A 57671-nucleotide genomic window follows, 5' to 3' on the forward strand; every position below is an offset into this window, starting at 1 on the left:
ACAGGGAGGCGAGTCCGGTCTGCGACAGGTCGTGGAAGTCCGTGCGGTGCGGCGCCGACGACTCGATGAGCGTGGTGAAGAGGGAGAGCGTGCCGTCGTTGTTGTCGGCGATCTCGATCACGCGGGCGAGCTGCGGGAAGTCGATGTGCGAGGCCGTGGAGATCTCCCAGAAACTCCCGTGCGGCAGGACCGCGTTGCGGTGGCTGTGCCCGTTGACCCAGGCCAGCACGGCCCGGTGCTTCTTGAGCAGCGCGACCACCTCGTCGCCGGTGTGCCGGGCCTCGCCCGGCTTCGCGGGGTCGCGGTGGGTGTTGGTCATCGTCCAGCTGTTGTGGTGGCTGAAGACGACGACGTACTGGTCCTTGTGGGCGACGAGGGTGCGCTCCAGCCACTTCAGCTGTTCCGTGCCGAGCGACCCGAGGAAGTGGCCGCCGCGGTCCGTGGTGTCCAGGCTGATGCCGGTGACGTTCTCGCCCATGGGGAACGTGTAGTACAGCGTGTCGCTGTCCAGGTTGGCCGCGGTGTAGCCGTGCCCCGCCGGACCCGCCCCCGCGCGCGCCGGGTCGAGGTGCGCGGTCAGGTACTCGCGCGGGCCGAACGGCGCCCGGCCCGGATCGGGGGTGATCGCGCGCATCGACCGGGTGGAGGCGCGCAGCAGGTCGACGAGACCGCCGCCGGCCGGGCGGCTGCCGCTCGTGAGGACCTTGCGCAGGGTGGTCGCGGCGCTGTCGGGGATGGCGTACAGCTTCTTCCCGCCGACCGCGAAGTCCGCGAGGTAGCCGCTGCGGTCGGCCATGGCGCCGCTGGCCAGCGTGTCGTGGTTGCCGACGGTCGAGAACCACGGGATCCGCAGGCCGGGGCTGTTGACGGAGCGGATCGCGGCGGCGAGGAATCCTTCGACGCGCGGGTAGCCGAGCTTCTTGTCGGTGTCCGGGCGGGCGTCCTCGGGGTGCCAGTAGAGCCGTTCGCCGGAGTTCTGGGGGCCCTCGTACCGTCTGGGGTCACCGGTGTTGGGGGTGACGCGGCCCCCGCTCATCACCGTCAGGAACCAGTCCAGCTCCGCCCGCGAGTTGTTGTCGGTGTTGTCGCCCGTCGTCACCGCGAAGGCCAGCGGGGCGCCGGTGGCGGGCCCGTGCCGCAGGGCGTTGATCTGCTCGACCAGGGCGACCGCGCCCGGCACGGTGAGCGCCTCCTGGGGCCGCCACGACGACAGGTTCCCCATCGAACGCAGGTACTCCGTGCGCACCGGGTGCTGGACGTCCACCAGGTGCATGTCCGTGAGCTGGACGAACGAGCTGAGGACGGTACGCCGCCCGGCGCGGCCCGAGCGGGGCGCGGCGAGGTCGTCCCGTACCACCCGCCGCCAGCCGGGACCGTCGCCCAGCCGCCGGTAGGGCACGGCCGCGCTCCGGGGCGAGGCCACCGTGTCGAGGGTCGTGCGGGCGGGCAGGGGCCGCGGGGTGACGGGCAGGGGAGTGGCGGGCGGCCGGGCCGCGGGGACGGCCGGGTGCGTGGGCGGCGCGGAGGCGGTGGACGCCGCGGACGCCTCGCCCGAGCCGCCGCCCGCGCCGAGCACGAGTCCGATTCCCGCCGATGCGCCGACCGCCCCGGTGGCGGTGAGGAAGGACCGGCGGTCGACAGCGGTGACTGCGGAGCGTATGCGTGTCATGGTGCGGTCTCCCGGGTGCGAACGCATCAGCGAGCGTGCCGGGGGTCGGCCCCCTGGCCACATCTTGATGGTTGGCACCCGGTGTGGCCTGCGCGTGAACGACGTTCCAACGCTCGACGCCCATCTCCGCACAGGGATCACCGGCGGCGGTGAACCGTCGCCGGTCCCTCCCGCGCCGTACCGGATCCGGTCACTCCCCGTTCATCGCCGGGGGAAGACGCGCCGCGCGCGGGGCGCGGCACGCGCCGACCGGACCCCCGATCCTGCCCGAAAGCCCCCGACCCGTGTGGTCCAGCCATTTTGTTTTATGTGTTGACGAATTACGGAGGGTGCGCCAGCATCGCAGCGACTTTCCGCAGAAATGACCAACTGCCAAAGCCAGTACAGGGAGAGCGACGCATGTCGACCCGTACCGCCCCGCTGCCCGTGCACAACCCAGGAACCGGCGAGGTCCTCGGCGAGATCGCCGACAGCACCCCCGAACAGCTCACCGCCGCACTCGCCGCCGCCGGACGCGGCCAGCGCGCCATGGCTGCCCTGCCCGCCCACGAACGGGCCCAACTCCTCCTCCGTACAGCCGACTTGATCGAGTCGGAAGCCGGCGACCTGGCCCGGCTGCTCGCCGCGGAGAACGGCAAGCCGCTCTTCCAGACCACCGAGGAGGTCAAGGCGGCGATCCGGATCTTCCGCGGGTACGCCGGCGAGGCCACCCGGCTCTTCGGCCGGCAGATCCCCCTCGACGCCGTCCCGGGCCTGGAGCGCCACCTCGCCGTCACCGTCCGCGAACCCCTGGGCCCCGTCGCCGCCCTGGTGCCGTTCAACTACCCGGTCGAGCTGTACGCGCACAAGGCCGCCGCCGCGCTCGCCGCCGGCAACGCCGTGCTCGTCCACCCGCCCGTACGCTGCCCGCTCACCCTGGTCCGCATCGCGGAACTGGTCGCCCGCGCCGGCGCCCCCGAAGGCGCCCACCAGCTCCTCACCGGAGGCGTCCACGTCTCCCAGGAACTCGCCTCCCGGCCCGGCGCCGCCGCCGTCAGCCTCACCGGCAGCACCCACGCCGGCCGCGAGATCGCCCGCCGCGCCGCCGACACCCTCAAGAAGGTCCACCTCGAACTCGGCGGCAACGACGCCCTGATCGTCTGCGACGACGCCGACGTCGAGGCCGCCGCCGAAGCCGTCGTCCTCGGCCGGCTCGCCCGCGGCAACGGCCAGATCTGCTGCGCGGTCAAGCGCGTGTACGTCCAGGACGGCATCCACGACGCCTTCGTGGACGCCCTGCTCGCGGGCGCCGCCAAGCTCACCGTCGGCGACCAGCTCGCCGACGGCACCGACGTCGGACCGCTCATCAGCGAACAGGCCGCCGAACGCGTCGAGGCCGCCGTCGCCGCCCTCGTCTCCGACGGCGCGCGCAAGGCCGCCGGCGGCGGGCGCCGGGGCGCGTTCAGCGACCCCACCGTCCTCGTCGACGTCCCCGCCGACAGCCCCGCGCTCGCCGAGGAGATCTTCGGCCCCGTGGCGCCCGTCGCCCGGTTCACCGACCCCTTCGACGCCGTACGGATGGCCAACGAGTCCCCGTACGGACTCCAGGCTGCCGTCTTCACCCAGGACATCCGGCGCGCCTTCCAGCTCGCCCACCGGCTCGACGTCGGCGGGGTCGTCATCAACGGCTCCACCGCGCTGCGCGCCGAGAACCTGCCCTTCGGCGGCCCCAAGGACACCGGCGGCTCCGCCGAAGGACTGCACGACACCGCGCTGGAGTTCACCCGCCAGAAGACCATCGTGGTGATGGAGGCCCTCGGGTGACCAGCACGACCCGTACCTCCCCGCCGGCCCGGCCGCCCGCCCTGGAGGTCCGCGGGGTGCGCAAGGCGTACGGCGCCACCGAGGTGCTCCACGGGGTGGACCTGACCGGACACGCCGGTGAGGTCCTCGCCGTGGTCGGCGCCAACGGGGCCGGCAAGTCCACCCTGATCAAGATCCTGGCCGGCGCGGAGCGGATGAGCGCCGGTGAACTCCTGCTCGACGGCGTCCGCGCCGACCTGCGCTCCCCGCACGACGCCCACGCCCACGGCATCCGCACGGTCCACCAGGAACTGACCCTCGTCCCCGAGTTATCGGTCACCGAGAACCTCCTCATGGGGCACTTCCCGCGCCGCCTCGGCCTCATCGACTGGCGGGCCGCGCACGCCCGGGCCCGGGACCTGCTGGAGTCCATCGGGTACGGCGCCATCGACCCCCGTATCCGGGCGGGCCGCCTCACGGTCGCCCGACAGCAGATGGTCGAGATCGCCAAGGCGCTGGTCAGCGAGGGCGGCGAGCCCCGCGTACTGGTCCTCGACGAGCCTTCCGCCGTCCTCGCGGGCAACGACCTGGAGGAGCTCTTCGCGCTCATCCGCCGCCTCCAGGAGCGCGGCGTGCTCGTCGTGTACGTCTCCCACCGCCTCGCCGAGGTCACCGAACTCGCCACCTCCATCGTGGTGATCAAGGACGGCAGGGCCGTCGCCACCACCACCCCCGACCGCACCGACGAGAACGAACTCATCCGGCTGATGGCGGGCCGCCGCCCGGGCCAGCTCTACCCGGACCGCCGCCACGACCCGGGCGAGGCCCTGCTCACCGTCTCGTCCCTGCACCGCCCCGGGGAGTTCGCGGACGTCTCCTTCACCCTGCGGGCGGGCGAGATCACCGGGCTGTTCGGCCTGGTCGGCTCCGGGCGCAGCGAACTGGCCCGCTGCGTCTTCGGCGCCGAACCCGCGAGCTCCGGGACCGTCCGGACGGCCGGCGGCGCCGCCGACCGCTTCCGTACCCCCCGCGAGGCCATCGCCGCCGGGCTCGCCCTGGTCACCGAGGACCGCAAACGCACCGGCCTCGTCCTCGGCCTGTCCACCGCCGAGAACATCGGCCTCACCACCCTGCGCACCTTCACCCGGGGCCCGCTGCTCGACACCGGCGAACGCGGGCGGCGGGTCGAGTCGATGGTGAAGCAGCTCGACATCCGGCCCGCCCACTCCGCGAAGCTCCCCGTCCGCGCGCTCAGCGGCGGCAACCAGCAGAAGGCCGTCCTCGCCAAGTGGCTGCTCACCGGACCGCGGGTGCTGCTGCTCGACGAACCCACCCGGGGCGTCGACATGGCCACCCGCGCCGAGATCTACCGGATGCTCGACGAGCTCGCCAGGGACGGGCTCGCCGTCCTGCTGATCTCGTCCGACCTCACCGAGGTCCTGGGCGCCACCGACCGGGTGCTGGTGATGCACGAGGGCCGGATCGCCGCGGACCTCCCCTCGGACCGTACGACCGAGGACACCGTCCTCGCCCACGCGATCGGACACGCCGCATGACCGAACAACTGACCAAGCCGTCCGAGTCCGGCGGCCCCGGCGGGGCGAAGCGGCCGGCCGGCGACGGGACCCCCGCGCGGCGGCTGCCGAGGCTCGTCGTCGCGGGGCGCGACCTCACCCTGGAGGCGGGCCTCGCCCTGCTGCTGATCGCGTTCGTCGCGGTCGCGGGCTCCACCACCGACGCCTTCCTCACCGAGGGCAACATCACCAACCTGCTCAAGCAGATGGTCACCACGGGCCTGCTGGCCTACGGCATGCTCACCGTCATCCTCACCGGCGGCATCGACCTCTCCGTCGGCTCCGTGGTCGCCTTCTCCGGCATCGTCGCCGCCGGGCTGTCGTCCGGACTCCCCGTCCCCCTCGCCATGCTCGTCGGCATCGTCTCCGGCATGGGCTTCGGGCTGCTCAACGGGACCCTGGTGGCCCGCTTCCAACTCGCCCCGTTCGTGGTGACGCTCGCCGCGCTCACCACCATCAGAGGACTCGCCTTCGTCTACTCGGAGACGCCCGTGGCGCCCGAGAAGGAAGGCTTCTTCGAGCTGGGCTCCGCCGTCCTCGGCCCGATCCCCGTCTCCACCCTGATCATGCTCGGGGTCTTCCTGTTCGGCGGGATCTTCCTCAGCCGCACCCCGGCCGGCCGCTCCCTCGTCGCGATCGGCGGCAGCGCGGAGACCGTCCGGCTGGCGGGCATCGGCGTACGGCGGCACATCGTCCTCGCCTACACCATCAGCGGTGCCTGCGCGGGCCTCGCCGGGGTCATCCTCGCCAGCCGCGTCGGCATCGCCCAGCCCAGCGTGGGCACGGCGTTCGAGCTCGACGCGATCGCCGCGTGCGTGATCGGCGGCGCGAGCCTGGCCGGCGGCAAGGGGTCCGTACGGGCCACCTTCGCCGGGGTCCTCGTCCTCGCGCTGATCAACAACCTCCTCAACCTCTACGACGTGCAGAGCTTCTGGCAGCAGGTGCTCAAGGGCCTGATCATCGTCGCCGTCATCCTCGTCCAGCGCACCGGAAAGGCACGAACCTCATGATCACGAAGAAAGCGTCCGGGATCCTGGTGGCCGGAGCACTCGCCGCGTCCCTCGCCGGCTGCTCCTCCGACGGCGGTACGGGCGGCAAGGGCGACGGCTCGTACACCGTCGGCATCGCCAACTTCACGCTCAGCGGCCCCTACTTCAACGGCATGGACCGGGCCATCAAGGCGCAGGCGAAGAAGAAGGGCGTCGAGACCGTCAGCACCGACGCGGGCGGCGACGCGGCGAAGCTCGCCTCCAACGTGGAGGACCTGCTGAGCAAGGACGTCGACGCCGTGATTGTCTCGGGCGGCCCGCTGGAGTCGGCCCCCGCCGTCCTCAACTCCATCAAGGCCGCGGGCAAGCCCGCCGTCCTGGTCGACCGCAAGTTCCGCACCGGTACGTACAGCAGCTGGATCGGCCCCGACAACGAGGCCATCGGCCGGCAGAACGGCCAGTTCCTCGTCGAGCGGCTCAGCAAGGGCGGCACGGTCGCCCTCGTCAAGGGCGGCCCCGCCGACAACAGCATCGGCCAGGCCCGTACCAACGGTGTGAAGTCGGCGCTGGAGAGCGCCCCCGGCATCAAGATCGTGGAGGCGCCCGACTTCGGCAACTGGAGCTCGGACGGCGGACTGACCGTCATGGAGAGCCTGCTCGCCTCGCACTCCGACCTCGACGCGGTCTTCTGCGAGAACGACGCCATGTGCCTGGGCGCGCAGCGCGCCATCAAGGACGCCGGCCGGGACAAGGACATCGTGCTGGCCGGGGTGGACGGCCAGGCCGAGGCGCTCAAGGCCATCCTCGACGGCACCAACTACCTGGTCACCGGACTCAACGACGCCGACGTGATCGGCGGCCTCGGTCTCGACAGGACCGTGGACATCCTCGACGGCAAGAAGACCGAGAAGGACACGGTCGTCCCGTCCCCTCGTGTCACCAAGGAGAACGCCCAGAACTACTACGATCCGGAAGGCAATTTCTGATGACCCGCACTCATCGTTACGCGCTGGCGGGCCTGGTCTGCGGCGCGCTGGTCGTCCCCCTCACCCTCGGTTCGGCCTCGGCCGCGCCCGACGAGGGCGGCGGTACGCAGGCGACGGCGGCCACCGGGGCCGTACCGGCCGCGGCCCCCGCCCCCAAGGCACCGGCCTGGCAGCTGCTGCACTCGGAGAACTTCAGCAGGCCGCTCGACCCGAACCGCACCCCCTGGACCCGCGAGACCTACAACCAGCCGTTCGACACCATCATGGAGGACAACGGCAAGTGGTACCGGAACGACTACGGGCCCGCCTGGGACACCGCGTTCAACTCCTTCGCCACCTACCGCAAGGAGTTCAAGGTCGGTGACGGCGGCTGGCTGACCGCCTCGCTGTCCGCGCGCGACTGGAACAAGGACGGCCAGATCGAGAAGCCGCCGTCCATCACCAACGGCCGGGCGGGCGGCAGGACGGTCGCCCAGCTCAAGGTCCCCGACCACACCGGCGGCGCCATCTTCCGCCCCACCCAGGCCCTGCCCGACCAGTACCGCATCGAATACCGCCTGAAGACGCTCGACTTCGGCGGGAAGCGCAACGGCACCATCGACTACGGCAACCGCATCAATGGCTACAGCAAGGACGGCTGCAAGACGCAGCACCCCTGGGGCGAGGGCTCCGACAGCCCCGGCTGGGAGGGCGACGCGTCGGCGCCGTACTGCGAGTGGCAGGACGTCCGGGCCGGCCGGTACGGCTACAACGGCTTCCACTACCTGTCGATCGTCGACTTCGCGAACCCCGCCCCCCGCAACAACCACTTCTGGCACTACCGCCGCAAGGTCCTGATGGACTCCTTCGCCCAGCACCCCGACCGGGTGGGCACCGGCACCGGCGGCCGCGTCTGCAACTCCGGGACAAACACGTACTACGACTACAAGGACAGCAGCTTCAACACGGTCAACATGTGGATCAGCGGACTGCCCAACTGGAACCCGGGCAGGGGCGGTCTGGCGGGCAACTCGCAGTGGTTCATGACCAGTTGCTCCGGCGGGGTCGCCGAGCAGCAGCTGTCCTCCGCGGCCGAGCTCCAGCCCGAGCTGATGCCCAACCAGGACTACGTCTTCGCCATCGAGCGTGACGCCACCGGCTACACGCTGGAGGCCAGCGGCAACTTCGCCCGCGCGGGCCAGAAGACCCTGCGGTTCCACCGGAACTTCATCGTCGACAACAAGCCGATCTGGCACTACAACGTCAAGGCCAGCGAGTACGACGGCCGCTTCAACAACACCCTCACGCAGAACGACTACAACGGCAGCGCCACCTGGCCGGACCAGTGGCCGGCGGGATCCGCGTACCCGGACTCCTTCGTCATCGGGGACCTCTACACCAACGTGTACGAGGGCAGCGCGAGCCTGACCGACATCAAGATGTACGTGCCGAGGACGGCGAAGAAGTAGCCCGTCACGCACACCCGTACGCCCGCACGCCCGGCCGCTACCGGCCGGGCGTGCGCCGCTCATCCCGCCCCGCGGCCTTGCTCCGCCTCCCTCTCCGCCTCCGCCTCCGCCTCAGCGAGGCGCCGGGCGAGATAGCGCCGCTCCGCCTCCGTCGGCGCCGACGCGAGCGCCTCGCGGTAGGCGTCCGCCGCCCCGCCCCACCGGCCGAGCCGGCGCAGCAGGTCGGCGCGGGTGGCGTACAGCGGGAAGTACCCGGCCAGTTCACCCGCCGAGACCAGGCCCTCCACCAGCGCGAGACCGTGCTCCGCCCCCTCGGCCATCGCGACCGCCACCGCGCGGTTCAGCTCCACCACGGGCCCCGGCGACCACCGCGCCAACTCCCGGTAGAGCAGCGCGATCTGGGGCCAGTCCGTGTCCGCCGCGTCGGACGCCGAGGCGTGGCAGGCCGCGACGGCCGCCTGCACCTGGTACGGCCCCGGCCGGCGCCGCAGCAGCGCGTCCTCCAGGACGGACAGCCCCTCGGCGATCCCGTCACGATCCCAGAGCGAGCGGTCCTGCGCCTCCAGCGGCACCAGCTCCCCGGCCGCGTCGACCCGCGCGGCACGCCGCGCGTCGTGCAGCAGCATCAGCGCGAGCAGGCCCCGTACCTCCGTGTCGTCCGGCAGCAGCCCGGCCAGCAGCCGCGTCAACCGGACGGCCTCGGCGGTCAGTTCACGCCGTACGGGCACCGCGCCGGCCGAGGCCCCGTACCCCTCGTTGAAGAGCAGGTACAGCACACTCAGCACCGCCGCCGTCCGCTCGGGCAACTGCGCCGCCGACGGCACCCGGAAGGGGATCCGCGCGTGCCGGATCTTGTTCTTCGCCCGTACGAGGCGCTGCGCCATCGTGGACTCGGAGACCAGGAACGCGTGGGCGATCTCCGCCGTGCTCAGCCCCGCGAGCGACCGCAGGGTGAGCGCGACGCGCGCCTCGGGCACCAGCGCGGGGTGGCAGCAGGTGAAGATCAGCCGCAGCCGGTCGTCGGGCAGGGCGCCGTCCCCGTCCACCTCGGTCTCCTCTCCCGTCGGCGCGCCGGACGGCGCGCGGTCCGCCAGACCCGCCACCTCCTGTACGGCCTTGGCCTCGGTCCGCGCGCGGCGCAGCCGGTCCAGCGCCCGGTTGCGGGCGGTCGTGGTGAGCCACGCGCCGGGACGCCTCGGCACCCCGTCGCGCGGCCAGCGCTCCACCGCCCGCGCGAAGGCGTCCTGCGCGCACTCCTCCGCCAGGTCCCAGTCGCCGGTGAACCGGATCAGCGACGCCACGATCCGGCCCCACTCCTCGGCGTACGCGGCGGCGACCGCCTCGCTCACTCCGTCCAGAACGGCCACACCTCGATCATCCCGAACCGGGCCATCGGGTGCTTCGAGGCGATCTCCACCGCCTCGTCGAGATCCGCGCACTCGATGACGTCGAAACCGGCCATGTGCTCCTTCGTGTCGGCGAAGGGACCGTCCGTCAGGAGCAGCGAGCCCTCCCGCACCCGGACGGTCGTGACGTCCTCGGAGGGCCGCACGCGGTCCCCCATCAGACGCGCGCCCCGGCCGTCCATCTCGTCGACCCACGGCTGGGCGTCCAGCTCGGCGGGGTCGTCGACGGTCACGGTGTCGTCCGTGCAGATCAGCAGCAGATACTTCATGGTTCCTCCTGGGGCGGATGGTGCCTCTGGGTCGTCCTACATCAGTACGACGCGCGGGGTACGACAGGATCGACAGGTCCCGGAGAAAAACTTTCCGGTCCGCGGGCATACCACCGGGGACACCGGGCACACGCACCTTCGACCCGAGTTCGCGGCCCGTCCCCCCGGGCCGCCAGGTCCACGGCCCACCGGTCCCCCCTTACCGGTGCGGCCCCCGGCCCCACCGGCCGCCCCCCTGCCGGTGGGGCCGTTTCATGCCCGTGTACGCCCGCCCGCTCGCCCCGACCGCGTCAGCCGGCCCGGCCCGTGATCACGACCGGGCCCCCGCCCGGATCCGCCCGGTCGATCCAGTCGGCGGAGACGTACAGCGGACGGTTCGGCAGCGCGCCGCGCCGCAGCCGCTCGCGGTGCAGGATCCGGCCGTCCTGGCTGACGACCACCGCCGACAACCGGGCCTCGGGGCGTGCCGTACGGAGGGCGAAGCGGCCGAGCGGCGGGCGCGGTCCCTTCGGGTCGATACGGTTCGGCGCCACCCACCGCAGGGGCGCGCCGACCTCCACCGCCAACTGCCGGTCCGGCCACCGCCCGTCGGAGAGGTACCGCAGCACGGGCCCCGCGACGAGGTTGCCCTCGCGGGCCGCGGTGCCGGCGGGCTCGACGGCGTGCAGCAGGTTGCCGACGGCGAAGACCCCCGCCGTGCCCGTACGGAACGAGGTGTCGACCGCCGGGCCCCGGGTGCCCCGGTCCAGCGGGACGCCGCCCAGGCGGGCCAGTTCGTGTGCGGGGATCCAGTCCCCGGTGAGGACGACCGTGTCGCAGCCGAGGGTGACCGTCCTGCCGTCGGCGTGCCGGAGCGCGACGCCGGTCAGCCGGCCCCGACCGTCATGGCTGCCCCGCTCGTTCCGGCTGCCCCGGGCGCCCGGGCCGCCCGGGCCGAGCAGTCCGGTCACCGTCGTGTCCGTGAGGAGCGGTATACGCCGGTGCAGCCGGGCACCGACCTCCGCCGGCCAGGACGACACGTGGCGCGGCCGGTCGGTGACCATGGCGGCGACCTCCACCCCGGCGGCGCGCAGGGTCCGCACCGCGGAGTAGCTGACGGGTTCGGCCCCGATCACGACGGCGCGGGCGCCGACCGGCCGGTGGTGGAGGTGGACCGCCCGCTGGAGCTCGTCCGTGGTGAACACACCCGCCGCGCGCGGGCCGGGCACCGGCGGCGCGGCGCGCGGCCGTTCGCGTGCGCCGGTGGCCAGGACGACCGCACCGGCCGTCAGCCGCTCCGGTCCGCCGCCGCCGGTGGTGTCCACGGTCAGCGGACCGGCCCAGCCGGTCACGGAGATTCCGGTACGGACCACGGCGCCGGCGCCCGCGGCCGTGTCGGTCCAGTGGCGGGCGTACGCGGGGCCGCTCATCGGGCGCCGCAGGTCCCGCAGGCCGAACCCGGCGTGGTAGCAGTACCGGGGGATCCCGCCGGCCTGCTCCTCCCGGTCGACGACCTCCACCGTGCCGGCGCCCGCCCCGGCCAGCCGGGCCGCCGCCGCGAGGCCCGCGGGGCCGGCGCCGACCACCAGCACGTCGACGGACCGCTCCCGGCGGGCGGGGCCCGGCAGACCGCCGCCGTCCGCCGCCGCGTTCACCGTCGGGCCTCCGGCCGCGGAGGGGACGTCCCGAGCCGCGCGGCGGTCTCGGTGAGGCCGGGCAGGGGGCGCTGGGCCGGTCGCATGTCCCCGTTCTTCGTTCTTCGCTCGCGGGAGGTCGTGATCGCTCTGCGAAAGGGTGGTGCAGCCCGGCGCGGGCGTCAAGAGCGTGGCGGCGGACCGGGGGAGCACGGGAACGGGCCCGCGCGCCGGCCTGGGCGCCTCCTACCGCGCGTGCCCGTTCTCGCGCACGAACTTCTTCGCCAGTACGTCCCCGAGCCGGACCGCCTCGTCGTGGTTCTCGATGGGGGAGACCCGGCTGTTCTTGAAGAGGATGTACGTCACCCCCGAGGGCACGCCGCCCCGTTGGGGGTGCGGCGGGATGCCCAAGCCGCCCGCGGCGGCGTACGAGGCCTCGCCGATGATGCCCACCGGGCCGGTGTCGCCGACCACCGCGTACTGCACACGCCCGCCGTGGACGACGGCCACGACCCCGCCCCCGCGGATGCCCGACGCCGTGTACGTCCACCGCTCGCTCGGCGCGGGCACGACGACGAACGGCAGCTTCTCCGAGTTCAGCGGCTTGCCGTCGGACTGCGAGAACGCGGTCTGGTTCTGGAACCACGGGTCGGTCGTCGTGTTGCAGTGCGCCGTGACCTGCCCGTCGCAGTCGATGTCCATGTCGGCCTTCCAGAACACCGCGCCCGTCGCGTCGCAGACGGGAACGGTCTCCGCCGCGCCCTCGTCGGTGCGGTACTTCCCCTTCGAGACCGGGGCACAGGCGGCCGTCGCGGCCAGCAGGTCCGCCGCCGCGACCGAGCCCTCCTGGTCCGGCTCCCGCCGCTCCCCGCCCGGCCCTCCCGCGCCCGCCGGGGGACCGGCGGCGGGGCCCAGGGACACCGCCTCGGCGGGCAGGACGGTCGCGGGCAGGGCCGCGGCCAGCAGGGCGGTACCGACAGCGCCGAGAACACGGGTACGACAGGCCATGGCTGATCCTTTTCCTGGCGGCGGGTCTCCGGCGTCACTCGCCTGGCGGAGGGGGAAGCGGACGGTCGTCCTCCGCTATCTGCTCCGCCAGCCGCTCCAGGAACACCCGCTGGCCCGCCACCAGGCGCCGCGCCGCCTCCGGCAGGCCGAACCACGCCACCCGGTCGATCTCGGGGAACTCCCGCAGCACGCCACTGCCCCGCGGCCACTCCATGGTGAAGGTGCCGGGCACGGCGAGCGCCGGGTCCAGGTCCCCCTCGACGGCCCAGATCGTGACGATCTTGCCGCCCCGCTGGCGTGCCTCGCCCAGCGGCGTCCACGGCCCTCCGGGCGGCGGCAGGCCCACTTCCTCCTGGAACTCCCGGCGCGCGGCGGCCTCGGCGGTCTCGCCCGGTTCGTACTCCCCCTTGGGGATCGACCAGGCGGCGTCCTCGCGCCCGGCCCAGAAGGGCCCGCCCATGTGCCCGAGCAGCACGAGCACACCGGTGTCGGTGACCCGGTGGACGAGGAGTCCCGCGCTGCGCTTGTCCGGCATGCCGTCAAGTCTGGGCGCCCCCGCGTCACTCCGCCCGAACTGATGAGCCGTGCGGGGCACCGCCCCACGCGTGGACGGCCCGTGACGGGGTACACGCACCGCAGATCGAACCGCCCACGGCTTCGGAAGCCATGGTTCCCGCGTCCACAGGAGACAACATGGCCGGCATGCTCGACCGCATCAAGCAGTTCACCCGCAGTCCGCAGGGGCAGCGCGTCACGGAGCAGGTACGGCGCGCCTCCGCCGACCCGCATAAGCGGGAGCAGGCGCGCAAGCTCTTCGGCAAGCTGCGCGGCAGGCGCTGACGCGCCGGTACGTTCCCCGGCGGGGCGTTCCACGACGAACAGGGCCCGTCCTCGTGTCGAGGACGGGCCCTGCTGTGTTCCCGCTACCGGATCCGGTTCACCGGACTACGGGAACGAGGTGATCGTCGACGGGATCGTGCTGGTGCCGGACGTGGCCGACCCCAGGCTGTTGATCACGTGGTTGTACTGACCCATCCCACCGAGGGACACGACCAACAGGTCGTGGAACTTCACACCGGGCTTCACCGGTGCCTGGAAGCCGTGCTCCTGGATGATGTTGGGATCCGACGTGTAGTTGCAGTAACTGCCCAGACCCCAACCCTCGTGGTTGTTCACGGAGTCGGCCACCTTGTAGGCGGCGTACCCCCTGATCGAACCGTTCTGGATGGCCGCCTGGTTCGGCGCGTCGTACGCCTTCTCGTTCTGGAAGAAGATCGTCCTGCCGTTCTCGCCGTACCACTCCACGTCGTACTTGTTGAAGTGTTCGACGAACAGGCCGGTGGCGAGGACGTCGTCACCGTTGACCCGCAGACCGTAGTCGGCGCGGTTGGTCTCCCAGCCGACGCCGGCGCCGTGGTCGGCCCGCCAGATCCAGGTGTGGTCGATGATCGTGTCGTCGCTGTTGATCACCATGCTGGTGGTGGCCTTGCCCGGGCCCGCCCCGCCGATGCGGATGAAGACGTCCTGGACGGTGGTCGGGTTCGCGGAGTGGTCCGCGGACGCGCCCTGGGGGCCGACCTCGAGAAGCGTCGGCGAGTTGACCGGACCGGCGTCGATCAGGAAGCCGGCCAGCTTGACGCCGTCCACGTCGGCGACCTTCATCGCGGTCACCCCGTTGTCCGGGATGATCGTGGCGAGGCCCAGACCGAGGACGATCGTGTTGGCGCGGTTGACGTTGATGGTCTGGTTGATGTGGTAAACGCCGGGCGTGAACAGGAGGTTGAGCCCCTGCGCGAGCGCCTGGTTGATCGTCGCGGCGGTCGCGCCCGGCTTGACGACGTAGAACTGGTCGAGCGGCACGGACTGGCCCTGCGGCGTTCCGTTGCCCCACGTGGTGCCGCGGGCGTTGGTGCGCTTCGCCGGGGCGAACACCTTGTAGGTGTTGCCGTCCAGGTACAGGAACGGCTTCTCCCGCGAGGTGGGGGTGTTGTTCAGCGTGGTGTACGGCGGGTTCGGGAAGCCCTGCGCGGGCGCGCCCTCGACCCCGGAGAACACCATGTTCCAGACGCCGTTGGTCCAGCCGCCGACGGAGCTGTCACGGGTGTACCACTGCTGCTGGGAGTACGGGCCGACGGTGCCGTCGATCTTGCTGTCGGCGATGTAGCCGCCACTGGCCCAGCCGAATCCGTTGGGGGCCAGGTTGAGCCCGCCCTTGACGTGCATGCGGCGGAACGGCGCGGCCTGCGCCACGGCCCAGCGGTTGGTGCCGTTGACCGGGTTGACGGCCAGGTTCTCGGCGGAGCGCCAGAAGTTTTGCGTGGCGTTCCCGTTGAACCAGCCGGCGTCGACCGTGATGTCACCGTTGATGTTGGTGTCGTCCGGCGACAGGCCCAGACCGGAGATCGAGGTGTAGAAGCCCAGTTGGGCGTTGAGCCCGTTGTACGTGCCCGGCTTGAACAGGAACTGGTAGCGGCCCGAGCCGAACTGGTCCGACTCCTGCTGCTGGAAGACCTGGTCCAGCTTGCCCTGGATGTTGGGCGTCGACGGATCGAAGACGATCACGTTGGGGCCGAGGTCGCCACCGCCCGGCAGCGGGTTGCCGGTGCCGCCGTCGGTGCCGCCGAAGACCTGGAACTCCCAGAGGGAGTAACCCCATTGGGTGGCCCGGACGGTGCCGGTCACCCGGACGTAGCGTGCGTTGCCCGAGACGGTGAGGGTCTCGACGCCACCGGCGCTCGTAGTGGTGGCGTAGGCCTGCGTCCAGCTCGTGCCGTTGGTGGAGAGCTCGATCCGGTACGCCTTCGCGTACGCCGTCTCCCAGTTCAGGACCACCTGGTTGACCGCGACGGTCGAGCCCAGGTCGACCTGGATCCACTGGGGGTCGGACGCGGCGCTCGACCAACGGGTGCCGGTGTTGCCGTCGTTGGCGCCCGTGGCGGGGGTGCCGGCGTTCTCCGTGCTGGAAGCCGTCACCGGCTTGCCCTGGGAGAGCAGGGTCGGGGCGGCGTCGGCCTTGTTGCCGGGGAGGAGGAGCAGCAAGGAGGCGATCAGGGTGGCGGCGACGGAAACGGCGAGTCCGCGCCGTCGGTCCGGCGCGGATCTCCGGAACGCCGGTACCGGCGAAGCGAGCGGAGGAGCGTGCATGGGCATGTCTCCTGAGTCATCAGAAAAAGGGCAGGCACGGGTGCGTGCGTGGGGGCATGCGTGGGGGGCGGGTAATCGGAGAGCGCTCTCTCGGTAGGGGAGATGCTTCCCCCGTGTTTCGTACACGTCAAGAGTTGTGCACGAACCGTCAGCTCCGGGTTCCCGTGTCATCAACAAATAACCGGCGGGACGCGCCGATTGTGGGCATCTGCGCGCTGTCCGGGGCGAGTTGGGGAGGGGTCGATTCAGAATCTGACGGCACGGCGCGGGCGCGTACCGCCGCTGACGGAGGGGCCCGGGGGTTGCCGCGCTAGGTTGACCTCTTCGGTCGGGCGGTCCGGCGGTCCGGCGGTCCGGCGTCGATCGGCCGGTCGATCGGCCGGCCGATCGGTGGTCGAGAGGCTCGGAGGCACGGGATGACGGGAACGACGCGAGGGGATGTCACCCCGCGGGACGTGGCCGCGGTGGTACGGGCGGCCTTCGGGCCCGGGCGCGGCCCGGTCCGCGTGGACCGGTTGCGGGGCGGCAGCAAGAAGGGCGTGTACAGGCTCACGTTCGACGACGCGTCGAGTGTCGTGCTCTACAGCTGGGCCGCGAGCGAGAACTACTGGCCCGCGCGTGCCGGTGCGCCGGACGCGCGCGAGGATCCGTTCTCGGACGCCACGGGGTACGGCCTGTTCGTGGCGGCGCACCGGGCCCTGACGGACCTCGGGGTACGGGCGCCGCGCGTCCATCTGGCCGACAACGGCGGGGAGTTGTTCCCCGCCGACTTCGCGGTGGTGGAGGACCTGCCCGGCGAGACGCTGGACGACCTCCTCGACCGGGACCGCGACGCGGCCGCCGGCGTCGTGGTGCGCCTCGGCGAGATGCTCACGGTGCTGCACGGCAGCCGCAGTCCCGTGCTCGGGAAGGTCGCGGTGGTCGCGGCCGGGGACGGCGTCGCCCCCGGGGACCGGACGGCCGAACAGGTCGTCCTGGACCGGGTGGCGCGCGACCTCGCCGAGGGGGCCGCCCTCGACCCCCGCCTGGCGGAGCTGCGCGAGCCCCTCGCCGAGGTGGCGGAGGAACTGGCCGGGGCCGTCGCACCCCGCGCCGCGTACGGTCTCATCCATGGCGAACTGGGCCCCGATCACGTGCTGATCGACCCCCAGGGGCGGCCGGTGCTCATCGACATCGAGGGCCTCATGCACTTCGACGTCGAATGGGAGCACGTCTTCCTGCGCATCCGCTTCGGCGCGAGCTACCCCGCCCTGCACCGCCCCGGACTGGACGAGGACAGGCTCCGCCTCTACCGCTTCGCCCAGCACCTGTCGCTCGTGGCCGGTCCCTTGCGGATCCTCCAGGGCGACTTCCCCGACCGCGCGTTCATGCGGGGCCTGGTCGAGGAACACCTTGACCGTGTGCGGGAGTTCCTCACCCCGCGCGGGGCCGGGTGAACGGCGGTGATTGCCGATCACGGTGCCCGGGAATCAGAAGGGGACGGACCCGGCCGCCGCGTGAAGGCGGTGGCCCGCCGTCCCTGAAGTCCGGGGCAGGCGCCGGTCCCTCACGAAGGGAGTGGTTTCGATGCGTGCGTACGGGCATGCCCGACGGCGTGCCGCACGCGCCACGTACAGCCTGCCGCGCTCGGAGCTGTCGGCCCGCTGGGCGCGCCACCTCACGGCCGCCTACCTGAACCACGGCTGCGGCGAGAAGGTCTCGCGGGACCAGGTGGACGACGCGACGCTCGTCGTCTCCGAACTCGTCACCAACGCTACCCGGCACGGCCGGAGCGGCTGCCGCCTCCAACTCAGCGTGGACCGCGGCCGGGTCACGGTCGAGGTCCACGACAGCAGCCCGCTGCGTCCCCGGTTCCCCACCGGGGAGGCCACGGACGTGATGGCGGAGGGAGGCAGGGGCATGACGCTGGTACGCGAACTCTCCCGCCGCCTCTCGATCCTGGCCACCCCCGGCGGCGGCAAGACCGTACAGGCCGTACTCCTCGCCTGCTGACGCGCACCCCGGCTGCCCCAGCGCGAAGGCGGCCTTCGCCGAACTGGCCGCCGGAACGGGCGCGCGGCACGTCTCCGCGCCGGCCGTGCCCGATTCACCCGCCGAGCTCTGGCGCGCCTTGTCCTGTGCGATCACGCGGTGGACGTCGCGGAGGGCGCCACCGGCCTCGTCGCCACCGGGAACGACCCCGACACCGGTCCGGGAGGCCGGGTGAGCCAGGCGTTCCAGCTCGTCGAATTCGCGGAACGCGCTCTCGTCCCGGCCGTGGTCTTCGAGCGCGAGCGAGGCAGCTCCTGGACGGAGATCGCCCCGTACCTGGGCATCGGTCCGGCGGAAGTGGAAGAGCGGTTCGCCGCGCACCCGGACCACTGGAACACGGCCTTCGAGGTTCCCTACCGGCTCGACGACACCGGCCGTAAGCGCGTACCGCAGCTGCCCACGGCGGCGTACGACCCCGTGTGGGCCTGCGACCGGCTCGACACCTGGGCCAGGAACCGGCTCGTCCTGGTCAATGACGAGCGTCCCGTCAGCTCGGGCCTCGGCCGGGCCGCTCCGGAGGAGGAGCTTCCGCCAGTGACTCCGTAGTGGCCCTTTCGGCAGGCCCCCGTGAGCGTGTCCCCTGTCCTCCCGGAACGGGGACAATGGTCGCGTGACCTACCGCTATCGCGTCCTCGGCGCCACCCGGGTCCTGCGTCCCGACGGGACGGAGGTACGGCTCAGCGGAGCGCGGCTGCGGGCGCTCCTCGCCGTGCTCGCCGGGGCCGGCGGGCGGGCGGTCGGCACGGGGGAGCTGGCCGCCCAGGTGTGGGGGGAGGACGAGGAGCCGCCCGCCGACGAGGTGGGCGCGCTGCAAGCCCTGGTCGGGCGGCTGCGCCGGGCCCTCGGCGGCGAGGCCGTGGTCTCCGCGCCCGGCGGCTACCGGCTCGCCGCCGAGCGCGACGCCGTCGACCTCTTCCGCTTCGAGCGGCTGGCCGCCGACGGGGCCACCGCCCTGCGGGACGGGGATCCCGAGCACGCCCTGACGCTGCTGGACGAGGGGCTCGCGCTCTGGGACGGCCCCGCCCTCGCGGACCTTCCGGGGCGGGCCGCCGACCCCCTGGTCGTATGGGCCGAACAGCGCCGCGCGGCGGCGCGCCGCGACCTGCTGGCCGCCGAAGTGGCACGGGGCCGGCCGGACCGGGCGCTGGCCGGCCTCGCGGCCCTCGCCGCCGGGGCGCCCCTGGACGAGCCCCTGCACGCCCTGCGGATCCGGGCGCTGCGCGCGGCGGGCCGGCCCGCCGAGGCGCTCCAGGCGTACGACGAGGTACGGACGCTCCTCGCCGCCCGCCTCGGCACCGACCCCGGACCCGAACTGCGCGCCCTGCACGCCGAGTTGCTGGCGGGCGACGACGTACCCCAGGGCGACGTACCCCAGGGCGACGTACCCCGAGGCGACGCACCCCGGGGCGAGGCATTCCCTGGCGCCGCACCCCGGCGTGCAGCGCCCCCGCGCGACACGTACCCGCGTGACACGCACCCGCACCCCGCCCCCGGCACGCCCACCGCCCCCCGTATCACCCCCACCCCACCCGGCAACCTCCGTTCCGGCCTCACGTCGTTCCTCGGCCGGGAGACCGAACTGGCCGCCCTGGCAGCCGAGTTGGCCACCACGCGACTGGTCACCCTCATCGGCGCCGGCGGCGCGGGCAAGACCCGGCTGTCCCAGGAGGCCGCCCGCGCGGCGGCCGCCGGAGCCCGGCCCGTTCCCAGAGCGGGCGGCGGCTGGCCCGACGGGGTGTGGGTGGTCGAGCTTGCGCCTGTACGGGAGGCGTCGTCCGTGCCCGAGGCGGTGCTGACCGTGCTGGGGGCCCGCGAGACCGTCGTACAGGGATCCACCGGGGTAAGGGGCCCGGCCGCGGGAGAGCGCCCGGCGGACCCCCTCGACCAGCTCGCCGAGCACTGCGGGCAGCGCCGGATGCTCCTCCTGCTGGACAACTGCGAACACGTGATCGGCGCCGCCGCCGCGCTGGCCGAGGCCCTGCTCACCCGCTGCCCCGGCGTCACCGTCCTCGCCACCAGCCGCGAACCGCTCGGCGTCCCCGGGGAGTCCGTACGCCCCGTCGAGCCGCTGCCGCAGGACGTCGCCCTGCGCCTGCTCGCCGAACGCGGCGCCGCCGCCCGCCCCGGCTTCCGCGTCACCGACGACGCCGAGGCCTGCGCCGAGATCTGCCGCCGCCTCGACGGCCTGCCGCTCGCCCTCGAACTGGCCGCCGCCCGCCTGCGCGTGCTCGGCCCCCGGCAGATCGCCGACCGCCTGGACGACCGGTTCCGGCTGCTCGGCACCGGCAGCGGCAGCCGGACCGTCCTGCCCCGGCAGCAGACCCTGCGGGCCGTCGTCGACTGGTCCTGGGACCTGCTCGCCGACGACGAGCGGGCCGTCCTGCGCAGCCTGTCCGTCTTCTCCGGCGGCTGCGCCCTCGCCGAGGCCGAGGCGGTCTGCGACACCCCCGACACACTGTCGCTGCTCGCCTCCCTCGTGGACAAGTCCCTGGTGGTCGCCGCGCCCGACGGCCCCGCCGGGATGCGCTACCGCCTTCTGGAGACCGTCGGCGAGTACGCGGCCGAACGCCTCGCCGAGTCGGGCGACCGCACGGCCGTCGAGCGCCGCCACCTCACCGCGTACCGCGAACTGGTCCGCACCGGGGACCCGGAGCTGCGCGGGCGCGGGCAGACCCACTGGCTGGGCGTCTTCGAACGCGAACACGACAACGTACGCGCCGCGTTGCGCACCGCCGTGGACCACAAGGAGGAGCAGGAGGCGCTCTGCCTCGTCCTCGCCATGAGCTGGTTCTGGCAACTGCGCAACCACCGGGCCGACGCCCTCGCCTGGTCCTCCGCCGCGGCCGCCCTCGGCCCCGACCCCTTCGAGGAGCCCGTACGCCCCGCCGTACCGCTGGCGGAACCGTGCACGGGCCGGCCACCGCCCTGGTCGGAGGAGCAGGTGTGGGAGGGCCGCAGGGGGATACGGCTGATGTTCCTCGCCGGTTCCGACGAGAGCGCCTTCACCGCCGACCGGCCGGACGTCCGGGCCCGGCTGCGCGCGATCGTGTCGGCCTATGGCACCGGCCTGCCGCAGAACACCCGCCAGCCCGGCACGACATGGTTCTTCGCCCGGCTGATGACCGGTGAACTCCCCGGTATCACCGAGACGATGGAGGAAATGGTCGCGGCCTCCCGCGCCCAGGGCGACCGTTGGCACCTCGGCCTGGCGCTGATGCTCCGCGCGAAACTCCTCAACGACCGTACGGAGGGGCTGGCCCGGTCCGGCCGCGACGCCGACGAGGCACTGGCCCTCTTCGAGCAGGCCGGCGATCTGTACGCCATCGCCGAATCGCTGTCGGCGCGGGCCGTGACCCACGAACGCCAGGGCCGGTACGAGGAGGCCGCGGCCGACCTCGAACGCGCCATGCGCTGCTGCGCCCGGATGGGCGCCCACGCCCAGGTCCCGGTCTTCAAGGCACGCCTGGCGTCGGTACGGCTCGACGCGGCCGAGGCGGCGGGCGACCAGGACGCCGAACTCCGCGCCGAGGCACTGCTCGTCGAGGCGGTCGGCGAGAACGCGGAGCGCCTCGGCCAGACCGCCGGCATGTCCCGGCTGCTGCTGGCCGGACGCTACGGACGCACCGGCCGCACGGACCTGGCGCGCGCCCAGCTGCGCGCCCTGGAGCACGAGAACCCGCACGCCGGGCGGGCCCTCTTCGGCGGCATGGTGGCCGGCCTGTACGGCTGCCTGCACTGTCTGGAAGGGGAGTTCGAACAGGCCCTGGAGCAACTGCGGCTGGCCGTCGAGCGGTTCGACCGGATCGTGTACCTCGTCGCGCCGCACCTGGTCGTCGGCCAGCTGCCCAGCGCGGCCTGGGCCCGGGCGGGGCTGGGCGACGCGGAGTCCGGGGCGCGGCTGCTCGGCGCCTACGAACGCCACACCGAACTGCCCGAAGGCATCGGCCTGCACCCCTTCCCGTCGGCCGCGGACCGGGAGATCCAGGAGCGGGCGGAGTCCGTGGTACGCGCGGCACTGGACGCCCCGGCCTACGCCCGCGCCCACGCCGCGGGCCGCGACCTCACGGTGGAGGAGGCCGCGGCCCTCATCCGGGCTCCCGCCGCCGCTCTCTGACGATCCGTCAGTCCGCCGGGGGCTCCTGTGGGAGGGGAGCCGCCGCGGGGATCCCCGCGTCCGCCAGCCGCTCCCGCGCCTCCGCGAGATCCGCCTCCGTCGGCGCGTCGTCCTGCGCGAGGCCGCTCCGCCAGTACCCGGTGAAGTCCACCGAGCGCCGGGGGAACCCGCGCTCCGCGACCAGATGGCGCCGCAGGGCCCGTACGGCACCGGCCTCACCGCCGAGCCAGGCGTGGACCGAGCCCTCGGGGAACACCGCGTCGCGCACCGCCCGTACCAGCGGCCCCCGCGCCCCGGACGGCGCCCGGCCGCGGTGAATCCAGTGCACGGTCACGTCCCCCGCCGTCCCGAACCGCTGCTCCTCCGCCGCGTCCACGACCTCGACGAAGGCCACCGCGCGGGCACCGGCGGGCAGCGCCTCCACGATCGAGCCGATCGCGGGCAGCGCCGACTCGTCGCCGGCCAGCAGCGTCCAGTCGGCCGTCCCCAGGGGGACGGGCGTCGCGAAGTACGCCGAGGGGCCGAACATCCCGAGGACGGCGCCCGGCGCCGCCGACCGCGCCCACCGCGTCGCGGGACCGGCGTCCCCGGTCCCGTCCCCGTCGCCCCCGTGCAGCACGAAGTCGACGTCGACCGTGCCGCGCGACGGGTCGTGCGAGCGGATCGTGTAGCTCCGCGCCCAGGGCCGTTCGTCCTCCGGGATTGCCTGGAAGGCCGCGTACCAGCGCATCAAGTCCTGGCCCTGGTCCTGCTCCTGGTTCTGCTCCTGGCCGGCTGCCCCGGTCCCGGCCCCGGGCAGCCGGGGGACCCGCTGCCCGGCCCTCGGGAAGTACAGCTTCACCTGCTGGTCGGGACCGGCCGACGGGAAACCGGCGAGGTGGGGGCCGCCGAAGGTGACCCGGACCATGTGCGGGGAGAGCCGTACGACACCGGTGACCTCGACGGTCCGTACGGGCAGCGCCCGGGGCGCGGCGGCGGGCGGCCTGTCTGCGTTCTCTGTCATACGGGCACGCTCGCAGCCCGCGCCGACACGCCCCCGACAGCCCGCCGACACCGGGCAGGTGCCCCCGGAGGCCGCTGCCCCGTCAGGTCGGTGCCCCGGCGGACGGGGTCGCTACAGGGCCGCCGCCACCGCGTCGAGGAACCGCGCGTGCGCGCGGTGGCTGCACGGCGCCTCCGGGTTCCACGCCACGATCCGCGCCCGCTCCTCCAGCGCGCGCCAGGCGGGGTGGGACCGCAGGCTCGCGCGCGGAGCCGCGTTGACCCGTACGTCGGCCAGGATCACGTCCGGCTCCAGCGCGGCCGCCTCCGCCCAGTCGACCGTGCGCCAGTTGGCCCCCGCGCCCCCCGCCGGATCGACCAGCGACACCCCCAGCTCGCCGAGGTCGCGCAGATCGGGCCACGTCGACGGCCGCGCCAGGTAGGCCGTTTCGGGTCCGGCCGCGGACAGGGCCAGCACGCGGGGGCCGCCGTCCGGGCCCGTCCGCGCCCGCACGGCCGCCTCCGCGCGCGCCAACTCCGCCTCGGCGGGCCCGTGCGGCGCCCGCAGCGTACGGGCCAGTTCCGTGAACCGGTCCCTCGTCCCGCTCAGCGACCGGTCCTTGCCCACGTCGAGGACCACCACCGGGACCTGCTCCTCCAGGTGCTTGGCCGCCTCGGGGTCGATGCCGTACACCTGCCCGCCCCCGTAGCTGACGGCGACCACCAGATCGGGCTCCGCCGCGACGAGCGCGTCCAGGTCCACGGCGCTGCCCGCGCCGAAGGAACGCAGCCCCGCGAGCGGCAGGTCGCCCGCCTTCGCCGGATCCGGCGCCTCGCCGTCGTGATGGGAACCGAAGATGCCCAGCGGGCGCAACCCGTGGTCCCACAGGGTCGCGCCCGCCTGTATGTACGCGGCCACCCGGGCAGGGTGACCGGGCGTCACGGTCAGGTGGCCACGGTCGTCCGTGAACTCCCAGCTGGTGCTCGAGTCCATGCCTCGCCTCGTTCCGCTCGTGTCGGTGCGGTGTTCGGTGCACGACGTCCGTACGCGGGTGTGTGCGGGCGCCACCCACTCTCTGCCCATCCGGGACCCCGTGGACTCCCACCGCGCCCGCCCAGGTCATGGCCCCGGTCACGTTCCCGGCGGCCACGGCGCCGCTCCGGCGTCCGGCGGTTCGCGCGCCCCATGGGGGAGAATGCGTGTTCGGGCGGCAGCCGGAGCCCCCGCCTGCCGCGCCCGTACGCCCGCCGTCCCCCGTACGCCCGCCGACCCGTCCCAGGGAGCGTTCCGATGAAACCCGCCGCTCATGTCCGCAAGACCGCCCTGCCCGGCGTCGGCACCCGCTACGACCTCAACACCGAGGCGGGCGCGCATCTTTCGGTCGTCGTGCACCAGGACGGCCGGCGCATCATCTCCTTCCACGACCCGGAGGACGACGACGCCTGCAAGGACGCGGCCGCCCTCGCGCCGGCCGAGGCGACCGCACTGTCCGCGCTCCTGACCCCCGACCCCGTCGCCCATCTCCACCAGCACCTGGAGATCGATCTCGTCACGGAGCACATCCCGATCGGCAGGCGGTCCCCGTACGCGGGCCGCACGCTCGGCGCCACCCAGGCCCGCACCCGCACCGGCGCGTCGATCGTCGCCGTCCTGCGCCGTACCGACGCCTTCCCCTCACCCACCCCGGACTTCCGCCTCGCCCTCGGCGACACGCTCGTCGTCGTCGGGACCCGCGAAGGCGCCGACGCCGTGGCCGAACTGATCAACGGAGGATAGCCAGCCGTGCATGACACGACCCCGCTGCTCATCGAACTCGGTTCCATCATCCTGGGGTTGGGCATCCTCGGCCGGCTCGCCGGACGCATCGGATTCTCGCCCATCCCGCTCTACCTGCTCGCGGGACTCGCCTTCGGCCACGGCGGTCTGATCCCGCTGGCCGCGAGCGAGGAGTTCGTCGCCACCGGCGCGGAGATCGGTGTCATCCTGCTGCTGCTCCTGCTGGGCCTGGAGTACAGCGCCTCGGAGCTGGTCACCAACCTCAGGACCCAGTACCCCTCCGGGATCGTCGACCTGCTCCTGAACGCCGTGCCCGGCGCCGTCGCGGCGCTGCTCCTCGGCTGGGGCCCGGTCGCCGCCGTCGCGCTCGCAGGGGTCACCTGGATCTCCTCGTCGGGCGTGATCGCGAAGGTCCTCGGCGACCTCGGCCGCCTCGGCAACCGCGAGACGCCCGTCATCCTCGGCGTCCTGGTCATCGAGGACCTCGCGATGGCCGTCTATCTGCCCCTGCTCACCGCCCTGTTGGCCGGACTCAGCCTCGCGGGCGGCTCCGTCACCCTGCTGATCTCGCTCGGCACGGTCGGCGCCGTCCTCTACCTGGCCCTGCGCCACGGCCGGTTGATCAGCCGCGCCGTCTCCTCCGACAACCCGGAGATGCTGCTCCTCGTGGTCCTCGGCCTGACCGTCCTGGTCGCCGGGATCGCCCAGGAGCTCCAAGTCTCCGCCGCCGTCGGCGCGTTCCTGGTCGGGATCGCCCTGTCCGGCGAGGTCGCCAAGGGCGCGCACCACCTGCTGGCCCCGCTGCGCGACCTGTTCGCCGCGGTCTTCTTCGTCTTCTTCGGCCTGAACACCGACCCGGCGGCCATCCCGCCCGTCCTCGTCACGGCCCTGGTCCTGGCGCTCGTCACCACGGTGACGAAGATCGGCACCGGCTGGTACGCGGCGCGCCGCGCCGGGGTCAGGACGGCGGGCCGCTGGCGCACCGGCGGCACGCTCGTGGCGCGCGGGGAGTTCTCCATCGTCATCGCCGGCCTCGCGGTCGGCGTGGAGCCCCGCATCGGCCCGCTGGCGACGGCCTACGTCCTCATCCTGGTGATCCTCGGCCCCCTGGCGGCCCGGTGGACGGAACCGCTCGCACGCCGCCTGACCCGGGGACGCAAACCCAAGGACGCGGCCCGCACGCCGGGGGCGGCCCCGGCGCCCGGGACGCCGGAGCAGACCGATGGGGTACGGGGCGCTGTCTAGGCCGTCGTGTCGGTGACCGACACGACACCGGCGCGCCCTCGTACCCCACCGCGTCACACCGTGCTCAGACCCCGACGCCGAAGTCCGACGCGATCCCGGCGAGGCCGCTCGCGTACCCCTGGCCGACGGCGCGGAACTTCCACTCCGCGCCGTTGCGGTACAACTCGCCGAAGATCATGGCGGTTTCGGTGGCCGCGTCCTCGCTGAGGTCGTAGCGGGCCAGCTCCGCGCCGCCCGCCTGGTTGACCACCCGGATGAACGCGTTGCGGACCTGGCCGAAGCTCTGCCCGCGGTTCTCGGCGTCGTGGATCGACACCGGGAAGACGATCTTGGTGACGTCGGCGGGCACGGCCGCCAGGTTCACCTTGATCGCCTCGTCGTCGCCCTCGCCCTCGCCGGTGAGGTTGTCCCCGGTGTGCTCCACCGACCCGTCGGGGCTGGTGAGGTTGTTGTAGAAGACGAACTGCTGGTCCGAGCCGACCTTGCCCGACTCGCCGACCAGGATCGCGCTGGCGTCCAGGTCGTAGTCGGTGCCGGTGGTCGTCCGCACGTCCCAGCCGAGGCCCACCAGGACGGCCGTCAGACCCGGCGCCTCCTTGCTGAGCGAGACATTGCCACCCTTGGACAGGGAAACTCCCACGCTGCTCCTCCTGAGCTGTATTGGTGCCGTGGCAAAAATCTACAACAGTGTAGAAACATTCGGGAGTGACCCGGCGGACCGGTCCGTGCCAACTCTCGGCCGCCCTCGGCGAGTCCTGCCCCGCGCGAGTCCCTCCCCGGGCAAGGCCCTCCCCGGGCAAGGCCCTCCCCGGGAGGGTCCTGCCCCGGCCCGTCTCAACCCCGCCCGACCCCCGTGGGTTCGCGCCGGCCCGTGGCCGAACCACCCGCGGTCCGCACGATGTTGCGTGCCATCCCGCCGAACACCGAGGCGTGGAAAGGAGAGATGCCCCACCAGTACGCGTGCCCCAGCAGCCCCTGCGGGTGGAACAGCGCCCGCTGCCGGTACACCGTCAGGCCCTTCTCGTTCCGGTCCGCGCGCAGTTCGAGCCACGCCAGCCCCGGCAGCCGCATCTCGGCCCGCAGCCGCAGCAGCCGCCCCGGCTCGATCTCCTCCACGCGCCAGAAGTCCAGCGAGTCACCCACCCGCAGGTGCTGCGCGTCCCGCCGGCCCCGCCGCAGCCCGACCCCGCCGACGAGCCGGTCGAGCCGTCCCCGTACCGCCCAGGCCAGCGGGAACGAGTACCACCCGTTCTCCCCGCCGATGCCCTCGATGACCCGCCACAGCGACTCCCGGGGCGCGTCCACGGTCAGTTCGCGCTCGTCCGTGTAGAGGCTGCCGCCGGCCCAGTCGGGGTCGGTGGGCAGCGGATCGCTCGGGGCGCCCGCCACCGAGGCCGACGACCAGCGGGTGGACACCTGGGCCTGCTGGATCCGGCGCAGTGCCAGCTCCGCGGACCGGTCGAACGTCATCGGGCCGCCCGGCGGATCGGGGACGTACCGCGCGATGTCCCGCTCGTGGCACACGACTTCGTGGCGCAGCGACTCCGCGAGCGGCCGGGCGATGGACGCCGGGACCGGCGTCACCAGGCCGACCCAGTGGCTCGACAGGCGCGGGGTCAGTACCGGTACGGGCATGATGAGGCGCCGGGGGAGTCCGGCGACCGCCGCGTAACGCTGCATCATGTCGCGGTACGTCAGCACGTCGGCGCCGCCGATGTCGAACGCCCGGCTCACGTCGTCGGGCAGGCGCGCGCACCCGACGAGGTAGCGCAGGACGTCGCGGACGGCGATGGGCTGGAGGGACGTCCGTACCCAGCTCGGCGTCACCATCACGGGCAGCCGCTCCGTGAGGTAGCGGAGCATCTCGAACGAGGCCGAGCCCGAGCCGATGATGACGGCGGCGCGCAGGACCGCGGTCGGCACCCCGGAGTCCAGCAGGATACGGCCGACCTCGGCGCGCGAGCGCAGGTGCGGCGACAGCTCGCTCTCGGGCACCCCGGCGGGGGTGAGCCCGCCCAGGTAGACGATCCGCCGCACCCCCGCCGCCTTCGCCTGCTCGGCGAACGTGTGGGCGGCGCGGCGGTCGGTGGCGGCGAAGTCGTGGCCGGTGCCGAGCGCGTGCACCAGGTAGTACGCGACGTCTATGTCCTGGAGCGCCGCGCCGACGGACACCGGGTCGGTGACGTCGCCCCGTACGATCTCCGCCTCGCCCGCCCACGGGTGGTCGCGCAGTTTGTCGGGGGTACGGGCCAGGCAGCGCACCGTGTGTCCCGCGCCGAGCAGCTCGGGCACCAGCCGGCCGCCGATGTACCCGGTCGCCCCGGTCACCAGGCAGCGCAGCCCCTCGGCCCCCGGTTCCCGGCCGTCGGGCCGGTCCTGGCCCGATGCCCGGCCTTGCCCCTGGCCCTGATCCGGTACGTCGTGCGGCAGGTCGTTCGGTACGTCCCTCATAGGCTGAGCGTGTGCCCCGAAGCGGCGATCAGCAACGCGGCGTGCGCCGACCGGTCGCGTCACCCCCCCCGCTGCCACCCGCCCGCCGCCGTCACACCTTGCGGTACGAGTAGGCCTCGGCGGCCGCCGCCTCCACCGCGTCCAGGTCCCCGCCCGCGGACGAGGTGACCACGGCGGCCACCGCGCCCTCCACGAACGGCGCGTCCAGGAGCCGCGTCCCCTCGGGCAGCTCGTCCCCCTCGGCGAGCAACGCCTTCACGGTCAGTACGGAGCTGCCGAGGTCGGCCAGGATCGCCACCCCGGACCCCCGGTCCACCCGCGCCGCCGCCGCGGATATCAGCTCCGAGCTGGTGCCCAGCTCACCGCCCGGCGTGCCGCCCGCACCGGCCACCGGCGCCAGGGGGCCGCCGCCCGCCAGGCCCAGGGCCAGTTCCGCGACGGACGCGGCGACACTCGCGCTGTGCGACACCAGCACGATCCCCACCGGCTTCTCGACACTCATCCCGTCGCCTCCGACGTCTCGGCGAGGGCCGCGAGCAGCAGGGCCGCGGAGGTGGCCCCCGGGTCCTGGTGCCCGACACTCCGCTCGCCCAGATAGCTCGCCCGGCCTTTGCGCGCCTGGAGCGGTACGGTCGCCAGCGCCCCGGCCCGCGCCGCCTCCGCGCCCGCGGCGAACGACGTCCCGAGCACCTCCACGGCGGGCTCCAGCGCGTCCAGCATCGTCTTGTCCCCGGCCTTCGCCCCGCCCAGCTGGGCCACCGCCGCCACCCCGGCTGCCAGCGCCTCGGCGAACCGGGCGGGCGTGACCGCCGACGCGTCGCCCAGCTCCTTGCCCGTACGCCGCAGCAGCGTGCCGTACAGCGGCCCCGAGGCGCCGCCCACCGTGGAGATCAGCTGCCGTCCCGCGAGGGTCAGCACCGCGCCGGGCGCGAGCGGGCCCTCCTTCTCCAGGGCGGCCGTGACGGCCCGGAAACCACGCTGGAGGTTCGCGCCGTGGTCGGCGTCACCGATGGCCGAGTCCAGCTCCGTGAGGTGGTCGGCCTCCCGCTCCACCGCCGCGCCCGCCGTCGTCAGCCAGCGGCGGAAGAAGTCGCCGTCGAGCGTTCCGCCGGATTCCTGATCGGACATGTGCACTCCTCGCGCGCGCCTCGCGTCCGTGGACGCCTTGTCCCGAACCTATCCGCCTGCCGCGAACGTCCAGGTGAACGGCCCCGGTGCCACCGGAATCCCGGTCACCCCGGAATCCCCGGAATCCCGGTCACCCCGGCATCCGTACCCCTGGCGCCCCCGGTACCCCTGGCGCCCCCGGTCGTCTCACCGGCCCCAGCGCAGCCCGGCCGTCTCCACCGGCGCGTCGTACAGGCGCAGCAGCTCGCCGTCCACCTGGCAGAGCGTGACGGAGCAGCCGGCCATGTCCAGGGAGGTCACGTAGTTCCCGACGAGGGTGCGCGCCACGGTGACGTTCCGCTCGGCGAGCACCCGCTGCACCTCCGCGTTGAAGCCGTACAGCTCCAGCAGCGGGGTCGCGCCCATGCCGTTCACCAGGGCCAGTACGGGCCCCTTGGGCCGCAGGTCCTCCAGGACCGCGTCGACGGCGAAGTCGGCGATCTCGCGGGACGTCATCATCGCGCGCCGCTCACGCCCCGGCTCCCCGTGGATGCCGATGCCCAGCTCCAGCTCGCCGTCGGGCAGGTCGAACGTGGGGCTGCCCTTGGCGGGCGTGGTGACCGCGCTCAGGGCGACGCCGAAGGTGCGCGCGTTCTCGTTCACCTGCCGGGCGATCGCCTCGACCCGGTCCAGGGGCGCCCCCTCCTCGGCCGCGGCGCCGGCCAGCTTCTCGACGAACAGCGTGGCACCCGTACCGCGCCGCCCGGCGGTGAAGAGGCTGTCGGTCACCGCCACATCGTCGTTGACCAGGACCTTCGCGACCCGGATGCCCTCCTCCTCGGCCAGCTCGGCGGCCATGTCGAAGTTCAGCACGTCGCCGGTGTAGTTCTTCACGATGAACAGCACCCCGGCCCCGCTGTCCACGGCCGCGGCGGCCCGGACCATCTGGTCGGGTACGGGGGAGGTGAAGACCTCACCGGGACAGGCGGCGGACAGCATCCCGGGCCCGACGAACCCCCCGTGCAAGGGCTCGTGCCCGGACCCACCCCCGGAGACCAGCCCCACCTTCCCGGCGACGGGCGCGTCCCCCCGCACGATGACGCGGTTCTCCACATCCACGGCCAACTCGGGATGCGCCGCCGCCATCCCACGAAGAGCATCGGCGACCACGGTCTCGGGCACGTTGATCAGCATCTTCATGTGTTTCTCCCAGTTGAGTTACCAGGCACGTCACAGACCGCATACTCACAGGTGAGGCCCGACAGGTCCGTATTCGATTGTGATCGTCCTCCGGCGGTCGGAAGCGGCTTCCGCCAGGGGCTGACGCCGACCTCTCACCGACGCGCCTGACGGCCCGCCTCGCGGTGACCCGCACGCTCCATTATCGATCGAACCGGCCCGTACGGCATCGCCTGCGCATACCGACCGTCCGGCCGCCGGGCTTCTTCCCGTGCGAACCTCTCGGACGGCAGCGGACGTACTTCAGGGTGACGTCCAAGGACCTCACGGGTTGAGATCCCGCAGAACGGGCACCCAGTGGTGGCACCACAGCCGGGTGCACCGCGCCCTTGGCCCAGTAGCGGAGAGGCAGGGCACCTCATGAGTGTCATCGAAGGCAGCGTTGACGTCGATGTCCCGGTCCGAATGGCCTACGACCAGTGGACGCAGTTCGAGTGTTTCCCGCGCTTCATGAGCGGAGTACGCCGCGTGGACCGGTCGCACTCCTCCATGACGCACTGGGTGACGAGATTCGGCGGCGTGACGCGGGAGTTCGATGCCGAGATCACCGAGCAGCAGCCCGACGAGCGAGTGGTGTGGCGCACGGTCGGCCGGCCTCGACTGGCCGGCTCGGTGCACTTCCGGTCGCTGGCAGAAACCAGTTGCCGGCTCACTTTCCGCATCGAGTTCGCTCCCCGTGGCGCGGCCGAGCGGGCCGGGGATGCCCTGGGTCTGGTCCGGAGGCGGGTTCACCAGGATCTACGGCACTTCAAGGAGTACATCGAGGGCCAGGGGCGGGCGACCGGGCAGTGGCGGGGAACCATCAGCGGCGGCCATGTGAAACCGGACTCCGATCGTCTGCCGCCGAACGTGCCGAACTGGCCGACCGGCTGACACCAGGCTCTGTCCAGCACAGCGGAAGGACCAGCGTGCGAGAAACATCCCACGGCGAGGCGGGCGGCGAGCAGGCGAAGATCACTGCGCCGAAGACATGGGCGGCGGGCGTCCCGGCGGTCGCCCACGCGCTCCAGTACTCCCTGACCGAGACATCAGGCCGTCGTACGGCACTGAATCTGCTCGACATCAACCAGACCGAGGGCTTCGACTGCCCCGGCTGCGCCTGGCCCGACCCAGCGCCCGGTCAGCGGCACACGAACGAGTACTGCGAGAACGGCGCCAAGCACGCCAACGACGATGCCACCACGCGTCGTGTCACGCCGGACTTCTTCCGGAAGCATTCGGTGGCCGAATTGAGCCGTGCCTCGGACCTCTGGCTGAACCAGCAGGGCCGGCTCACCCAGCCCGTGGTCAAGCGCCCGGGCAGCGACCACTACGAGCCGATCAGCTGGCACGACGCCCTGGGTCTGATCGCCGACGAACTGCGTTCCCTGGATTCCCCGGACGAGGCGATCTTCTACACCTCCGGCCGGGCCGGGAACGAGCCCGCCTTCGTTCTCCAGCTCTTCGCTCGGGCGCTCGGGACCAACAATCTGCCCGACTGCTCCAACATGTGTCACGAGTCGAGCGGTGCGGCGTTGCACGAAACGCTGGGCATCGGCAAGGGCGACGTGAGCCTGCTGGACCTTCACCACGCCGACCTGGTACTGACCGTGGGGCAGAATCCTGGCAGTAACCATCCCCGCATGCTGTCGGCTCTGGAGGAGACCAAACGCGCCGGTGGGCAGATCGTGGCGATCAATCCGCTTCCCGAGGCCGGGCTCATGCGCTTCAAGAACCCGCAGAAAGCACGCGGAGTGGTGGGCCGTGGTACCAACATCGCCGACCAGTTCCTCCAGATCCGCCTCGGCGGCGACCTCGCGCTCTTCCAGGCGCTGAACCTGCTTCTGTTGGAGGCCGAGGAGGCCGCGCCGGGCACGGTGGTGAACCGGCAGTTCATCGACGACCACACCAGCGGGTTCGAAGAATTCGCCGCCCACATTCGTGCCACCGTCTCCTGGCCGGACGTACTGACGGCCACCGGCCTGACCCGTCGCCAGATCGAAGAACTCCGGGACCGCGTCCTGGCCAGCGAGCGGATCGTCGTCTGCTGGGCGATGGGACTCACCCAGCAGAAACATGGAGTTCCCACGATCCGCGAATTGGTCAACTTCCAACTTCTACGCGGGAACATCGGCAGGCCCGGCGCCGGCGTCTGTCCCGTACGCGGCCACAGCAACGTGCAGGGTGACCGGACCATGGGAATCTGGGAACAAATGCCCCAGGAGTTCCTGGATGCGCTGGGGCGCGAGTTCTCCTTCACCCCGCCCGCCGATCACGGTCTGGACACCGTGAATTCCATCCGGGCCATGCTCCAGGGCCGGGCCAAGGTCTTCCTGGGCCTGGCTGGCAATTTCGTGCGGGCGGCTCCCGACAGCGACCTCACGGAGAAGGCGATGAGGCGGTGCCGTCTCACCGCGCACATCTCCACCAAACTGAACCGCTCGCACACGGTCTGCGGCGATACGGCGCTGATCCTGCCGACCCTCGGACGCAGCGAGAAGGACTGTCAGAACGGCGAGGAGCAGTTCATCACCGTCGAGGACTCGATGAGCCAGGTGCACGCCTCGTCGGGGAGGCTGGAGCCGGCCTCGCGTCACTTGCTCAGTGAGGTCGCCATTCTCAGCAGGCTGGCGCGCCGGACCCTGGCCGACAAGGTCCCCGTGCCGTGGGAGGACTTCGAGGCCGACTACGGCAACATCCGCGACCGCATCGCGCGGGTCGTACCGGGTTTCGAGAACTTCAACACGAGGGTCCGGAAGCCAGGTGGCTTCGGGCTCTCGAACCCGGTGAACGAGGGCGTCTTCCCCACCCCCAGCGGCAAGGCGCTCTTCACACGAAACACCTTCGAGGCACTCAGTGCTCCGGCAGGCCATCTCCTGCTGCAGACACTACGTTCCCACGATCAGTGGAATACCGTTCCCTACACCACCAACGACCGGTACAGGGGCATCCATGGGTCTCGCCGGATCGTTCTCGTTCATCCCGCCGATCTGCGTGCCCTCGGGCTGGCGGACGGGGAACAGGTCGACGTGGTGAGCGTGTGGCAGGACGGCACGGAGCGCCGGGCCGAGGACTTCCGACTGGTCTCCTACCCCACCACTGCCGGCTGCGCCGCCGCCTACTATCCGGAGGCCAATGTTCTCGTGCCGCTGGACAGCGTGGCCGACGTCAGCAACACGCCGACGTCCAAGGGAATCGTCATTCGCCTGGAGCCGGTGGTAACGCGTGCTCGGTGAGAGCGGGATGCCATCGTCCTGCACGCTCGCCTTTCGCGCCCAGGGCCGAGACCCCTCCGAGCTGATCACTCCGGTAGAGACGGGGTGCGTCGAGGAGTTCTCGAAGTCCGTGTCACCGTGCGCCACGATAACGGTGAGGCCTTCCGGCATACGTTTCCTCGATCCGCGTTGAATGGGTGTTGTACACCGTGCGGGGTCAAGGCACAGACGGAGACATTTGCAGAGTTACCGTACGCGCATTCGTTGGCCAGGGCATGCGGACTGCGGACTGTGCTTCGGAAGCAGGTTTGTTGGGCCCCTTCGACCGGAGCGTTGGTCGCGGATCTACTTGGTCCGAGGGCCGTGCCAGTCCAGGCACAGGACGGTGGCGTCGTCCTTCGGGGGTTGCCCGTTGTAGGCGTCGATGACCTCGGCGACCAGCGCGCGCACGACCTCGCGTGGGTGGTCCGAGGCTGTCTTGCGGATGAGCGCGGGGAGGTCGACCGCTTGGGCTTCGCGTTCCTGCATGCCGTCGGTGTGCAGGACGAGACGGTCTCCGGGCCGCAGGTCGAGGTTCTGCACCTGGTAGGGCCGGTCCGAGGCGACGCCGAAGGGCAGGTTCACGGAGAGGTGTAGTGAGGTGATCGCGCCGTCGCGCAGCCGTAGCGGCCCGGGGTGACCGGCGTTGACCAGTTGGGCGCCGGTGCCGTCCAGGGCGATGCGCAGCAGTTGGCCGGTGGCGAAGCTCCGCCGGCCATGGTCGAGGAGTGCCTGGTGGATCTGGCGGGCCTGTTCGGCGAGGTCGGCGCCCGCGCGGCGGGCGCCGCGGGAGGCGTTGACCAGAAGGGTGGCCATGAGGGAGGCGTCGACATCGTGGCCCATGGCATCGGTGACGGACAGGTGCAGGGTGTCGTGGTCGACGGAGTAGTCGTAGGTGTCGCCGGCGATGTCGGAGGCCGGTACCAGGGCGCCGGCGAGGGCGAACTCGGGTGCCTCGCAGGCGGAAGCCGAAGGGAGGAGCTGGCGCTGGATCTCGGCGGCCAGGCTGACCGTGGTGGTGCGGTTGCCCCAGTGGTAGAGGTCGGTGAAGCGGCGGTCGGTGACGACGATGTACGCCAGCGCGTGCGCGGTCTCTTCGACTTGGTTCAGGACGTCCGGGGTGGGCCGGGTGAGGAACAGCTCCAGGACCCCGATGGTGTCACCGCGGTTGGTGACCGGGGCGAGGACACGGTGCCCCCGTACGCCCGGTGCGATCACCGGTTTCTGGGTGCGCAGGACTTCGTCGTAGACGCCGCTGCCGGATAGCGGGACCTTTTCCGCACCGGACGCCCGCTGTTCCGTGACGGTGGTGTCGTTGACCCTCAGCAGGCGTCGGCCGACGATGTCGACGAACAGGAACGACACATACGTCGCGTCGAAACGGTCGCGCAGATTCCGCGCCACGACATCGAGGGAGTGCATGGGAGCCGCTCCCTCCGCTGCTGCCAGCACATGGGCCAGCCCGATCCGATCTCCAGCCACAGCTACCTCCCTGGGTCACGGAATTCTGCTGCCCGCAGCTCAGCAAATCATTACCGCCTGCCTCAGCTCGTACGCGCGATCACGCGCCGGGGCAAGTCGGCGGCTACGGCTCCCCGGTTCTCTTTCCCCGCTGGTCGACGGACCGATCCGAGTCCTCCGCCTTCGGCCTGCACTACCCAGCCGAACGGGCGCATCCTCGCCCGGTCGGGCTGACGGAGGTCGGTTCTGGTCGAGCATGCCCTTGCGGGTGTGGAAGTCCTCGACGAGATGCATGGCCGGGTCGTACGCGCCAAGGGTGTCGGCGTAGGTGCGGCCCGCTTTGTTGATCTTTCCGTCGTACGGCGGGCCGGCGCTCCAGTTTCGCGCCGGGGTCTCCGTCGGCCCGGGCGAGTTCGACCCGCAGTTCCTGGAACCTGCGGGGAACGTGCACGGCCATGTGTGGTCACGGAAGTACCGTTTGATCTCGCCGACGAGGTAGGGGATGGCGTACGTGGTGAACTCGACCTCGCGGGAAGGGTCGAAGCGGTCGGTCGCTTTGACCAGACCGCTGACACCGACCTGGACGATGTCATCGGTCTCACCGTTACCACGGCCGGGGAAACGGCTCGCGGCTAACCGTACGAGGGACCAATTCATTTCGATCAGCGTGTCACGTGCGTGTGCCGGCTGCGGCTTTGATCCGGGTGCTGCGGGAGAGCGCGTTCGGCCGCCGTCACAGCGGTTCGCGCAGTGCGCTGCGTCCGTTGCGCCATGCGGAGAGGAGCAAGTCGCCCAGGCGGCTTTCGAGGAAGTCGGTCGCCCGGATGCCGAGGACGATGTCGGCCTCCAACTCCGGCTCGTCCTCCAGCAGTCCGCCGATGACGTCGCGGCGTACCACTTGTTCGTGGACGGCGTCGGCCACCACATGTTCGTCGTAGAAGCGCTCGGCCGCCGCCCCGGCCTGGGTACGGCGCAGTGCCTGCGCCATGCGGTGGGAACCCGGGGAGGACGTCACTTCGACCGCGGCGAAGTGGCCCACCAGGGCGCCGCGCAGACTCCGGTGCAGGCCGAGCAGGGACATGAGGTTGACCGTCGGCAACGTCGCGTCGGGCGCGGCGTCGAGATAGCGCCCGTACGAGGTGTCCAGCCCGAGATCCGCCATCAGGTCCGCGTAAAGCTGGGCGTGCATGTCTTCGGCCCGCCCGGCACCGAACTCGTCGAACTCGATCGCCACCATGGCCGCCTTGGCCCGCCCCCGCAGGCGGGGAATGACCCAGGCATGCGGATCGGCTTCCTTCAGGTGGTAGAGGGAGCGCAGTGCCGCATACTCCCTGAGCTGCCACAACTCGCCGTGGTCGCGCAGGTGGTGGCTCACACTTACGTCGGTGCCGCTCACGGGTTCGACCAGTAGGTCGCCGAGAGCCTCGTCCACCGCGCACGTCGCCGGGACGTCGGAGCGCAGGGCGGAGAGGAAGCGTTCCTCCAAGGCCCCGCGCAGCCGGAGGAGATCCGGGTTCCATTCCTGGCGGTCGTCCACGTCCGCGAAGCCTCGGTAGTGCAGTTCGTACAACACGTAGAGGGCCAGGTGCAGATCGCCGCCGTACGGTTCGGCGCGCAGGGCCTCGTCCTCCAGTGACGGTACGGTCCGCTCGCCGCGCAGCGAGGCGATCACCGCCGTGGAGAGCGGCCCCCGAGGCAGGGGCAGTACGGGGTGCGCGTACCGCGCCCCGGTGAGAACGCTCACTGTTCCTGGTCCCTTTCGTGTGTCCCGTCGGTGTCGCGCACGCGGCGCCGGTGGCTGGTGTCGCACCAGGGGTAGGCGCGGCTGCGGCGGCATGTGCAGATCGCGACGATGAAGCGATCCGAGGTGACCGTGCCGCCGTCCTCGGTCACCACCTCCACGGGCCCCTCGATGAGGAGAGGGCCTTCGCGGCTCGTCGTGACCCGTACGCCGGCGTCAGACTTTCTCGGCACGGATGATCACCAGTTCCTCCCTGTCCTGATGGGCGTCGAGGAGGCCCCGCTTGCGCAGCCAGTCCAGCCGCCCCTGGAGGACGGGTCCGAACGGGACGTGCGCGCGATCGACCACCGCGGCCTTCATCCCGGCCCGGCCGAGCCTGTCGAGCGTTTCCTCGGAGCCGCACAGCCCTGAGTGGACCATGAGGAGGACCCCCCGGGGACGTAGGACGTGCGGGGCGCTCTCGCAGATCCGGTCCACCAGGATCCGGCCGTTGTGGCCGGCGTCCCAAGCCCGGGCCGGTCCGCGTCGTGGTGGCCGTGTCGCGGGCGCGGGGACGTAAGGGGGATTGCTGACGACGAGGTCGAAGGACCGGTCGGGCAGCGACCCCATGAGATCCCCTCTGCGTACGGTGACCCGCTGCCGCGACAGCGCGGCGTTCAGCCGGGTGGCCAGTACGGCACGCCGGGATATGTCGACGGCGGTCACCCTCGCTCCCAGTCTCGCCGCGTACACGCCGAGCGCGCCCGTGCCCGTACACACGTCGAGCACGCTCATGTGCGGGCCCACTCCTTCCCGCCACAACGTTTCCGCGAGGAGACGGCTGTCGGACTGGACCGCGTAAACTCCGGGAAGTCTCAGGAATTTGCCGAAATCCGCCGGACCGTTCCGGGGCTCGGCCACTTGTACCGGAAATGCCGCCATGCTGTTGGCCCGCTCTCGCCTCTAGAGGTACAGAACCGCGCATGCCCCGCCCCCCTTGGCTTACACATCGGGAAATCATCGTCCTCGATTGCCTTGAGGCAGGCGCGCCGTGAATCTCCCTTGCTCCGAGCAACGATGACGGCATCTCTCCGGCCTCGCACACCGGAATGTCTTCGCTTCACGAATCACCGGAACGAGAGCAGTCGCCGCCGAATTTCCCCCCACTCAACAGCAGTGCGATAAACGGGATTTGAACGGAACGTTCAAGAGTCACCTACGCCGTTTCCCTCACGGACCTGATCGCCTCGTGCTTCCGGATGCGGCGCGTGGACATGTACGCGACGGTGGTGAGACCGACCACTACCCCTTGGAGCGTCATGATCGTCAAATTTCTGCACGACAAAGGACTGCGCAGCGATCACGCGTACACCGTCGCGTGCCTGACGATCGGCCTGTCCGTGGCGTCGTGGGCAGCCTCTTTGAAGGTCGAACCAGCTGGGATCGCCCGTGCGGACCGAGTCGGAACCTGGGTGGGCACATGGCCGGCCACCTGGTTCGGCCTGGGCCTGGCGCTGGCCCAGCACGAACAGAAGGAATCCGAGGAAGTATCGGAGTCAACCTTCGGCTGACCAAGGAACAAACCCCGCCGTCCCACCCCTGGCGAAATGCGGCGCGAGAGGGTGTCGACCACCAGCTGTCCGGTGGTCGACACCCTTGCCTGCGACTACCGTCCCACGGCCGGTTCGAAGCGGTCCCAGGCGCGGTGGTGGGCCAGGAGTTCGGTGACGCCCTCCAGTACCCCGGCGGGGTCGGTGGCCGTGGTCACCACTCCGGGGGCGTCGGGCGCGATACCGGCGGTCTCCAGGACATCGGCCCCGTCCGCCCACGCACCCAGGGCTTTGCCGTGCCGGTACGCCTCCGTGATCAGCAGCAGGACCCGGGGGTCGATGCCCGCGGCCGCCGCCAGGTCGTCGTCGACCTTGGCGTCGCGGGCGCCGCTCGCGTCGGCGCCGGGCGCCGGTGCGCCGGCGAGGAGGACGGCGTCGAACTCGGTGGAGCGGGCGGTGGCGAACGTGCGCTGCACGGTGACGGGTTCGCCGTCCTGGTCGAGCTTGCCGCCGGTCGGGGCGATGACCAGCGGGACCATGCCGGCGTCCAGAACCGCCTGGCGGACGGACCGTACGCCGGACAGATCCTGGTCGCCGGCGGTGACGATGCCGATGATCCGTCCGTCGCTCGGCCACCTGCCGCCCAACTGTGACAGGGCGGGGCTGGGCTGCGGCTCCGTCAGGGGTACGGTCGCCCCGGGCGCGGGCAGTCCCAGTCCGGCGGCGACCTGCTCGCACAGTTCGCCGTCGATGTTGGCGAGGACGAGGAGGGCCCGTTCCTTGATCGTCTGCTCCCAGCACTTGTTCAGCTCGAAGGTGTACGCGGCCACGATGTGCTCGCGCTCCGTGGGCGTCATGCTGAGCCAGAACAGCCGGGCCTGGCTGAAGTGGTCGTCGAACGACGCCGGCGCCTCGCGGACCTTGCGGGACGCCGGTACCTCGACCGGCACCTCGATGTAGGCGCCGGTGTCGGCGCCGGCCAGGAACGGGCAGCCGCCGTCGAGGGAGTTCGGCCGGTAGGGGGCCACTCCGGTGTGGACGGCGCTCTGGTGCATGCCGTCGCGGAGCATGTCGTTGACCGGCGCGTGGGTGCGGTTGACGGGCAGCTGGCCGAAGTTGGGGCCGCCGAGCCGGCTGATCTGGGTGTCGAGGTACGAGAACAGGCGCCCTTGGAGAAGCGGGTCGTTGGTGACGTCGATGCCGGGCACCAGGTGGCCGACGTGGAAGGCGACCTGCTCGGTCTCGGCGAAGTAGTTCGACGGGTTCGCGTCGAGCGTCATCAGACCGATCGGTTGGATCGGCGCGAGCTCTTCGGGCACGAGCTTGGTGGGGTCCAGCAGATCGATGCCCTCGAACATCTGGTCGTCGGTGTCGGGGAAGGTCTGCACGCCCAGTTCCCACTGGGGGAACGCGCCGGACTCGATCGCGTCGGCGAGGTCCCGGCGGTGGAAGTCCGGGTCGACGCCCGCGGTGATCTGCGCCTCCTCCCACACGAGCGAGTGGACGCCGAGCTTCGGCTTCCAGTGGAACTTCACCAGCGTGCCGGCGCCCTCGGCGTTCTCCAGCCGGAAGGTATGGACGCCGAAGCCCTCCATCATGCGGTAGGACCGGGGGATGCCCCGGTCCGACATGTTCCACAGCGTGTGGTGGGTGGCCTCGGTGTGCAGGGTGACGAAGTCCCAGAAGGTGTCGTGCGCGCTCTGGGCCTGCGGGATCTCCCGGTCGGGGTGCGGTTTCGCGGCATGGATCACGTCCGGGAACTTGATCGCGTCCTGGACGAAGAAGACCGGGATGTTGTTGCCGACCAGGTCGAAGACACCCTCGGCGGTGTAGAACTTCGTCGCGAAGCCCCGTGTGTCGCGGACGGTGTCGGCGGAGCCGCGCGAGCCGAGCACGGTGGAGAAGCGGACGAAGACCGGCGTCTCGACGTCCTTCACGAGGAACGCGGCCTTACTGATCCCCGACGCGGTGCCGTAACCCCGGAAGAAGCCGTGCGCGGCGGCACCCCGGGCGTGCACGACGCGCTCGGGGATACGCTCGTGGTCGAAGTGGGTGATCTTCTCCCGCAGGTGGTGGTCCTGCAGCAGCACGGGCCCGCGGGAGCCCGCCTTGAGCGAGTGATCGGTGTCGTACAAGCGGGCACCCTGGGCGGTCGTCAGCCGCTCCCCGCCCTGCGCGACCTTCTTCCGCGGGACCCCGGTCTCCTGCCCGGTCGGGCCGTACGTGTCGGGCCCGCGCTGGTCGTGCTTGGGCGGCAGCGGACCGGACGGCTCCGTCGGCTCGTCCAGCGGCGGCGGCACCGGCCCCGGCGCACCCGGGATCTCGTTGCCGGGCCGGACGGCGTCCCGCACTGTCTCGGCCACCTTGTCGGCGACAGCCGTCACAGGGTTCTTCTTCTTGGCGCTCACGGTGTTCCGATCGTCGAGGGAGGGAGCGGAGTGACGCCGTCCGAGGTCTGGGGCCGGTGGGGGGTCCGCAGGAGCCGGGTACCCCCTGCGGCCGCCGCGACGCGGTCCCGCACCCGGACGATCGACGGATTCACCCGATGGGTGCGTTACGGCCCGCCCGTTCCCTGGTCGGATCCGGTCAGCATGCGAGGGCGGTCCCGCCCCAAGGGGCGGGACCACCGTCGATCACCTGCGTTCGATTTCCTCGCTCCTCGTGGAGGAGGTCAGACCTGGCCGCGCCAGGCGCCGGTTTCACCACCGCGGGACTCGATGAACGTCTTGAAGCGCTTCAGGTCACCGGTGGCCTGACGGCGTACGAAGCCGAGCTTGTCGCCGACGGTGTCGGCGATCCCCTGCGGATCGTGATCGAGCTGGAGCATCACCTTGGTGCGGTTGTCCTCCAACCGGTGGAAGGTCACCACACCGGCCTGGCGGACCTCGCCGTCCACCGTGGTCCAGGCCACCCGCTCGTCGGGGATCTGCTCGGTCACCGCCGCGTCGAACTCACGCTTCACGCCATTGACGGAGGTCACCCAGTGCGTGAGAGTCGCGCTGCGCTGCTCGATTCGTTCCACACCGTCCATGAACCGCGGAAAGTCCTCGAACTGGGTCCACTGGTTGTAGGCGGTGCTCACCGGGACATCAACGTCGATGGACTCTTCGATGGTCGACATACTCTGCTCCTTGCCCGGGCTGTGGAAGAGTGCGTTCGTCGTGGTTCAGCGCGTGCCCCTGAAGCCGCCCCCCATGTCCGGATCGGGTGGAGAGCCCTCGAACGGATCAGGTTTTGCCCGTCCCGCGGAGTTGAACCCTGGCCTCCTCGACGCTGCTGTGGACGGAGAAGACCGCTTCGGCACCGGTCAGGGCCAGGAGGCGGGCGATCTGCGTGGGCAGCGCGGCCAACGCGAGCTCGACACCGTCTTCCTGGGCGCGGCGGCGCAGTCGAAGCAGCGCGTTGAAGCCGGAGGAGTCGCAGAAGGTGACGTCCGAGAGGTCCAGCACGACGAATGGGCAGCGCGCGATCACTTCCACGGCTTGGCGGTAGACGGCGGGCGCCGTCTCGGCGTCCAGATCTCCTGACACGGCGGCCACGGCCAGTCGGCCGTCCGGTTCTTCCGCCACGTGTACGGGCCGGTCGTCGGTACTCATGGTCAGGCCCTCCTGAGGTCGCTGGGGGCGACGGACGTGTTGCCCTCCGGCAGGCCGGACAGCGTAGCCGCCCTGCCCGTGTCGTCGGGGTCGGGGCCGAGCCACTCGCACAGCAGGACGGTGGCGTCGTCCTGGAGCACCCCGTCGTGATAGGCGAGCACCGCCTGGACCAGGCGGCGCAGGGTTTCGGGGACGGGCAGGCCGTCGGCGTGATGGCGGATGATGAAGTCGGTGAAACGGGTGAGGCCGAACTCCTCCCCTCCCGGACGGCGCGCTTCGGTGATGCCGTCGGTGTAGAGCACGACGCGATCACCTGGCTCCAGCTGTTCCCGGCAGATGGTGCTTGCCAGGCCCAGACCGGTGCCCAGAGGATGGGCGGGCCGGCACGCGGGATGCGTACTCCAGCGGCTGCCGCGGATGATGATGGGCCGGTGGTGACCACGGTTGACCCAACTCAACAGGCCCGTACGGGTGTCCAGGGTGGCGAGGATGCCGGTCGCGTAACGGCGGTGGTCGTACTCCTCGATCAGCGCGGCCTCCACGATCTCGCCCATGGTGATCAGATCGGCACCCGCCCGGCGGGCGTTGCGACACGCCCCCAGGGTCAGCGCCGCACAGAGGCCGGCGGCGGTGTCGTGCCCCATCGCGTCGAAGAGAGCCAGGTGGACCAGCGGACCGTCGATGGCGTACTCGTACGCGTCGCCGCTGATCCGGTAAGCCGGTTCCATGGACGCGCAGATCACCACCCGCCCGTCGGCATAGGCACTGGGGGGCATCAGGTTCCACTGCATCTCCGCGGCGATACTCAGCGGACCCGTCCTGGCCAGTTTGGCCAGCGTGTCGCTGGAGGTTCGTTTGCTGACGATGATGAGCGCGAGGAGTGCCGCGAGCCGGTCCATGTCCTCCCGCGTACGCGCGTCGTCCCGTCCGGCCGTCACACGCAGGACGCCGAGACGCTCGGTGCCGTCCAGGAGCGGCACCCACCAGGACATGCCGGAACTCCCCGATGGGGCCGCGGGCAGAATATGACCGTACTGGTAGGCCCGGCCGGGAGTGGTGCCGTCGACGCGCATCTCCCGCTCGTACCCCTCGCCGGACTCGGCGGTCCCGTCCAGCAGACGCAGTACCCGTCGCTGCAGGTCACCGAGGTAGATCAGGACCTGCGAGAACCCCGCGGCCCGGGCGTGTGCGGCCGTCGCCTCCGGGAGCCGGTCGATGGGCATGAGGTGACTGGCGGCCAGCAGATCGGCGAACATACGCCGCCCGCCCGCCTCACGCTCCAGGTCCATGATGTGCCGCCTTTCTCAAGAGTCCCGCGCGGATCGGTTCGTCCCGGAGTGCCTGGGCCCGACCCGGGCATCGGTACGCTGCTGTGGACCCCGCCGCCCGGCCCTGGTGCCGACCGCCGACGATATTCAGGATCGTCCCCCGGATCAGGATTGTCCCCGGGCAGGTGCGGGACGGCGGGGCGCCGCTCCGGCCGGGACTCCTGTGTTCGTATGGCGGCCGAACCCCCTCGGCCCGGAGAGGAACGCACATGGGTCAAGCCGTAACGGGACCCGCCCCGGAGGAACCTGAGCAGCAGCCGCTGTTCGATTGGGCCGACATCGGACCGGCACAGAGCCCGCGGTCGGCCTTCCGCGACAGCCCGGAGGCGCGGCGGATGCTCGGTGTACGGGAGGTCTTCGCCGAGCCGGCCGCACTGGACTCCCCACGCGGTCGGCAGATCATGGCCCGGCTGCCCGGGGTGTCCGTGACCGAGGTGCCCGGTCACTGGCGTATTCCCGCCCTCCACGGGAACGACGGCAACGTCGGCCGCTGGGTCCGTATCAAGACGGAGACGCTGGTGCTCGGGATCAAGCATCACCTCGTCACGCGCCCCAACGGCAGGTCCGCCGACTGGATCGCCCCGGGCCCCTCCAACGGCTGCGCGATGGCCTGCGCCTACTGCTACGTCCCGCGCCGTAAGGGTTACGCGAACCCCATCACGCTGTTCACGAACATCGAGGCCATCGTGGCGCACGTCCGACGCCACGTACGGGCCCAGGGCCCCAAGACCGTCCCCAATCAATGCGATCCCCACTCATGGGTCTACGACATCGGGGAGAACGGTGACTGTTCCGTCGACGCACTGGTCTGCGACAACACCGCGGACCTCATCGCCGCGTTCCGCGTGCTGCCGACGGCGAAGGCGTCCTTCGCGACGAAGTTCGTCAATCCCGACCTGCTCGCGCTCGACCCGCGGGGGCGTACTCGCGTGCGCTTCTCCGTCATGCCCGATCACGACGCACGCCTGTTGGACCTGCGCACCACCCCCGTAGCCGAGCGGATCGCCGCCGCGGCCGACTTCCTCGACGCCGGCTACGAGGTGCACTTCAACCTCTCTCCCGTCGTGCTGCGTCCCGGGTGGGAGACCGACTGGGCCGACCTGCTCACGCACCTCGACGACGTGCTGCCCGCCCGCGTGAAGGACCAAGCGGCCTGCGAGATCATCATGCTGACCCACAACCAGCGACTCCACGAAGTCAACCTGGGTTGGCACCCCCGCGCCGAGGAGGTCCTGTGGCAACCGGCCCTCCAGGAGACCAAACGCTCCCAGAACGGCGCCGTCAACGTCCGCTACGCCCTGAGCGTCAAGCGAGACGCACTCGCACGCCTCCACCGGCTCCTGGCAACCCGTACACCGTGGCTCACCGTGAGGTACGCCTTCTGAGACAGCGGGGCAACAGGCGGATCCATGGATGAGACAACACCGGATGAGGGGCCCGACGGCACCTCTACGCGTTCCACCAGCTGACCGGCGGCGCCGACCTGACGCCGGGCGACGCGGCACCTGGTTCGCCGAAGCGTTCCAGGTGGCGTCTGCGAGCGGTTGACGGCCGGGAGGCCTCGGGTCGACAGGGAGGGAGCGGACTCAGGCTGTGGCTGTCGGGTCCGCGGGTTCGGTGGTGCGGCGGTATTCGGCGTTGATGCGCCGGGCTTCTTCGAGTTGGTCTTCGAGGATCACGATGCGGCAGGCGGCCTCGATGGGGGTGCCCTGGTCGACCAGTTCCCGGGCGCGGGCCGCGATGCGCAGTTGGTAGCGCGAGTAGCGGCGGTGCCCGCCGGCGGAGCGGAGCGGGGTGATGAGGCGGGCTTCACCGACGGCGCGGAGGAAGCCCTGGGTGGTGCCGAGTATCTCGGCCGCCCGGCCCATGGTGTAGGCGGGGTAGTCGTCGTCGTCGAGACGGCCGAACGAGTCGCCTGCGGTCATTTGCACCTCTCTCTTGGAACGCGTGGAGGGGCCTTGGTGCCACTTGGCACCAAGGCCCCGAAGGAACTGCTACACCATCTGCCGGCCGTGACACAGCACCGGCCTTCTGTGTCCGCATGCCCACCCGGGAGAGGATGGGGACTGCGGGGATCGCGATTGCTTGACCGGAGACCACCTCACTGTCGATGTCCTGCGGTACCCGGGCCCAGTCATTCCGCCCGGGCGATCCTGATGGCGCTCGGCCCCTCCGTTCTTCCCTCTGGGATCAACCATTTGCCAACCGCTGATACTGCGTTTCTCCGTACTGCTGGTGATACGTACTGCCCGGTGGCCCGTGACGGCGCCACGTCTTCGGCAGCCGGCCCCGTCGCCCGTCCTGCGTTTGCCCTGGCTGGGAACCCCACTGCCGAACCTCCCGGTGCGCGCGCCCGCAGCCGACGCCTTCACCGAGGTGTTGCTGACCTTCCCGCACTGCTGGGGTACTGCTCACGGCGGCCCCTGATCACCTCGGGCCACCCGGTCCGGTTGTCAGTCCCGTCGCCGTCCTGTTACCGCTCTGGCTTCGGAACTCCACCACCGAACCGCCCTGCATACCGCAACTACTGCACTGCTGCCCGGCAGTTCGTCTCTGCCCGGCCCTGCTGTCCTTCTGGCTACGAGAGAAACCATAACCACAACACCATCCAATGTCTACTCCGGCCGACATAGATTTCCGCGTGTCCGGTGATGAGGCAATCGGGGCCCACCGGACCGGACGGCCGGGCTGAGGAGGAGGCGTGACCGGCAGGAGGTCCAGGCGCTGCGACCCTGCGGCGAGAGCGGACCTGATGGAGATCTCGACGCCGCCACCATCCAGCTCCGCGGCCGCGGAGGCCCGCCCGCGGACGCCGCGCATGCGCGCCCCCGACCTGAACAGCGGCACCGGCAGCTTCGGCCGGCCCGTGCTCAACCCCCTCGTCCGCGCCACCGCAGTGACCCGCCGGGCGCCCGACGCTCAGTCCTCGACAAGGAGTCCGGCGCGGAGGCGGGTCAGGGTGCGCGAGAGGAGGCGGGAGACGTGCATCTGGGAGATGCCCAGGCGTTCGCCGATCTCGGCCTGGGTCAGTTCCTGGCCGAAGCGCAGTTCCAGGATGAGGCGTTCGCGGTCGCCGAGGGTGGCCAGGAGCGGGGCGAGGCTGTGGAAGTCCTCGACCAGTTCCATGGCGGGGTCGCAGGTGCCCACGAAGTCGGCGAGGGAGGTGGTCCGCGTGCCGCCCCGGGAGCTGGTACCGGGGTCGGCGGGCAGGTCGAGCGAGTCGCTGTGGTAGCCGTTCGCGGCGACGAGGCCCTCGATGACCTCGTCCTCGGTCAGCTCCAGGTGCGTGGCGAGTTCGCGCACGGTGGGGTCGCGGTCCAGGACGACCGCCAAGTGGTCCTTGGCGCGCGCCAGTTCGACCCGCAGCTCCTGGAGACGCCGGGGCACGTGCACGGCCCAGCTGGTGTCACGGAAGAACCGCTTGATCTCGCCCACGATGTACGGGACGGCGAAGGTGGTGAACTCGACCTCGCGGGACAGTTCGAACCGGTCGATCGCCTTGATCAGCCCGATCGTCCCCACCTGGACGATGTCCTCCATCTGATCGGCGCGGTTACGGAAGCGCCGCGCCGCGAACTTGACCAGGGACAGGTTCATCTCGATGAGCGTGTTCCGGGCGTACTGGTACGCCGGGGTGCCCTCCTCCAGCACGCCCAACCGGTCGAAGAACAGCCTCGACAGGTCCCTGGCGTCCCTCGGCGTGATCTTCTCCGCGTCCTCGATCCGGGGCAGCCCGCCGGTCCGGGCGTCGTCGTCCGATATCGCTGTCCGGCTCCGCGGCGGCGTCGTGGACGGATGGGGCATGGGCATGGTCTCTCCTTGACATGGACCGAAGTGAGTGCGGGACCGCCGCGTCTGTTGCCTCCGGGGGACGGATTCCGGGGCTCCGGGGGTCGGTGCGTCAGGCGGCCTGGACCAGCTCCGCCCGGCCGAACAGGAGCGCGTAGCCGGCCGGGAGCTGGGCCAGGATGCCGGTGAGCAGCTCGGGACCCGCCAGGGTGGCGAGAGCGGAGAACACGGAGCCGGTGTCCCAGCGTGCGACGGCGGGACTGGTCCCGCTCCGGGCGGAAAGGTCCTTGACGAAGCCCCAGCCGGTGAGTGGCTCGGCGGTGGGCACCTGAGCGGTCAGGACCAGGGCCGCCTCGAGGGGAAGTCGCGCGGCGAGAGCGGCGCGTTCCTGGCCGGTCAGCTGCCGGCCCAGGCCGGCGAGCACGGCACGTGCCGCGTGGTCGGCGCGTTCCCGGGTGCTGTAGGCCCCCTCGTACCGGATCCTCTCCAGCATCTGTTCGTACGTCATCACCGGGGACTGCTGGAACATCTCTCCTCGGATGCCTTTCTCGTGCCTGGGCCCGCTCGCGCCGAGGCAGCGCGAACCGGCGTGTGGGGTTGTTGCCGTTCGGGGGCGCGGAGGACGAGGCGGTGGACGCCTCGTCCTCCGCGGTGGGGCGGGCCGGTTCAGCCGGAGATCTCCCGGGGCGTCGTGGGCCCGTTGACGCTGATCCTGCGGGGCTTGGCGCGCTCGGCGATCGGGATGCGCAGCGTCAGCACTCCCGCGTCGTAGTCGGCCTTGATCCGTTCGGTGTCCAGCGTGTCCGCCAGGACGATCTGGCGGGAGAACACGCCCAGCGGGCGCTCGGCCAGTTCCATCTGGACGGCGTCGGCCCGGGGCGCCGGGCGCCGCTCCGCCTTGACCGTGAGCATGTTCCTCTCGACATCGACGTCGATCGCGTCCGGTGCGACACCGGGAAGGTCGAAGGCCACCACGTAGTCGTCGCCGTCGCGATAGGCGTCCATCGGCATCGCGGCCGGCCGCGACCAGGTGCCGGGGCCCATCAACTGCTGCGTGAGCCGGTCGAGTTCGCGGAAGGGATCAGTGCGCATCAGCATCGCGAAACACCTCCAAAGTCCGGGCTGTACTGCCCATGCGCTTCGTCTGCCATCCGTTGTAACATGTCATCCATTGGATGACAAGCAAGGTGTCATCCAATGGATGACACCAGTGAGGAGGGTCCGTATGACAGCCGCTGACCGGCCCGATCCCGGCGCGGCGCAGGTGCCGGGACCGGTCTCCTTCGCCGCCACCGCAGCCGCGCTGGACGCGATCGACCGGACGCTGCGCACCGCCCGGGAGCACGCGCCCGACCCGGTCGGCGGCCTTCCGGACCCCCGCGAGGTCCTGGACTCCCTGCTGTTGCTGCGTCACGTACGCGATCAGCTCGCCGCGTGGGAATCGGGCTTGGTGGAGGTGGCACGTGACGCGGGGGCGAGCTGGGCGGACCTCGCCCACCCGCTCGGGGTCGCCAGCCGCCAGGCGGCCGAACGCCGTTACCTGCGCCAGCGCCCCGGAGCCGCGGGAAGCACCGGCGAGCAACGTGTGCAGGCGACCCGCGATCGTCGCGCCGCGGATCGGAATGTCACCGCCTGGGCGCGGGACAACGGCGCCGACCTGCGGGGCCTGGCCGGCCAGATCATCGCTCTCACGGACCTGCCCGCCTCGTCGGAGGACTCGATCCACCGCCTGCGCCAAGCCCTCGCGGACAGCGACCCCTCCACCCTCCTGGTCCCCCTGGCCGCCGCCGCACCGCACCTCCGACCCCGCTATCCGGAACTCGCCGACCGCCTCGACGCCCTCACCGACCACACGCGCCGCCTCCACGGCGCGCAGCGCGGCGTGTTCCCGTGAGGCCGGGGCCATGAGGCGCGGCTTCGGCGAGTGGAGCAGGCGAAAACGGAGACACGGAAGGGAGCGGACGCCGCTGCCACGAGCCCGCCCTGCGGGCAGGCATCGTCTTCGGTACGCGCAGCCGTGTGGCTGGGCGGCGCCGCTCCATCATGGAGCTGATCGCCGACAAGCACGTGGTCGGGGTCGCCACCAACCCCACGATCTTCGCCTCCGCACTGTCCAAGGGTGACCGCTACAACGACCAGCTGACTCGCCTGGGTGCTCAGGGGGCGCAGGTCGACGACGCGGTCTTGGCCTTGACCACCGATGACGTGCGCGAGGGCTGCCGGGCGTTCCGTGAGGTCTTCCGCAGCAGTGGCGGGGTCGACGGGCGGGTCTCGACCGAGGTCGATCCCAGGCTGGCCCGTGATACGGGGGCCACCACCGCACAGGCGGCCGCGCTGTGGGAGGCGGTGGCCGAGCCGAACCTGTTCGTGAAGATTCCGGCGACCCGTGAGGGATTGGCCGCGATCACCGCCGCCATCGCCCGGGGCATCAGCGTCAACGTCACGCTGATCTTTTTCCTGGACCGGTACCGGAAGGTGATGGGCGCCTACCAGAGCGGCCTGGAGCAGGCCCTGGAAGCGGGGCTCGACCTGTCGGGCATCCACTCGGTCGCCTCCTTCTTCGTCTCGCGCGTCGACACCGAGGTCGACCGCCGCCTCGACGCCCTCGACAGTACCCAAGCCCGGGAGCTCAAGGGCAAGGCCGCGGTCGCCAACGCCCGGCTGGCCTACCAGGCGTACGAGCAGGTGGTGGCCGAGCCGCGCTGGCAGCGCCTGGCCGCGGCCGGAGCCCATGCCCAGCGACCGCTGTGGGCGTCCACCGGAGTGAAGAACCCGGACTACCCGGACACGATGTACGTCAGCGACCTGGTCATCGCCGGCACGGTCAACACCATGCCCGGCGCCACGCTGACCGCGTTCGCCGACCACGGCACCGTGCCCGCCCACCCGCCGGCCGCCGAGGACTACGCCGCCGCCGAAGCCCACCTGGCGGTGCTGGGGGACGCCGGTGTCGACTTCGCGGATGTGACGGACGCTCTGGAGCGCGAGGGACTGGAGAAGTTCGAAGCCAGCTGGGCGGAGCTGGGGGCCTCGGTGGCAGACGAGATGCGCTCCGGCGCAGGGTCGGCGGCCCGGGCCGCCGACGGTGCCTCGAACAACGTCGGCTCGCTGGCGATCTACCTCAACGACCACTACACGGGTGCGACCGGCGGCCTGGAGCTCTTCCAGCGCGCCGCCGGCGCCAAGAAGGGCGGGAAAGAAGAAGTGGTCCTGACGGATCCGGCGCGTCAGGTGGAGGAGGACCGTGACGCGCTGGCACAGATCATGGCCGACCTGGGTGTCTCCGTCGACCGTACCAAGGTGGCCCTGGGCTGGGTCGCGGAGAAGGCCGGCCGCTTGAAGACCAACGGCCACCTCTTCTCCCGCTCCCCGCTCAGCGATGTCCTTGAAGCCGAGGCGATGCTTCTGGGCGTCCTGGGCAAGGCAGCGTGTTGGCGCAGCCTGCGCGCCCTGGCCTACACCGACAGGCGCCTGGACGCAGCGAAGCTGGACACCCTGCTGGAACGCGCCGAGCACCAGAACGCGGCCCTGGAAGAACTGCGGGTCGCGGCCGTCACCCGCACGCTGGCCCCCAAAACCCCGCCCAGCAACTGATTGCCGCCCGGGCGATTCCTCCGCCTGCACCGTGACAGGTGAGGGGGATGGCGCCGCTCGCCGGTCGACGTACTCTGCGCACCCGGGGACCGACCTGGCAGCTCGGAGTCTCGCGCTTACCCGCGTCGCGGGTCCGGCAAGTGGTGCATGGCTTGCTGGGCCTGTTCGAGGGTGAGCGCGGCGCAGGGCAGTGGATGGGTGGCCGGTGTGCGAAGTCCGTCGAGGGTCTTCGCGTCCGTCGAGTTCTCGGCCAGGTGTCAGGACTGTGGTGCGCAGTTGGAGTGCTGGGGTGTTCAGTCCCTGGTGAGTTTCCGCCGGTCCAACGACGGCCGCCCCAACACCGCGACCGCAACTGCGGCACCAGCACAGCCCACTGCGCGTCAGAAAGTTCCCCTCGCCCCACACCGAGATCATCACGATGCGGGACGAGGAACAGAACCGACTTTCAAAACACGGCGGACCACCGTCTACGGCTCACCGGCCGTAGAACAGTGACCCGAGGGACGTCGGCTAGTAGTTGAACTGGATGTAACCTCCGATTCCCGCGTCGCCGCTCTGGCTCCTGCGGATGCACTCGAGCTGAACCGCCGGGTCGGCTCCGGTGTTGCCCAACCAGGTCCAGAGGTTGTAGCCGGGGTCGATGTACCGGGCGTCGAAGCGGCCTCCGTTGACGACGATGCGGCAGGCTTCTCCTGCGGCCGCGTGGTTGTTGACCAGTAGATGGACGCTCGGAGACCCGCCGGGGAGCCACTCGGCCGTCTCGGGGAAGTCGCTCGAACTGAAGCTGCACCGAGTCCATGTGTCCGCTGAACCGCAGTAGAACGTGGTCCTCCACGACTGCTGGGCATCCGCGGGCCTGGCCACGGCCGCCTCCACGGGCGCCGCCTGGGCTCCAGGTGCCGTGGCCAGGACGGCGCCGGCCATGACGGCGAACAGACTGCCGATGAACTTTCTCATTGTCTTCCATCCTCTGGTTGATGCTCCGAGCGAGGAATCGCGCTTCCTTCCTCGCCGGGCCGGCGATCGACCGCCGGCCCGGGTCGTGCAGGACAGGCGCGACGTGGCGTTGCCCCGGCGACCGGGGCTGGTGGCCACGTCGATGACCTTGTCGTGTGCCGTCACCATGTCGTCATCACCGCGTCACCACGGGCGTTGAGGAGGCATTTCCGCGCACGCTATGCTCCGATGGGTTACTTTGGGTGACAAGGGCGGTTCGGGGGATGGACTTTCGCGTACTGGGCACGCTTGAGGTCCGGACGGGCCAGGAGCGGTTACTGGTGCCAGGAGCGCGGCGGCAGCGGGTTCTGGCCGCGTTGTTGCTGGCGCCGAACTCGGTGGTGCCGCTGTCCAGGCTCGCGGACATGACCTGGGACGACGAGCCGCCCGTGACTGCTGTGAAGCAGTTGCAGAACTCGGTGTCGGCGCTGCGTGAGCGGTTGGGCGACATCGCACAGCGGCTCATCCGTACCGAGGACAACGGCTACCTGATCCGCGTCGGGGAACCGCACCTCGACTCGCTCCGGTTCGCCGCTGGGGTCGCCGAGAGCCGTCGCCACGCAGCGGAGGGAAGGCTGCATCAGGCAGTCGCGGAGATCCGGGCAGCGCTGGATCTCTGGCGCGGGACCGCGCTCGAGGGATTGGGCACCGCAGCGCTGAACAGATCCGCCGCACGGCTGGACGAGCAGCGGCTCAGCGCGCTGGAGCTTTCGGTCACATGGCGGATGGAACTCGGCGAGCACCACGAGGTCGCCGATGACCTGGCAGATCTCGTGCACGACCATCCACTGCGCGAAACACTGCACATGCAGTGGATGGAGGCGCTGGTCCACTGCGGCCGGCGCGCGGACGCGCTGCACGTCTTCCACCGCCTCAGAACCAGCCTCGCCAAGGAACTCGGCGTCGACCCCGGGGCGGATGTGCGGCGCCTGCATGAGCAGATCCTGCGCGGAGAACAACCCGGGGCCCGCCCGGACCATCGCACCCAGGGCGTCCATCGCGTGCCCGCGATGAGGCAGCCGTGGTCCGTTGCCCCGCCAGTGCCACGACAACTTCCGCAGAGGGTCCCTGACTTCATCGGCCGGGCCGATCACCTGCTCGCGCTCGACGCCCTGCTGCCGCCGGCCCGTGGCCAGGCCGTGGTGATCTCCGCACTCGACGGCTCGGGCGGAGTGGGCAAGACGACGCTCGCGGTGCACTGGGCCCACCGGGTGCAGGACCGGTTCCCCGACGGGACACTCCACACCAACCTCCGCGGGTACGGCCCCGGCAAGCCCGCGAGTCCGGATGAGATTCTCGACGACTTCCTGGTCGCGCTCGGCGTGCACCCGGCGGCCGTACCAGCCGGCACCGGCGCCCGCTCGGGACTCTTCCGTACGCTCGCGGCGGGACGGCGCATGCTGATCGTGCTGGACAACGCCCACAGTGCCGAGCAGGTCCGCCCGCTGCTGCCCGGAGCCCCCGGCTGCATGGTGGTCGTGACCAGCCGCGACAGCCTGACCGGCCTGGTGATCACCGAGGGCGCACACCGCCTCACACTCGATGTGCTCGCCCCGTCCGAGGCGCTGGAACTGGTCGTCGGCATCATCGGGCCTCATCGGGCCCGAGCGGAACCGGGTGCGGTGGAGACCCTCATCCGGCTGTGCGCGCGTCTGCCGCTGGCGCTGCGGATCGCCGCAGGGCGCGCAGCCGCGTACGAAAACGTCTCCGTCGCCGACATCGTCGGCGAGCTCGCCCAGGAAAACTCCAAGCTCGACGCACTCAGCTGGGGCCGAGACCCCTACGCGGCGGTCCGCAACGTATTCGCCTGGTCCTACGACCAGTTGTCCGTCGTGCACGCGAACCTGTTCCGGCGGCTGGGCCTGCACCCGGGCCCGGACATCTCGACACCCGCGGCCGCAGCCCTCGCGCAACGGCCGCCACGCGAGACCCGGCAACTGCTCAACGGGCTGGCCGACGCACACCTCATCGAACCCGTCGCACATGACCGATACCGCTTCCACGACCTCTTGCGCGCCTACGCGGAGGAGCTGGCCGGTGAGCACGACACCGAGGGCCGGCAGCGCGACGCCCTCGACGCCATGCTCACCTGGTACAGCCACACCGCCCACACCGCCGACCGCCTGCTCTACCCGAGCTGCACACGCGTGGTTGCGACCGTCGCAGAGCCCGACCACTCCCTGCCCCTGGCCGACCGCGACGAGGCCTGGGCCTGGTTCACCGACGAACGCGCCAACCTGATCGCCGCTCTGTACCACGCAGTGGACCGCACCATGGACGACTACGCCCTGTACCTCGTCGACGCTCTTGGCTTCCTCGTGCTCATGGGCGGTTGGGAGGAACGCGTCGATACTGCCGGCGCGGGTCTCCATGCGGCACGGCGGTCCGGCCAGATCCTCCACGAGGCGAACGCCCTCCTCGCCCGCGGAGAGGCACTGGCTCACCTGCAGCATCCCGACGCGCAGGCGGACCTCACCCGCGCTTGCCGACTCGCCCAGGACGCCGGCAACGTCCACGTCCAGATCGCCGCCCGCATCGAACTCGGCCAGCTCCTGCGTCAGAAGACCCGCTTCGTCGAAGCGCGGCAACACTTCGAGAAAGCCCGCCTGCTCAGCCGAGGATTCGACACCGGTCGGTGGGAAGCGGTGGCGGACGGGCACCTCGCCGCACTCCATTCCGATCTCGGCAATCACCAGCAGGCCATCGACTGCGGCACACGCAGCGCGAAACTGCGCCACCAGCTCGGCGACACCGATGGCGAAGCATGCGCTCTCGCGGCCGTCGCCGTGGGATGGCAGGGCATCGGCGACCACGACACAGCCATCATCAACAGCCGACGCGCCATCGCGCTCGGCCGCGCGTCCCTGGGCAGCCATGAAGAAACCCTCGCCGGGCCTCTCACCGTCCTCGCCACCTCGCTGTACGCCCTCGGCCGCGTGACCGAGGCAATCGACTGCTGGCAGGAAGCCGCTTCCATCTACACCGACCGGGGCCTGGACGCCGACGCCGCCACCTTGCACCACCGCATCCTGGCGGCAAGGCAATGATCTGCCCCGCCTTGCGCACGCAGGTCCGCCGACCTTGATGGCGCCTGGAGAGGACATCAACTCCGGGGCAGTCGCCGCGGCCACGCTCTCTGCACAGTGGGGACGTCCCCCGCCCGGTGGTCACCGCAGTCCGTCGTACGCGGCCAGGAGGATCTCCATGCCCCGGTTGTCCTCCTCCCGGCAGCGGTCCACCATCTGGTTCATGACATGACTGCCCTCTGCGCGCTGATCCTTGCCGACCGGGCCGCCTCGACCTGTCCGCGCCGATCGCCGCGTACTGGCCCGAGTTCGCCGCGGCCGGCAAGGAGAACGTACTGGTACGGCACGTGCTACGGGACCGCGGCCGTCCGGCAACGCCGCCCCAGGTCTCGCGGCCGGGATGAGCACCGGGATGCTCCTCGACTACCTCGCCGTCCGGCTCAACGGCCCGCGTGCCGCGGCCGTCCGCCTCCGTATCGGCCTGGACGTCACCGGGGACCAGGGCGGCCCCGCCGAGGAACGGTTCCGGCTGATCGTCGAGAACGGCATCCTCCGGCACACGGCGCCGGACCCCGCCGAGAACCCGGCCGGCACGCTCCGTATCCACCATGCCGCCCTGGCCGACCTCGCCTACGGCGCGACGACCCTCGACGACCTGCTGGCGGCGAACACCGCGGCCCTGAACGGCGACCGGACGGATCTCGACACCCTGCTGGACCTGCTCGACACGTTCACCGCCGGGTTCGACGTCGTCGTCCCGAACATCTGACAGGCGCTCGGCTCGCAGAGACGGCCGACCTCCACCACGCCGCATCAGCGGACCGTTTCTGTCCGCGACAGGTGGCAGGGTGCGCTCCATGGAAGATGCCGACCCGGTGCCGCACAGCCACCGGGAGCTGATCCACCACCTGCCGCACGCGCAAGCCGCCACGAACGGAGCAACCCGATGAGCCGCCACATCCAGGTCACCTTCGACGCCCACGACCCGCGGGCCCTGTCGTCCTTCTGGCGCGACGCGCTGGGCTACATCCACCCCGCCCCGCCCGGGGTCGACCTGCCCGAGGGCGCCGACGCGCTGGCCGCGTGGGACGACTTCCTCGCGCGGATCGGCGTACCGGAGGACCAGCGCAACACGCGATCCGCCATCGAGGACCCGGACGGGCACGGCCCGCGGGTGTTCTTCCAGCAGGTGCCGGAGGACAAGGTCACCAAGAACCGCGTCCACCTCGACGTCCGCGCGGCCCCCGGACTGGAGGGGGAGGAGCGGATGGCGGCGCTGGAGGCCGAGTGCGACCGGCTCGTCGCGCTGGGAGCGGCGCGGCTGCGTCGCCACGAGCCCGCTCCGCCGATGAGCGCGGGCTTCCTCGTGATGACCGATCCCGAGGGCAACGAGTTCTGCCTGGACTGACACGGCCGGCCCGGCCCGGGAGCCCGGCCGCCCCGCGAAGCGCGCGCCACGCGGCCGGACTCCCCCCGTACCACCGCTCATTCGTCCCCCCAGTCCCACGCGCCGAAGTACGCGGCCACGCCGGTACGCCGGGCCTCGGCCACCGCGGTGAGGCGTGCGAAGTCGCGGGCCGGCATCAGCGCCTCCCACCCGGCCAGGGGCAGGACGCGGGGGTCGTGCTCCCGAGGGTCGAGGGAGATGCCGCCGATCTGCGCCGCGGTGAGCCGGCCGCCGTCGAAGACCATCCCGATCGTGCTGTACGGCCACGCCGCGCCGGGCAGCCCGTACACGGTCGCCAGCAGCCGGGGTGGGCCGGACACGGTCAGGCCGGTCTCCTCCCGGCACTCGCGCAGGGCCGTCTCGAAGGGCCGCTCGCCGGGGTCCATCGTCCCGCCGACCAACTGCCACGGGTGGGCGGGGGAGTAGACGGAGTGCAGTTGGAGCGGCCGGTCGTCCTCGTCGGTGAAGTACACGCACGCGAACGCGGTGGCCTTGAGCACCGTCTCGGCGTACTGCTCGGGCGGCAACCACGACGCGCCGCTCCGCGACGAGCCCGCCACGGGCGTGGCCGTCTCCGTGGCCGTGGGCGCGGGACGCGTCATCCGCATCAGCGCCGGACTCCCCGTGAAGCCCAGCTCCCGGTAGAGCGGCTGCGCCTCCACGCCGGCGTGGAGCTCGAACAGGGTGACGTCCTCGACGTCGGCGAGGTGGTCGAGCAGCGTGGTGACCACCGCGCGGGCGTAGCCGCGCCGCCGGAAGCCGGGGCGCGTGGCCACGACGTGCACGCGGGCGGCCAGGCCCCGGGGGGAGGCCGGGGCCGGGAGGACGGAATGGATCACGCCGAGGGCGCAGGCGGCCATGGTGCCGTCCGGGGCGTCCACGACGAACGCCCGCGCGTCACCCGCCGGACCCAGCCGGGGAGCCAGCTCGTCCGCGGAACGCCCGATCCACTCCTCGTCCAGGGGCCGGGACAGGACATGGGCGGAGCGCATCCGGACGATGCCCTCGGCATCGGCGGACGTCGCCGCCCGCACCGGAACCCACCCACCGGTGCCCCCCGGGTCGGTCGCGGTGGCGGGTACGGAGTCGATGGTCACC

At 71.6% G+C, this 57671-nt stretch carries 49 protein-coding genes and 2 pseudogenes (2 of these 51 only partly in view); 22 read left to right on the forward strand and 29 right to left on the reverse strand.

Features of this window, described 5'->3' with window-relative positions; all coding sequences use genetic code 11:
• Positions 1-1669, reverse strand: partial view of a TIGR03767 family metallophosphoesterase gene (locus HA039_RS31995; RefSeq protein ID WP_167035307.1) — the 5' portion only. 92 nt of this gene lie to the left of the window's left edge; only the first 1669 of its 1761 coding nucleotides appear in the window; its start codon is at positions 1667-1669; its stop codon lies off the left edge, out of view.
• A 399-nt stretch (positions 1670-2068) separates the two neighbouring features.
• On the opposite strand from HA039_RS31995, the gene HA039_RS32000 reads away from it, so the two are divergent.
• From HA039_RS32000 to HA039_RS32020, 5 genes are read left to right on the forward strand one after another with little or no spacing between them, the layout of a single operon-like run.
• A complete protein-coding gene (locus HA039_RS32000) occupies positions 2069-3472 on the forward strand; it encodes an aldehyde dehydrogenase family protein (RefSeq protein ID WP_167035309.1) in 1404 nt (467 codons plus the stop codon).
• Positions 3469-5007, forward strand: coding sequence for a sugar ABC transporter ATP-binding protein (locus HA039_RS32005; RefSeq protein ID WP_167035311.1), 1539 nt, complete (start codon positions 3469-3471; stop codon positions 5005-5007). The genes HA039_RS32000 and HA039_RS32005 overlap by 4 nt, the downstream gene beginning before the upstream one ends.
• The gene (locus tag HA039_RS32010) at positions 5004-6035 is read left to right on the forward strand and encodes an ABC transporter permease (RefSeq protein WP_167035313.1); all 1032 of its coding nucleotides are present in this window, start codon (positions 5004-5006) and stop codon (positions 6033-6035) included. The genes HA039_RS32005 and HA039_RS32010 overlap by 4 nt, the downstream gene beginning before the upstream one ends.
• Positions 6032-7000 (forward strand): substrate-binding domain-containing protein, encoded by a 969-nt coding sequence (locus tag HA039_RS32015; protein ID WP_167035315.1) that lies wholly within the window; start codon positions 6032-6034, stop codon positions 6998-7000. The genes HA039_RS32010 and HA039_RS32015 overlap by 4 nt, the downstream gene beginning before the upstream one ends.
• The gene (locus HA039_RS32020) at positions 7000-8448 is read left to right on the forward strand and encodes a mucin-5B (protein ID WP_167035317.1); all 1449 of its coding nucleotides are present in this window, start codon (positions 7000-7002) and stop codon (positions 8446-8448) included. Before HA039_RS32015 ends, HA039_RS32020 begins: the two co-directional genes overlap by 1 nt.
• A gap of 59 nt (positions 8449-8507) precedes the next feature.
• On the opposite strand, the gene HA039_RS32025 is transcribed toward HA039_RS32020, so the two are convergent.
• The 5 genes from HA039_RS32025 to HA039_RS32040 form a co-directional block, all read right to left on the reverse strand.
• The gene (locus HA039_RS32025; RefSeq protein WP_243869883.1) at positions 8508-9815 is read right to left on the reverse strand and encodes an RNA polymerase sigma factor; all 1308 of its coding nucleotides are present in this window, start codon (positions 9813-9815) and stop codon (positions 8508-8510) included.
• Positions 9794-10123, reverse strand: coding sequence for a YciI family protein (locus tag HA039_RS34275; protein WP_243869885.1), 330 nt, complete (start codon positions 10121-10123; stop codon positions 9794-9796). The genes HA039_RS32025 and HA039_RS34275 overlap by 22 nt, the downstream gene beginning before the upstream one ends.
• A gap of 290 nt (positions 10124-10413) precedes the next feature.
• Positions 10414-11757, reverse strand: a complete 1344-nt coding sequence (locus tag HA039_RS32030; RefSeq protein WP_243869887.1) for an FAD-dependent oxidoreductase — start codon at positions 11755-11757, stop codon at positions 10414-10416.
• A gap of 225 nt (positions 11758-11982) precedes the next feature.
• Entirely contained in the window at positions 11983-12744 is a 762-nt protein-coding gene (locus HA039_RS32035) for a glycoside hydrolase family 75 protein (RefSeq protein ID WP_167035319.1), read from the reverse strand.
• A gap of 34 nt (positions 12745-12778) precedes the next feature.
• Positions 12779-13279 carry an NUDIX hydrolase gene (locus HA039_RS32040; protein ID WP_167035321.1) on the reverse strand — a complete coding sequence of 167 codons (501 nt, stop codon included), beginning with the start codon at positions 13277-13279 and terminating at the stop codon, positions 12779-12781.
• Positions 13280-13437: 158 nt separating this feature from the next.
• Here HA039_RS32040 and HA039_RS32045 point away from each other — a divergent pair, with 158 nt between their 5' ends.
• The gene (locus HA039_RS32045; protein WP_167035323.1) at positions 13438-13584 is read left to right on the forward strand and encodes a hypothetical protein; all 147 of its coding nucleotides are present in this window, start codon (positions 13438-13440) and stop codon (positions 13582-13584) included.
• A 105-nt stretch (positions 13585-13689) separates the two neighbouring features.
• Here the strand turns inward: HA039_RS32045 and HA039_RS32050 are convergent, their stop codons facing one another.
• Positions 13690-15888, reverse strand: coding sequence for a discoidin domain-containing protein (locus tag HA039_RS32050; RefSeq protein ID WP_167035325.1), 2199 nt, complete (start codon positions 15886-15888; stop codon positions 13690-13692).
• A 416-nt stretch (positions 15889-16304) separates the two neighbouring features.
• On the opposite strand from HA039_RS32050, the gene HA039_RS32055 reads away from it, so the two are divergent.
• From HA039_RS32055 to HA039_RS32070, 4 genes are all read left to right on the forward strand, one after another.
• The gene (locus tag HA039_RS32055) at positions 16305-17324 is read left to right on the forward strand and encodes a phosphotransferase family protein (protein ID WP_167035327.1); all 1020 of its coding nucleotides are present in this window, start codon (positions 16305-16307) and stop codon (positions 17322-17324) included.
• A 130-nt stretch (positions 17325-17454) separates the two neighbouring features.
• Positions 17455-17880, forward strand: coding sequence for an ATP-binding protein (locus HA039_RS32060; protein ID WP_167035329.1), 426 nt, complete (start codon positions 17455-17457; stop codon positions 17878-17880).
• Positions 17881-18018: 138 nt separating this feature from the next.
• Complete coding sequence (locus tag HA039_RS32065; RefSeq protein ID WP_243869889.1) at positions 18019-18465, forward strand: hypothetical protein; 447 nt, start codon at positions 18019-18021, stop codon at positions 18463-18465.
• Between the two features lie 64 nt (positions 18466-18529).
• Complete coding sequence (locus tag HA039_RS32070; protein ID WP_167035331.1) at positions 18530-22033, forward strand: AfsR/SARP family transcriptional regulator; 3504 nt, start codon at positions 18530-18532, stop codon at positions 22031-22033.
• Positions 22034-22040: 7 nt separating this feature from the next.
• On the opposite strand, the gene HA039_RS32075 is transcribed toward HA039_RS32070, so the two are convergent.
• Together HA039_RS32075 and HA039_RS32080 are read right to left on the reverse strand one after the other, a co-directional pair.
• The gene (locus HA039_RS32075) at positions 22041-23036 is read right to left on the reverse strand and encodes a siderophore-interacting protein (RefSeq protein ID WP_167035333.1); all 996 of its coding nucleotides are present in this window, start codon (positions 23034-23036) and stop codon (positions 22041-22043) included.
• Between the two features lie 111 nt (positions 23037-23147).
• Positions 23148-24008, reverse strand: coding sequence for an ABC transporter substrate-binding protein (locus tag HA039_RS32080; protein ID WP_167035335.1), 861 nt, complete (start codon positions 24006-24008; stop codon positions 23148-23150).
• Between the two features lie 297 nt (positions 24009-24305).
• Between HA039_RS32080 and HA039_RS32085 the strand changes: the two genes are divergently transcribed.
• Positions 24306-24791 carry a cation:proton antiporter regulatory subunit gene (locus HA039_RS32085; protein WP_167035337.1) on the forward strand — a complete coding sequence of 162 codons (486 nt, stop codon included), beginning with the start codon at positions 24306-24308 and terminating at the stop codon, positions 24789-24791.
• 6 nt (positions 24792-24797) lie between these two features.
• Positions 24798-26036 (forward strand): cation:proton antiporter, encoded by a 1239-nt coding sequence (locus tag HA039_RS32090; protein WP_167035339.1) that lies wholly within the window; start codon positions 24798-24800, stop codon positions 26034-26036.
• A gap of 64 nt (positions 26037-26100) precedes the next feature.
• Here the strand turns inward: HA039_RS32090 and HA039_RS32095 are convergent, their stop codons facing one another.
• From HA039_RS32095 to dhaK, 5 genes are all read right to left on the reverse strand, one after another.
• On the reverse strand, positions 26101-26676 hold the full coding sequence (locus HA039_RS32095) for a TerD family protein (protein ID WP_161309078.1): 576 nt from the start codon (positions 26674-26676) through the stop codon (positions 26101-26103).
• A gap of 194 nt (positions 26677-26870) precedes the next feature.
• Positions 26871-28487: an SDR family oxidoreductase gene (locus HA039_RS32100; protein WP_167035341.1), complete on the reverse strand. Its 1617-nt coding sequence runs from the start codon at positions 28485-28487 to the stop codon at positions 26871-26873.
• Positions 28488-28578: 91 nt separating this feature from the next.
• Complete coding sequence (locus HA039_RS32105) at positions 28579-28989, reverse strand: PTS-dependent dihydroxyacetone kinase phosphotransferase subunit DhaM (RefSeq protein WP_167035343.1); 411 nt, start codon at positions 28987-28989, stop codon at positions 28579-28581.
• The gene (dhaL, locus tag HA039_RS32110) at positions 28986-29615 is read right to left on the reverse strand and encodes a dihydroxyacetone kinase subunit DhaL (RefSeq protein WP_167035345.1); all 630 of its coding nucleotides are present in this window, start codon (positions 29613-29615) and stop codon (positions 28986-28988) included. The genes HA039_RS32105 and dhaL overlap by 4 nt, the downstream gene beginning before the upstream one ends.
• 186 nt (positions 29616-29801) lie before the next feature.
• Positions 29802-30794: a dihydroxyacetone kinase subunit DhaK gene (gene dhaK, locus HA039_RS32115; RefSeq protein WP_167035347.1), complete on the reverse strand. Its 993-nt coding sequence runs from the start codon at positions 30792-30794 to the stop codon at positions 29802-29804.
• A 399-nt stretch (positions 30795-31193) separates the two neighbouring features.
• Between dhaK and HA039_RS32120 the strand changes: the two genes are divergently transcribed.
• Together HA039_RS32120 and HA039_RS32125 are read left to right on the forward strand one after the other, a co-directional pair.
• A complete protein-coding gene (locus HA039_RS32120; RefSeq protein ID WP_167035349.1) occupies positions 31194-31706 on the forward strand; it encodes an SRPBCC family protein in 513 nt (170 codons plus the stop codon).
• A 35-nt stretch (positions 31707-31741) separates the two neighbouring features.
• Positions 31742-34048 (forward strand): FdhF/YdeP family oxidoreductase, encoded by a 2307-nt coding sequence (locus HA039_RS32125; RefSeq protein ID WP_243869891.1) that lies wholly within the window; start codon positions 31742-31744, stop codon positions 34046-34048.
• 324 nt (positions 34049-34372) lie between these two features.
• Here HA039_RS32125 and HA039_RS32130 read toward each other — a convergent pair whose 3' ends face one another.
• From HA039_RS32130 to HA039_RS32150, 5 genes and pseudogenes are all read right to left on the reverse strand, one after another.
• The gene (locus HA039_RS32130; protein WP_167035351.1) at positions 34373-35548 is read right to left on the reverse strand and encodes a PP2C family protein-serine/threonine phosphatase; all 1176 of its coding nucleotides are present in this window, start codon (positions 35546-35548) and stop codon (positions 34373-34375) included.
• 337 nt (positions 35549-35885) lie between these two features.
• A pseudogene (locus HA039_RS34280) lies at positions 35886-36208 on the reverse strand (sigma-70 family RNA polymerase sigma factor); the annotation flags it as partial.
• 52 nt (positions 36209-36260) lie between these two features.
• On the reverse strand, positions 36261-37271 hold the full coding sequence (locus tag HA039_RS32140; RefSeq protein WP_243869893.1) for an iron-containing redox enzyme family protein: 1011 nt from the start codon (positions 37269-37271) through the stop codon (positions 36261-36263).
• Positions 37268-37501 carry a CDGSH iron-sulfur domain-containing protein gene (locus tag HA039_RS32145; RefSeq protein WP_167035355.1) on the reverse strand — a complete coding sequence of 78 codons (234 nt, stop codon included), beginning with the start codon at positions 37499-37501 and terminating at the stop codon, positions 37268-37270. The genes HA039_RS32140 and HA039_RS32145 overlap by 4 nt, the downstream gene beginning before the upstream one ends.
• Entirely contained in the window at positions 37485-38189 is a 705-nt protein-coding gene (locus tag HA039_RS32150) for a HemK2/MTQ2 family protein methyltransferase (protein WP_167035357.1), read from the reverse strand. Before HA039_RS32150 ends, HA039_RS32145 begins: the two co-directional genes overlap by 17 nt.
• A gap of 332 nt (positions 38190-38521) precedes the next feature.
• Here HA039_RS32150 and HA039_RS32155 point away from each other — a divergent pair, with 332 nt between their 5' ends.
• A complete protein-coding gene (locus tag HA039_RS32155; RefSeq protein ID WP_243870292.1) occupies positions 38522-38818 on the forward strand; it encodes a hypothetical protein in 297 nt (98 codons plus the stop codon).
• Positions 38819-38913: 95 nt separating this feature from the next.
• On the opposite strand, the gene HA039_RS32160 is transcribed toward HA039_RS32155, so the two are convergent.
• From HA039_RS32160 to HA039_RS32175, 4 genes are all read right to left on the reverse strand, one after another.
• The gene (locus tag HA039_RS32160) at positions 38914-41160 is read right to left on the reverse strand and encodes a catalase (protein ID WP_425086435.1); all 2247 of its coding nucleotides are present in this window, start codon (positions 41158-41160) and stop codon (positions 38914-38916) included.
• Positions 41161-41468: 308 nt separating this feature from the next.
• Positions 41469-41918, reverse strand: coding sequence for an SRPBCC family protein (locus tag HA039_RS32165; RefSeq protein ID WP_167035361.1), 450 nt, complete (start codon positions 41916-41918; stop codon positions 41469-41471).
• A gap of 106 nt (positions 41919-42024) precedes the next feature.
• Positions 42025-42393, reverse strand: a complete 369-nt coding sequence (locus HA039_RS32170; RefSeq protein ID WP_167035363.1) for an STAS domain-containing protein — start codon at positions 42391-42393, stop codon at positions 42025-42027.
• A 2-nt stretch (positions 42394-42395) separates the two neighbouring features.
• Positions 42396-43682, reverse strand: coding sequence for a PP2C family protein-serine/threonine phosphatase (locus HA039_RS32175; protein ID WP_167035365.1), 1287 nt, complete (start codon positions 43680-43682; stop codon positions 42396-42398).
• 248 nt (positions 43683-43930) lie between these two features.
• Between HA039_RS32175 and HA039_RS32180 the strand changes: the two genes are divergently transcribed.
• Positions 43931-45106, forward strand: coding sequence for a spore photoproduct lyase family protein (locus HA039_RS32180; RefSeq protein ID WP_167035367.1), 1176 nt, complete (start codon positions 43931-43933; stop codon positions 45104-45106).
• 201 nt (positions 45107-45307) lie between these two features.
• Here the strand turns inward: HA039_RS32180 and HA039_RS32185 are convergent, their stop codons facing one another.
• The 4 genes from HA039_RS32185 to HA039_RS32200 all read right to left on the reverse strand — a co-directional run bounded on the left by HA039_RS32185 (position 45308) and on the right by HA039_RS32200 (position 48608).
• Positions 45308-45646, reverse strand: a complete 339-nt coding sequence (locus HA039_RS32185) for a MerR family transcriptional regulator (protein WP_167035369.1) — start codon at positions 45644-45646, stop codon at positions 45308-45310.
• A gap of 994 nt (positions 45647-46640) precedes the next feature.
• On the reverse strand, positions 46641-47525 hold the full coding sequence (locus tag HA039_RS32190) for an RNA polymerase sigma factor SigF (RefSeq protein WP_167037952.1): 885 nt from the start codon (positions 47523-47525) through the stop codon (positions 46641-46643).
• Positions 47526-47622: 97 nt separating this feature from the next.
• Positions 47623-48039 carry a DUF2267 domain-containing protein gene (locus tag HA039_RS32195; protein WP_167035371.1) on the reverse strand — a complete coding sequence of 139 codons (417 nt, stop codon included), beginning with the start codon at positions 48037-48039 and terminating at the stop codon, positions 47623-47625.
• Positions 48040-48176: 137 nt separating this feature from the next.
• Complete coding sequence (locus HA039_RS32200; protein WP_167035373.1) at positions 48177-48608, reverse strand: Hsp20/alpha crystallin family protein; 432 nt, start codon at positions 48606-48608, stop codon at positions 48177-48179.
• 127 nt (positions 48609-48735) lie between these two features.
• On the opposite strand from HA039_RS32200, the gene HA039_RS32205 reads away from it, so the two are divergent.
• Both HA039_RS32205 and tal read left to right on the forward strand, forming a co-directional pair.
• A complete protein-coding gene (locus HA039_RS32205; protein WP_167035375.1) occupies positions 48736-49404 on the forward strand; it encodes a hypothetical protein in 669 nt (222 codons plus the stop codon).
• A gap of 125 nt (positions 49405-49529) precedes the next feature.
• Positions 49530-51104 carry a transaldolase gene (gene tal, locus HA039_RS33675; protein ID WP_243869895.1) on the forward strand — a complete coding sequence of 525 codons (1575 nt, stop codon included), beginning with the start codon at positions 49530-49532 and terminating at the stop codon, positions 51102-51104.
• Between the two features lie 510 nt (positions 51105-51614).
• On the opposite strand, the gene HA039_RS32220 is transcribed toward tal, so the two are convergent.
• Entirely contained in the window at positions 51615-52061 is a 447-nt protein-coding gene (locus HA039_RS32220; RefSeq protein WP_167035377.1) for a hypothetical protein, read from the reverse strand.
• Between the two features lie 263 nt (positions 52062-52324).
• On the opposite strand from HA039_RS32220, the gene HA039_RS32225 reads away from it, so the two are divergent.
• The 4 genes and pseudogenes from HA039_RS32225 (at position 52325) to HA039_RS32240 (ending at position 56534) form a co-directional block, all read left to right on the forward strand.
• Positions 52325-55147: an AfsR/SARP family transcriptional regulator gene (locus HA039_RS32225; protein WP_167035379.1), complete on the forward strand. Its 2823-nt coding sequence runs from the start codon at positions 52325-52327 to the stop codon at positions 55145-55147.
• A gap of 210 nt (positions 55148-55357) precedes the next feature.
• Positions 55358-55488: pseudogene (locus HA039_RS32230) on the forward strand (serine hydrolase); the annotation flags it as partial.
• Positions 55489-55526: 38 nt separating this feature from the next.
• A complete protein-coding gene (locus HA039_RS32235; protein WP_167035381.1) occupies positions 55527-55895 on the forward strand; it encodes an alkyl sulfatase C-terminal domain-containing protein in 369 nt (122 codons plus the stop codon).
• 177 nt (positions 55896-56072) lie between these two features.
• Positions 56073-56534, forward strand: a complete 462-nt coding sequence (locus HA039_RS32240; protein ID WP_167035384.1) for a VOC family protein — start codon at positions 56073-56075, stop codon at positions 56532-56534.
• Between the two features lie 77 nt (positions 56535-56611).
• Here HA039_RS32240 and HA039_RS32245 read toward each other — a convergent pair whose 3' ends face one another.
• Positions 56612-57671, reverse strand: the 3' portion of a protein-coding gene (locus tag HA039_RS32245; RefSeq protein WP_341830047.1) for a GNAT family N-acetyltransferase. Its footprint extends 20 nt past the window's final position; the window shows 1060 of its 1080 coding nt (coding positions 21-1080); its start codon lies beyond the right edge, outside the window; the stop codon is at positions 56612-56614.

The organism is Streptomyces liangshanensis (assembly GCF_011694815.1).
Taxonomy (GTDB): Bacteria; Actinomycetota; Actinomycetes; order Streptomycetales; family Streptomycetaceae; genus Streptomyces; species Streptomyces liangshanensis.

Bases quoted from the DNA above. Each gene is read 5' to 3' on its own strand.
- HA039_RS32180 (WP_167035367.1), top strand. From the start codon at position 43,931: ATGGGTCAAGCCGTAACGGGACCCGCCCCGGAGGAACCTGAGCAGCAG.
- HA039_RS32195 (WP_167035371.1), bottom strand. From the start codon at position 48,039: ATGTTCCAGCAGTCCCCGGTGATGACGTACGAACAGATGCTGGAGAGG.
- HA039_RS32055 (WP_167035327.1), top strand. From the start codon at position 16,305: ATGACGGGAACGACGCGAGGGGATGTCACCCCGCGGGACGTGGCCGCG.
- HA039_RS32220 (WP_167035377.1), bottom strand. From the start codon at position 52,061: ATGAGAAAGTTCATCGGCAGTCTGTTCGCCGTCATGGCCGGCGCCGTC.
- HA039_RS32165 (WP_167035361.1), bottom strand. From the start codon at position 41,918: ATGTCGACCATCGAAGAGTCCATCGACGTTGATGTCCCGGTGAGCACC.
- HA039_RS32235 (WP_167035381.1), top strand. From the start codon at position 55,527: ATGAGCACCGGGATGCTCCTCGACTACCTCGCCGTCCGGCTCAACGGC.
- HA039_RS32040 (WP_167035321.1), bottom strand. From the start codon at position 13,279: ATGCCGGACAAGCGCAGCGCGGGACTCCTCGTCCACCGGGTCACCGAC.
- HA039_RS32080 (WP_167035335.1), bottom strand. From the start codon at position 24,008: ATGGACTCGAGCACCAGCTGGGAGTTCACGGACGACCGTGGCCACCTG.
- HA039_RS32045 (WP_167035323.1), top strand. From the start codon at position 13,438: ATGGCCGGCATGCTCGACCGCATCAAGCAGTTCACCCGCAGTCCGCAG.
- HA039_RS32150 (WP_167035357.1), bottom strand. From the start codon at position 38,189: ATGGCGGCATTTCCGGTACAAGTGGCCGAGCCCCGGAACGGTCCGGCG.
- HA039_RS32190 (WP_167037952.1), bottom strand. From the start codon at position 47,525: ATGCCCCATCCGTCCACGACGCCGCCGCGGAGCCGGACAGCGATATCG.
- HA039_RS32100 (WP_167035341.1), bottom strand. From the start codon at position 28,487: ATGAGGGACGTACCGAACGACCTGCCGCACGACGTACCGGATCAGGGC.
- HA039_RS32185 (WP_167035369.1), bottom strand. From the start codon at position 45,646: ATGACCGCAGGCGACTCGTTCGGCCGTCTCGACGACGACGACTACCCC.
- HA039_RS32020 (WP_167035317.1), top strand. From the start codon at position 7,000: ATGACCCGCACTCATCGTTACGCGCTGGCGGGCCTGGTCTGCGGCGCG.
- HA039_RS32240 (WP_167035384.1), top strand. From the start codon at position 56,073: ATGAGCCGCCACATCCAGGTCACCTTCGACGCCCACGACCCGCGGGCC.
- HA039_RS32170 (WP_167035363.1), bottom strand. From the start codon at position 42,393: ATGAGTACCGACGACCGGCCCGTACACGTGGCGGAAGAACCGGACGGC.
- HA039_RS32200 (WP_167035373.1), bottom strand. From the start codon at position 48,608: ATGCTGATGCGCACTGATCCCTTCCGCGAACTCGACCGGCTCACGCAG.
- HA039_RS32010 (WP_167035313.1), top strand. From the start codon at position 5,004: ATGACCGAACAACTGACCAAGCCGTCCGAGTCCGGCGGCCCCGGCGGG.
- HA039_RS32015 (WP_167035315.1), top strand. From the start codon at position 6,032: ATGATCACGAAGAAAGCGTCCGGGATCCTGGTGGCCGGAGCACTCGCC.
- dhaL (WP_167035345.1), bottom strand. From the start codon at position 29,615: ATGTCCGATCAGGAATCCGGCGGAACGCTCGACGGCGACTTCTTCCGC.
- HA039_RS32105 (WP_167035343.1), bottom strand. From the start codon at position 28,989: ATGAGTGTCGAGAAGCCGGTGGGGATCGTGCTGGTGTCGCACAGCGCG.
- HA039_RS32075 (WP_167035333.1), bottom strand. From the start codon at position 23,036: ATGACAGAGAACGCAGACAGGCCGCCCGCCGCCGCGCCCCGGGCGCTG.
- HA039_RS32000 (WP_167035309.1), top strand. From the start codon at position 2,069: ATGTCGACCCGTACCGCCCCGCTGCCCGTGCACAACCCAGGAACCGGC.
- HA039_RS32085 (WP_167035337.1), top strand. From the start codon at position 24,306: ATGAAACCCGCCGCTCATGTCCGCAAGACCGCCCTGCCCGGCGTCGGC.
- HA039_RS34275 (WP_243869885.1), bottom strand. From the start codon at position 10,123: ATGAAGTATCTGCTGCTGATCTGCACGGACGACACCGTGACCGTCGAC.
- HA039_RS32205 (WP_167035375.1), top strand. From the start codon at position 48,736: ATGACAGCCGCTGACCGGCCCGATCCCGGCGCGGCGCAGGTGCCGGGA.
- HA039_RS32155 (WP_243870292.1), top strand. From the start codon at position 38,522: ATGTACGCGACGGTGGTGAGACCGACCACTACCCCTTGGAGCGTCATG.
- HA039_RS32120 (WP_167035349.1), top strand. From the start codon at position 31,194: ATGAGTGTCATCGAAGGCAGCGTTGACGTCGATGTCCCGGTCCGAATG.
- dhaK (WP_167035347.1), bottom strand. From the start codon at position 30,794: ATGAAGATGCTGATCAACGTGCCCGAGACCGTGGTCGCCGATGCTCTT.
- HA039_RS32035 (WP_167035319.1), bottom strand. From the start codon at position 12,744: ATGGCCTGTCGTACCCGTGTTCTCGGCGCTGTCGGTACCGCCCTGCTG.
- HA039_RS32225 (WP_167035379.1), top strand. From the start codon at position 52,325: ATGGACTTTCGCGTACTGGGCACGCTTGAGGTCCGGACGGGCCAGGAG.
- HA039_RS32050 (WP_167035325.1), bottom strand. From the start codon at position 15,888: ATGCACGCTCCTCCGCTCGCTTCGCCGGTACCGGCGTTCCGGAGATCC.
- HA039_RS32175 (WP_167035365.1), bottom strand. From the start codon at position 43,682: ATGGACCTGGAGCGTGAGGCGGGCGGGCGGCGTATGTTCGCCGATCTG.
- HA039_RS32060 (WP_167035329.1), top strand. From the start codon at position 17,455: ATGCGTGCGTACGGGCATGCCCGACGGCGTGCCGCACGCGCCACGTAC.